This is a genomic window from Clostridium sp. SHJSY1 (assembly GCF_031626875.1).
In the GTDB taxonomy this organism is placed as follows: domain Bacteria; phylum Bacillota; class Clostridia; order Clostridiales; family Clostridiaceae; genus Clostridium.
The window spans coordinates 1-57,671 of record NZ_JANDMF010000026.1 but is presented as its reverse complement, the minus strand read 5'-3'; the positions used below and the strand labels follow the sequence as shown (position 1 = coordinate 57,671).

At 29.5% G+C, this 57,671-nt stretch carries 53 protein-coding genes and 1 pseudogene (1 of these 54 running past the window's edge); 5 read left to right on the top strand and 49 right to left on the bottom strand.

The window, feature by feature from the left end; translation table 11 throughout:
• The 37 genes from NNC19_RS12650 to NNC19_RS12470 form a co-directional block, all read right to left on the bottom strand.
• Positions 1–1,022: the 5' portion of a TDP-N-acetylfucosamine:lipid II N-acetylfucosaminyltransferase gene (locus NNC19_RS12650; RefSeq protein ID WP_310939025.1), read on the bottom strand. Its footprint begins 100 nt before the window's first position; only the first 1,022 of its 1,122 coding nucleotides appear in the window; the start codon lies at positions 1,020–1,022; its stop codon lies off the left edge, out of view.
• Positions 1,023–1,063: 41 nt separating this feature from the next.
• Positions 1,064–1,879 (bottom strand): 6-hydroxymethylpterin diphosphokinase MptE-like protein, encoded by an 816-nt coding sequence (locus NNC19_RS12645; protein WP_310939024.1) that lies wholly within the window; start codon positions 1,877–1,879, stop codon positions 1,064–1,066.
• A gap of 33 nt (positions 1,880–1,912) precedes the next feature.
• Positions 1,913–3,328 (bottom strand): hypothetical protein, encoded by a 1,416-nt coding sequence (locus NNC19_RS12640; protein WP_310939023.1) that lies wholly within the window; start codon positions 3,326–3,328, stop codon positions 1,913–1,915.
• Positions 3,329–3,376: 48 nt separating this feature from the next.
• A complete protein-coding gene (locus NNC19_RS12635) occupies positions 3,377–4,348 on the bottom strand; it encodes a glycosyltransferase family A protein (protein WP_310939022.1) in 972 nt (323 codons plus the stop codon).
• Between the two features lie 13 nt (positions 4,349–4,361).
• Positions 4,362–4,964: a DapH/DapD/GlmU-related protein gene (locus NNC19_RS12630; protein ID WP_310939021.1), complete on the bottom strand. Its 603-nt coding sequence runs from the start codon at positions 4,962–4,964 to the stop codon at positions 4,362–4,364.
• Positions 4,965–4,982: 18 nt separating this feature from the next.
• Complete coding sequence (locus tag NNC19_RS12625; RefSeq protein ID WP_310939020.1) at positions 4,983–5,999, bottom strand: hypothetical protein; 1,017 nt, start codon at positions 5,997–5,999, stop codon at positions 4,983–4,985.
• Positions 6,000–6,003: 4 nt separating this feature from the next.
• Complete coding sequence (locus NNC19_RS12620; protein ID WP_310939019.1) at positions 6,004–7,164, bottom strand: NAD-dependent epimerase/dehydratase family protein; 1,161 nt, start codon at positions 7,162–7,164, stop codon at positions 6,004–6,006.
• Positions 7,165–7,239: 75 nt separating this feature from the next.
• Complete coding sequence (locus tag NNC19_RS12615) at positions 7,240–8,034, bottom strand: NAD-dependent epimerase/dehydratase family protein (protein WP_310939018.1); 795 nt, start codon at positions 8,032–8,034, stop codon at positions 7,240–7,242.
• Positions 8,031–8,678: a sugar transferase gene (locus tag NNC19_RS12610; RefSeq protein WP_310939017.1), complete on the bottom strand. Its 648-nt coding sequence runs from the start codon at positions 8,676–8,678 to the stop codon at positions 8,031–8,033. Before NNC19_RS12610 ends, NNC19_RS12615 begins: the two co-directional genes overlap by 4 nt.
• 9 nt (positions 8,679–8,687) lie before the next feature.
• Complete coding sequence (locus NNC19_RS12605) at positions 8,688–10,397, bottom strand: nucleoside-diphosphate sugar epimerase/dehydratase (protein WP_310939016.1); 1,710 nt, start codon at positions 10,395–10,397, stop codon at positions 8,688–8,690.
• Between the two features lie 204 nt (positions 10,398–10,601).
• Positions 10,602–11,279: a CpsD/CapB family tyrosine-protein kinase gene (locus NNC19_RS12600; RefSeq protein WP_310939015.1), complete on the bottom strand. Its 678-nt coding sequence runs from the start codon at positions 11,277–11,279 to the stop codon at positions 10,602–10,604.
• 13 nt (positions 11,280–11,292) lie between these two features.
• A complete protein-coding gene (locus tag NNC19_RS12595; RefSeq protein WP_310939014.1) occupies positions 11,293–11,967 on the bottom strand; it encodes a Wzz/FepE/Etk N-terminal domain-containing protein in 675 nt (224 codons plus the stop codon).
• A gap of 201 nt (positions 11,968–12,168) precedes the next feature.
• Positions 12,169–13,116, bottom strand: coding sequence for an SDR family NAD(P)-dependent oxidoreductase (locus NNC19_RS12590; RefSeq protein WP_310939013.1), 948 nt, complete (start codon positions 13,114–13,116; stop codon positions 12,169–12,171).
• 203 nt (positions 13,117–13,319) lie between these two features.
• Positions 13,320–14,219 (bottom strand): class C sortase, encoded by a 900-nt coding sequence (locus NNC19_RS12585; protein ID WP_310939012.1) that lies wholly within the window; start codon positions 14,217–14,219, stop codon positions 13,320–13,322.
• Positions 14,220–14,238: 19 nt separating this feature from the next.
• On the bottom strand, positions 14,239–15,705 hold the full coding sequence (locus tag NNC19_RS12580; protein WP_310939011.1) for a SpaH/EbpB family LPXTG-anchored major pilin: 1,467 nt from the start codon (positions 15,703–15,705) through the stop codon (positions 14,239–14,241).
• Between the two features lie 43 nt (positions 15,706–15,748).
• The gene (locus NNC19_RS12575) at positions 15,749–17,917 is read right to left on the bottom strand and encodes a SpaA isopeptide-forming pilin-related protein (RefSeq protein WP_310939010.1); all 2,169 of its coding nucleotides are present in this window, start codon (positions 17,915–17,917) and stop codon (positions 15,749–15,751) included.
• A 232-nt stretch (positions 17,918–18,149) separates the two neighbouring features.
• Entirely contained in the window at positions 18,150–19,007 is an 858-nt protein-coding gene (locus tag NNC19_RS12570) for a YitT family protein (RefSeq protein ID WP_310939009.1), read from the bottom strand.
• Positions 19,008–19,169: 162 nt separating this feature from the next.
• Positions 19,170–20,288, bottom strand: coding sequence for a transposase (locus tag NNC19_RS12565; protein WP_310939008.1), 1,119 nt, complete (start codon positions 20,286–20,288; stop codon positions 19,170–19,172).
• The gene (locus NNC19_RS12560) at positions 20,272–20,886 is read right to left on the bottom strand and encodes an IS607 family transposase (protein WP_310939007.1); all 615 of its coding nucleotides are present in this window, start codon (positions 20,884–20,886) and stop codon (positions 20,272–20,274) included. Before NNC19_RS12560 ends, NNC19_RS12565 begins: the two co-directional genes overlap by 17 nt.
• Before the next feature lie 220 nt (positions 20,887–21,106).
• The gene (locus NNC19_RS12555) at positions 21,107–21,745 is read right to left on the bottom strand and encodes a pentapeptide repeat-containing protein (RefSeq protein ID WP_310939006.1); all 639 of its coding nucleotides are present in this window, start codon (positions 21,743–21,745) and stop codon (positions 21,107–21,109) included.
• Positions 21,746–21,768: 23 nt separating this feature from the next.
• Complete coding sequence (gene mnmA, locus NNC19_RS12550) at positions 21,769–22,845, bottom strand: tRNA 2-thiouridine(34) synthase MnmA (RefSeq protein ID WP_310939005.1); 1,077 nt, start codon at positions 22,843–22,845, stop codon at positions 21,769–21,771.
• A gap of 8 nt (positions 22,846–22,853) precedes the next feature.
• The gene (gene nifU / locus NNC19_RS12545; protein ID WP_310939004.1) at positions 22,854–23,288 is read right to left on the bottom strand and encodes a Fe-S cluster assembly scaffold protein NifU; all 435 of its coding nucleotides are present in this window, start codon (positions 23,286–23,288) and stop codon (positions 22,854–22,856) included.
• Position 23,289: 1 nt separating this feature from the next.
• A complete protein-coding gene (gene nifS, locus NNC19_RS12540) occupies positions 23,290–24,471 on the bottom strand; it encodes a cysteine desulfurase NifS (protein ID WP_310939003.1) in 1,182 nt (393 codons plus the stop codon).
• Between the two features lie 2 nt (positions 24,472–24,473).
• Complete coding sequence (locus NNC19_RS12535) at positions 24,474–24,926, bottom strand: Rrf2 family transcriptional regulator (RefSeq protein ID WP_310939002.1); 453 nt, start codon at positions 24,924–24,926, stop codon at positions 24,474–24,476.
• Between the two features lie 126 nt (positions 24,927–25,052).
• Positions 25,053–25,622, bottom strand: a complete 570-nt coding sequence (locus tag NNC19_RS12530) for a DJ-1/PfpI family protein (RefSeq protein WP_310939001.1) — start codon at positions 25,620–25,622, stop codon at positions 25,053–25,055.
• 178 nt (positions 25,623–25,800) lie between these two features.
• Positions 25,801–26,673, bottom strand: a complete 873-nt coding sequence (locus NNC19_RS12525; RefSeq protein WP_310939000.1) for an AraC family transcriptional regulator — start codon at positions 26,671–26,673, stop codon at positions 25,801–25,803.
• Positions 26,674–26,689: 16 nt separating this feature from the next.
• On the bottom strand, positions 26,690–27,799 hold the full coding sequence (locus NNC19_RS12520) for a C45 family peptidase (RefSeq protein ID WP_310938999.1): 1,110 nt from the start codon (positions 27,797–27,799) through the stop codon (positions 26,690–26,692).
• 129 nt (positions 27,800–27,928) lie between these two features.
• A complete protein-coding gene (locus tag NNC19_RS12515; protein ID WP_310938998.1) occupies positions 27,929–28,927 on the bottom strand; it encodes a Fic family protein in 999 nt (332 codons plus the stop codon).
• 238 nt (positions 28,928–29,165) lie between these two features.
• Positions 29,166–29,903: an SDR family oxidoreductase gene (locus NNC19_RS12510; RefSeq protein ID WP_310938997.1), complete on the bottom strand. Its 738-nt coding sequence runs from the start codon at positions 29,901–29,903 to the stop codon at positions 29,166–29,168.
• Positions 29,904–29,932: 29 nt separating this feature from the next.
• Positions 29,933–30,703, bottom strand: a complete 771-nt coding sequence (locus NNC19_RS12505; RefSeq protein ID WP_310938996.1) for a sugar phosphate isomerase/epimerase family protein — start codon at positions 30,701–30,703, stop codon at positions 29,933–29,935.
• A gap of 192 nt (positions 30,704–30,895) precedes the next feature.
• The gene (locus NNC19_RS12500) at positions 30,896–31,120 is read right to left on the bottom strand and encodes a hypothetical protein (protein WP_396136422.1); all 225 of its coding nucleotides are present in this window, start codon (positions 31,118–31,120) and stop codon (positions 30,896–30,898) included.
• A 261-nt stretch (positions 31,121–31,381) separates the two neighbouring features.
• Positions 31,382–31,897: a citrate lyase holo-[acyl-carrier protein] synthase gene (gene citX / locus NNC19_RS12495; protein WP_310938995.1), complete on the bottom strand. Its 516-nt coding sequence runs from the start codon at positions 31,895–31,897 to the stop codon at positions 31,382–31,384.
• Between the two features lie 14 nt (positions 31,898–31,911).
• A complete protein-coding gene (gene citF / locus NNC19_RS12490; RefSeq protein ID WP_310938994.1) occupies positions 31,912–33,453 on the bottom strand; it encodes a citrate lyase subunit alpha in 1,542 nt (513 codons plus the stop codon).
• Positions 33,446–34,348, bottom strand: coding sequence for a citrate (pro-3S)-lyase subunit beta (citE, locus tag NNC19_RS12485; protein WP_310938993.1), 903 nt, complete (start codon positions 34,346–34,348; stop codon positions 33,446–33,448). Before citE ends, citF begins: the two co-directional genes overlap by 8 nt.
• A complete protein-coding gene (gene citD, locus NNC19_RS12480) occupies positions 34,348–34,644 on the bottom strand; it encodes a citrate lyase acyl carrier protein (RefSeq protein WP_310938992.1) in 297 nt (98 codons plus the stop codon). Before citD ends, citE begins: the two co-directional genes overlap by 1 nt.
• 38 nt (positions 34,645–34,682) lie before the next feature.
• Positions 34,683–35,708 carry a [citrate (pro-3S)-lyase] ligase gene (gene citC, locus NNC19_RS12475; RefSeq protein ID WP_310938991.1) on the bottom strand — a complete coding sequence of 342 codons (1,026 nt, stop codon included), beginning with the start codon at positions 35,706–35,708 and terminating at the stop codon, positions 34,683–34,685.
• Between the two features lie 47 nt (positions 35,709–35,755).
• Positions 35,756–36,937, bottom strand: coding sequence for a malic enzyme-like NAD(P)-binding protein (locus NNC19_RS12470; protein WP_310938990.1), 1,182 nt, complete (start codon positions 36,935–36,937; stop codon positions 35,756–35,758).
• 554 nt (positions 36,938–37,491) lie between these two features.
• Here NNC19_RS12470 and NNC19_RS12465 point away from each other — a divergent pair.
• The 3 genes and pseudogenes from NNC19_RS12465 to NNC19_RS12455 all read left to right on the top strand — a co-directional run.
• Positions 37,492–37,722, top strand: a pseudogene (locus NNC19_RS12465) (MerR family DNA-binding transcriptional regulator); the annotation flags it as partial.
• A gap of 17 nt (positions 37,723–37,739) precedes the next feature.
• Entirely contained in the window at positions 37,740–38,858 is a 1,119-nt protein-coding gene (locus NNC19_RS12460) for a transposase (protein ID WP_310938989.1), read from the top strand.
• Between the two features lie 216 nt (positions 38,859–39,074).
• Positions 39,075–40,064, top strand: a complete 990-nt coding sequence (locus NNC19_RS12455) for a sugar-binding transcriptional regulator (RefSeq protein ID WP_310938988.1) — start codon at positions 39,075–39,077, stop codon at positions 40,062–40,064.
• Positions 40,065–40,191: 127 nt separating this feature from the next.
• On the opposite strand, the gene pckA is transcribed toward NNC19_RS12455, so the two are convergent.
• The 8 genes from pckA to NNC19_RS12415 all read right to left on the bottom strand — a co-directional run bounded on the left by pckA (position 40,192) and on the right by NNC19_RS12415 (position 49,955).
• On the bottom strand, positions 40,192–41,769 hold the full coding sequence (pckA, locus tag NNC19_RS12450) for a phosphoenolpyruvate carboxykinase (ATP) (protein ID WP_310938987.1): 1,578 nt from the start codon (positions 41,767–41,769) through the stop codon (positions 40,192–40,194).
• Positions 41,770–41,828: 59 nt separating this feature from the next.
• Positions 41,829–43,172, bottom strand: coding sequence for a 2-hydroxycarboxylate transporter family protein (locus tag NNC19_RS12445; RefSeq protein ID WP_310938986.1), 1,344 nt, complete (start codon positions 43,170–43,172; stop codon positions 41,829–41,831).
• 564 nt (positions 43,173–43,736) lie between these two features.
• The gene (gene citG, locus NNC19_RS12440) at positions 43,737–44,609 is read right to left on the bottom strand and encodes a triphosphoribosyl-dephospho-CoA synthase CitG (RefSeq protein WP_310938985.1); all 873 of its coding nucleotides are present in this window, start codon (positions 44,607–44,609) and stop codon (positions 43,737–43,739) included.
• Positions 44,610–44,796: 187 nt separating this feature from the next.
• Entirely contained in the window at positions 44,797–46,071 is a 1,275-nt protein-coding gene (locus NNC19_RS12435) for a replication-associated recombination protein A (RefSeq protein ID WP_310938984.1), read from the bottom strand.
• Positions 46,072–46,370: 299 nt separating this feature from the next.
• Entirely contained in the window at positions 46,371–47,165 is a 795-nt protein-coding gene (locus NNC19_RS12430; RefSeq protein ID WP_310938983.1) for an ATP-binding cassette domain-containing protein, read from the bottom strand.
• The gene (locus NNC19_RS12425) at positions 47,131–48,033 is read right to left on the bottom strand and encodes an ABC transporter permease subunit (protein WP_310938982.1); all 903 of its coding nucleotides are present in this window, start codon (positions 48,031–48,033) and stop codon (positions 47,131–47,133) included. Before NNC19_RS12425 ends, NNC19_RS12430 begins: the two co-directional genes overlap by 35 nt.
• Positions 48,033–49,022, bottom strand: a complete 990-nt coding sequence (locus NNC19_RS12420) for an ABC transporter substrate-binding protein (RefSeq protein ID WP_310938981.1) — start codon at positions 49,020–49,022, stop codon at positions 48,033–48,035. Before NNC19_RS12420 ends, NNC19_RS12425 begins: the two co-directional genes overlap by 1 nt.
• Before the next feature lie 270 nt (positions 49,023–49,292).
• Entirely contained in the window at positions 49,293–49,955 is a 663-nt protein-coding gene (locus tag NNC19_RS12415) for a SprT family zinc-dependent metalloprotease (RefSeq protein WP_310938980.1), read from the bottom strand.
• Between the two features lie 539 nt (positions 49,956–50,494).
• On the opposite strand from NNC19_RS12415, the gene NNC19_RS12410 reads away from it, so the two are divergent.
• Positions 50,495–52,045, top strand: a complete 1,551-nt coding sequence (locus NNC19_RS12410) for a nitrite/sulfite reductase (RefSeq protein WP_310938979.1) — start codon at positions 50,495–50,497, stop codon at positions 52,043–52,045.
• 72 nt (positions 52,046–52,117) lie between these two features.
• Here the strand turns inward: NNC19_RS12410 and NNC19_RS12405 are convergent, their stop codons facing one another.
• Positions 52,118–53,023, bottom strand: a complete 906-nt coding sequence (locus NNC19_RS12405; RefSeq protein WP_310938978.1) for an AEC family transporter — start codon at positions 53,021–53,023, stop codon at positions 52,118–52,120.
• 129 nt (positions 53,024–53,152) lie between these two features.
• On the opposite strand from NNC19_RS12405, the gene NNC19_RS12400 reads away from it, so the two are divergent.
• The gene (locus NNC19_RS12400; RefSeq protein WP_310938977.1) at positions 53,153–53,707 is read left to right on the top strand and encodes an XRE family transcriptional regulator; all 555 of its coding nucleotides are present in this window, start codon (positions 53,153–53,155) and stop codon (positions 53,705–53,707) included.
• A 61-nt stretch (positions 53,708–53,768) separates the two neighbouring features.
• Here NNC19_RS12400 and NNC19_RS12395 read toward each other — a convergent pair whose 3' ends face one another.
• The 3 genes from NNC19_RS12395 to NNC19_RS12385 form a co-directional block, all read right to left on the bottom strand.
• A complete protein-coding gene (locus NNC19_RS12395; RefSeq protein ID WP_310938976.1) occupies positions 53,769–54,758 on the bottom strand; it encodes an NAD(P)-dependent oxidoreductase in 990 nt (329 codons plus the stop codon).
• 88 nt (positions 54,759–54,846) lie between these two features.
• A complete protein-coding gene (locus tag NNC19_RS12390) occupies positions 54,847–56,127 on the bottom strand; it encodes a 2-hydroxycarboxylate transporter family protein (protein ID WP_310938975.1) in 1,281 nt (426 codons plus the stop codon).
• Between the two features lie 77 nt (positions 56,128–56,204).
• Entirely contained in the window at positions 56,205–57,458 is a 1,254-nt protein-coding gene (locus tag NNC19_RS12385) for an aconitase/3-isopropylmalate dehydratase large subunit family protein (RefSeq protein WP_310938974.1), read from the bottom strand.
• Positions 57,459–57,671: the final 213 nt, after the last annotated feature.

Below are 57,671 nucleotides of genomic sequence, written 5' to 3'. Positions count from 1 at the left end.
CTTTTAATAAATTGTTCATATGGTTCAATACCTATTAAATCTGTTGTATCAAAGTAACTGCCTTCTAATTGAAAAGCTAATTTTAGAAAACCACCCTTATTCAAATATACCTTTTTACCTAAATACAATAGATAGTACAAATTTCCTAATCCACTTTGCTGAACTTGATCTAATATAGCTATATCAACAGACTTTAAATATTTAATATACTCATAAATATCCATCCTTTTTCTAAGTATTTCTACTTTATCACCAAATAGAGATTTAGCAAATTCTTCAATGTAATTTGCATATGAATTGTTCCCATATACTAATGGCAGTGATACAATTATGTTCCTATCTTTGTATGCAGATAACTTATCCAACATTTCCTTATGGTGTAGGTATTCATGAGCTGAATGTGCAACCATAATTTTTACAGGCTTATTCTTATCTTCCTTATAAACATTTGCTTCTCTAATAATCGAATCTATTTCATCTAATCTCATACCATTTGGATAAGGACACATTAAAATGTTAGTTTTATTTTTAAATCTTTTTTTTATTTCCAAAGCATCATACTTAAACCCAATTCCAACACCATGATAATGTTTTATCTCATAGTTAATTAAAAAGTCTCCAACTTTTCTAGCACTTTGGGCTAAAAATCCTTTTATTCCATTACATATTTTATAATCAATATATAGGTCATGCCCCCAAACACACCATATATATTTCTTTTTAATTTTAGTTGGTGTACAAATAAATCTTTTGAAATCATAAAACCAGTTTTGATGTAAAAAAATATACTCAGCTTTTTTACTATAATAAATAAATTTATCATAATTCTTACTCATTAACTTCTTCACAAGAATCAAATTGCCATAATGCTTGTACTTTTCGTATATATCATCAAAGCATACCAAAAACAAATGCTCTTCAGGATTGAAAACTCCTATCTCAGAATTCAATAATTCAATGATATTACCATTAAAAAAAACTGAAGGTTGTGTCATAACATGTAGATATTTTATTTTATCCATAGTCTATATTTCCTCCCTCAAATAGAATGAAAATGTTTGAATTATATTTCATCCATGCTTACACGTGGAAATATTTCTAAGCACCCACCACGAGTAGCATTATAAATTTTCACTCCATTTTCTTCTACAGATTTTTTTGCAACTTGATAAGAATTAAATAATCGTTCTGTAATAAAATCAATGCCTAGATCATTTACACCAGTTTCAATAAAATGTTGAGGTCCATTTTTTGCATAGCTACAGTCTGCACCTAAAAGATATATTTTATTAAAACCCATATATACTGCTAACTGCATCAAAGTATATGTTATTGAATAACCATCATACACAATATCATGACAGTTATTACTAAATTTGAATTTAGACGAATTTGGATTAATTAAATGATCCATACAGTAAAGTGGTATTTGAACAATATTATTTGATAACAACTTTTTTTTCTTTGCTAAAACATCAGATGTAAAAATAGTAATATTTTTATCAATTTTTAAAATGCTATCTTTCAGTTTTTCATAAACAAACTCATCCTGAATTCCATAATATGTCGGTCTCCAATCTGTTTTCTCTCCAATCTTTGAAATAGAATTCATTCCAAAAGTAATTTCATTTTTCAATTTTTCTAAATCTTCAACAGTAAGACTAGGCCCTGTTGCTATAATAAAGCATCTTTGCCCTTTATGTTTATCTTTATAATCTTTTATTTTTTCAATATATTTATTTTTTAATATTCCATTACTTCTAAGAAATCTCTTATACCTAAACTTTCCCATTGGTATAAGATAGTATTGGATTTTTCTTATTTGTCTTGCAATGTAATATAAAAACTTATTTGATTTAATAATTTTCTTTAATTTCATTTAAAAATGCTACCTCCAAAATTAATTTTTTCTTTAAACTGTGTTTTGAATTTCTACTTCACTACCAGCTAAAGTTGATAATATAAATAGTGGCAAAATAAGATTTAAATAGGTAGTTCCATAAATTGTGAAATTATTTACTGCAGTGGCAAAAGTCAAATATATACTATTGCTCAAATAATAAGAACTTCTATAAACATTCTTCGTCAAACTAGACTTGTTAAACGCTCTTATGGAAAAAGTCACAATAATCATAGGTAGTATTGGAGCTAATATAAAACTTAAGTAGTAGTATGACTGACTTATGCTAGGAATAATTTGTGAATTCACATTATTACTTATACAATATAATTTTACAAGCCTATCTCCACTAATTCCGCTAAAAATAGTATTTCTAAATGGAATCATATCAAAAAAATCAAAAAATAATGATTTAACCTTACTATCATTAACTATACTAAATCCTCCAGCAACATTATTTACTCCTTGAAAATATGCTTGCAAAAATTTAGTAATAGCTTCAAAAGGGTTATCAGATGTTAACATATTTGTATTTGTTTTTGCAACTATTAATACCACTATGCCTAACACTAATACGCTTCCGATAACTGTGCAAATAAATCTAGAATATTTAGGATATAATTTTATTAACATTAATGACAATACAATTGTTATGATAAAAACATCTATATTATTATCTGAAATAAATAAGAAATTTAAAAACATAATAATCATTGCAAGCACTACACACCATCTATTTTCACCATACTTTTTTTTCATATATATATATATAGTTAATGGCAATAATATTTGTAAAATTGGAATTAAAAATAAAGTTAATGTAAATAATACTCTTTGTATTGAACCATAAGCAACATTTGCATTTACATTAATATAATTATTTGAAACAACACTTTCAGCATTAAATATAGTATTGTATGTGCCGCTTATTGCAGGAACTGTCATAAATGATAAAAAGCAAAATATGGTCAGCATTACCAATGCAAGTCCGATTACCTTTAACTTAGTTTGTCTTTTTCTGTAAAATCTATTTTTAATTGTGAGAATTTTTTTTCTATTAATATAAATATTTATTGTTAGAAAGACCATAAAGGTTTCATATATCATTAAAAAAATAGCCTTATTTATATTTACCCTAGAACTTAACAAGAATAAACTACTATAATTACCCAAGTACATAAAGAAAGGATTAATAACATTTCTAATAAAGTATAATATAAAGATAATCCAAATAGATATATTCGAAGAATATCTGTTAAGTATTGGCACCATAGAAATACAAATTAATGAAAATAGCATTGGTAAAATAAATAAATATTCATACTCCACAGGTTTAGATCTATCAAATGCTATAAAAAAGCTACTCATCAAACTTATTATTAACATTAAAAATATAATGACTGTGTATTTTCCCTTTTTTTTCATCATTTAGTCCTTTCCTTAATATTTGCTACAATTAAATTTATTTCTTATCAACTAGATAAATTTATTCATTCTCTTTACAACTTGAAAAAAAATTCTAGGTGAATATCTAAGTATCATACCAGCAATCCGCAATTTCTTTGTTGTACAGTGTCTTGCCCTACTATAATACACTTTAAAATCTATGCTCTTATATAATGTTTTAAAGTCATCATATGAAAACCTTACTGCACATTTTTTCATAGTTGATATTAACCATTTATATATACCTACCTTGTAGAAATATTTTCCAGACAGAGAATCGTTCTCAACAAAGTACTCATTCAACTTTTTAATTTGAATATAGCCACTCAATATTTTATCAATATTAGAACTATTTAATATTGAAGAACTTCTCATTCTATAATAATATAATCTATTTTCGATTACTGTAATATTGGTTGCTCCTGCTATAGCTTTACTAATAAATATTAAATCTTCGCAATATCTGCATGATTCATCAAAAAATAAATCTTGCTTTAAAAAATATTCTTTAGATACTATAAAACACCAAGGTCCAATCCACTCATTAATATATCTTTTCATACTTTGAAGAGAAGTCTCATAAACATATTTTGTTACCTTTTGTATTTCCTTAATATTGGAGAATGCCTCCCCATCTAAGAAAGTTTTATAATTACAAAATCCTATATGTGTATTTTTATCTTTTACTGCAAAATATAATATTTCCAAATACTTTTCATCAAGTATATCATCTGAATCAGGCCAAACCAACCATTCTCCACTTGATTGCCTTATACCTGTATTTCGTGCAGCAGAAAGTCCCTTATTTGTTTGTCTAATAATCTTATAATTCATTTTTGTATTTTTTAGAGTTTCTTCTAGTTGTTCAATTGATTTATCAAAAGAACCATCATCAATAAATATGGCTTCAAAATCTGTAAAAGTTTGATTTTCTAGTGATTTTACCAACTCTATAATATAGTTTTCTACATTGAATATCGGTACTATAACACTTATTAACATTTCTTAAATCTCCCTATAATTTAGTTTGGATTTCCCATTTTTCATGTGCATAATTATACTTTTTTATGACCTTTGCAGGTATTCCAACAACAATGCAATTATTAGGAATATCTTTATTTACTACAGAATTAGCTCCAATAATAACTCCATTACCAATGGTTACCCCCAATAAAATACAAACATTTTCACCAATCCAAACATTATTTCCTATAGTAACTGGTTTAGAATATAGTCTTCTTTGATCTGGCGGAATATCTGGTAAAGAGTAGTTTTCTAGATTAGTATATTCTCCATGACTTGTGTCACTAATAAAAACTTTTGAAGCCATTAAACAATTATCACCTATTATAACTTTTTCTTTGGCTACAATATGCACGTTATCACCAATCTTACAATTTTCACCTATAATTAACTTTTTTTCTTTATCTTCCTCTTCACCAAACAAGTCAAATCTACAATTATATCCTGTGGTAAATCCTTTTTTAAAGTCCATATAAGATTTTCCTCTTATATAAATGGGTCTTCTAACTAATCTTGCTTTTTTATAAAATATTTTAGTGATAATTAATGCATATAATGTTTTGATAAATTCTGAAAATGAATATCTATTTTTCATAAAACCTCCTATTATGCATTAAATTACTTTCAAATATTTATAATTTGCATCATCTATAATTGTATTTACATAACTACTTATACTGTATTTTCTATATATTGGCTCCTTAATCTCTCTATATTCTCTTTTGATAAAATCAGTTATTCCATCTAAATTGTCATTTTCTATAATTAAAATATTATTCTCATTATAGAAATCATACTTTTTTATATCAGTGTTTGTAGTTATTAATTTTCTTTTAGCACCAAGAGTTTCAATTGTTCTCATTGTCAAACCACTTTGTTTATTATGAGGCATATCAAATACAGTATTTGTATTTCTTAATATATCTAAATTTTCTTTTTCAGATAATGGCATAAACTTAAATTCATCTCTTTTTGCCCCTTTAAATTCTGTTATAAATGCTCTATTATATAAATACTGCAACTTATTCAAATACATATATGAATATACATTAACTCCTTGTGATTCTAATTTAGGAAATAGTATCTTCATAGTTTTATACCTATTTGGATGAGCTGTACAAACACTAGCAATATCATATATACAATTATGTTGCTTAGCCAGTCCAATATTTTCAAACTCTTTACAATAGAATAGGGGTAAAAACTTAAGACTTTCTACTTCTTCACAGTCCTTTAAATCAAAGGAATAAGCCATATCAAATTCATTAATTACTTCTTTACTATTTGGATAAAGTTCTAAAGAATCCCACATATGCAATACAAACTTTGCTTTTTTCTGAATGCTCTTCATATATCTAATCATTTGAGCCGTGAATACTTTACAGTCAACTACAAACACCAAATTATATTCTTTATCCTTAATTTCATTTATTATATCTTCAAAATATTTTTCAATTAAGAAATTAATCATATCTTTTTTTATTTTTATAATTCCTTTTATAAATGAATTTTCACTTGGTCTATCATTATAAAAATCGACCTCATAACCTTGTGCTTTAAACTCAGAAATAATCTTTTTATAATAGGTATACATTGGAGTTCCTATATATAAAACTTTTTTTATACTCATACTTTTACTCCTTAGCTTGAATTAACATTCCATTTTCTTTCATTTCATATAATGATCTTTCAAAATAATCATCTGATTTCTCTAAATTTTGTTCTTCATTTTGTCTTTTTACCCATAGTGCAAATTCCTTCATACCTTTTTCTATGTCATATTGTGGTTTGAACTTGCATAATGACTGTACTTTTGATATGTCAGCTATATTATGCCTAATATCCCCTTTTCTGAAATCACCTGTTATATTTATTTCTGATTTTGAACCATAATATTTCTTTAAAATTTGTGCAATTTTAATAACTGATATATTCTTTCCACTTCCAATATTTATTTTTTCGTAATTTGTACAAGTATTTTCAATGGCACTACAGGTAGCTCTTGCTACATCACTTACATGTATAAAATCTCTACTCTCATTTCCATCTTCAAAAATATTTATATTATTGTTCTTTAACAGCAACTTAGAAAATATTGAAAGTATTCCTGTATATGGATTATTTAGTGATTGTCCTTGTCCATAAACATTTTGATATCTGAAAATTGTATATGGAATTTTCATTGTTTTCCCCATTACTTCTAACATTTTTTCTTGTGCAAATTTTGTATAAGCATAATATGAAATTGGATCAAGCTCACTATCTTCTTTAGTTTCTATCAAGTCTACTCTATTTCCACATATAGGACACTTAACTTCAAAATCTCCATTTTTCATATCTTCTATTTTTCTTGATTTTGGAACAACTATTTTATGTTTTTTACAAAAATACATTCCCTCTCCATAGACAGAACGTGAAGAAGAAAGTATTATTTTTTTTATAGGTAATTTTTCATTTAGAATCACCTGTAATAAATTTGATGTTCCCATAATATTTACATCAGTATATTTATTGATTTCATACATTGATTGTCCTGTACCAGTTTCAGCTGCAAGATGTATCACATAATCTACTTTTTCTAGCGCTGATCTTAGGTCTTCATAGTTTCTAACATCACCTTTTATAACTTTACACTTATCCTTAATATTTTTATATAAGTATGACTCTTTATAATTATTTCCATGTATTTGCTCCGAAAAATTGTCTAAAACTATTAGTTCATATTTATTTTTTAACTCTTCAACAATAGAATTCCCAATAAAACCTGAACCGCCTGTAATAAGTACTTTTTCCATTCAAAAGCTCCTTCTCAAATTAATACAATTAATAATATTACTTACATTCTGCTAAATTTATTTAATAGTTAAATTTCATTTTATATATATCAAGTTTCCAAATATTTTACTTAAAAAAGCATTATTTCTTCCTGTAACTTTTATGATTTTTCCAATAGAATTAGATAAAACTACTTCTCTTCCATTATCATGAGCAATTTTTTTTACTAAAAGACTTGTATTTACATAATCATCATCTTGAGGTAAAAATACTCCATTAGCATTATTATCAATATATTTTTTTATATATTCACATAATTTATCAATATGAATCATACTTCTCTTATTCTCAATCATAGGAAAAATTGGAGTTCTAATTGCTAAGCTTTCTAGCCTTGCATAGTTTCCAGGACAATTATCTCCATAAACCATTGGAGGCCTTAAAATTGCTACATTAAAATTTTTATCAGTTAATAATTTCATTTGATTTTCTGCTTCATACTTACTCATTCCATAATAACTTTTAGGTTTAGGTAAAGTTTCTTTATCAATAACTACTTCTTCTCCAATTTTCCCTTCTATTCCATATACAGACATACTACTCATAAATATAAATTGCTTTACCCCTTCTACTTTTGCTTTTTTAGCAACCTCAATAGGCAAATCTCTATTAACCTTAAAATATAAACTTTTAAGTTCCTTTTTTTCTTTTTTATGAACAATAGCAGCTACATGAAATATAGCATCATACTCTGAAAAATCTTTATTCCTCCACCCATCATCCCTCATATCTAGTGTATCTACCTTATAATTGTCTGGTTCTTTACTTAACCATTTTTCCAGTGAAGTACCTATATAACTATCTTTTCCAGTGATAAGTATTTTCTTCATTTTGTCATTCTCTCCTCATTATTTGAATTAATTTTAGATATTATATCTTTAGTGCTATTTTTTAATCCTCCTTCAGAAACTCCCTTAGCCCTAATCACAGATAAAATTGTCAAAAAAAAGCACTTAACATCCATAATTAATCCTATTTTTTTTACATATTCTCCATCAAGTTTTGCCTTTTCTTCAATAGAAATTTCATCTCTCCCATTAATCTGAGCCCATCCAGTGAGTCCGCATGGTACATTATTTGCACCATACTTCTCTCTCTCTTCAATCAAATCATACTGATTCCAAAGAGCTGGACGTGGACCAATTATAGACATATTTCCAAACAATATATTTATTATCTGGGGCAATTCATCAAGGCTTGTTTTTCTTAAAAACTTACCAACCCTTGTAATCCACTCTTCTGGATTTTCAAGCAGATGTGTTGGTGTATCTTTTGGAGTTTCCACTTTCATAGTTCTAAACTTTAATATATTAAAATGCTTTTTATAAATACCAACTCTCTTTTGTTTAAATAAAACTGGTCCTGGAGAATCTAACTTAATTGCTATTATTAATACTAAAAATAAAGGTGATAAGACTACCAATCCAATGAATGATAAAATGAAATCTATGACTCTTTTGACCTTTAAGTACATAATTCCCCCCTACATCATTTCCTTTTTAGACTTTTTCACAATATCCTCTTTTACAAAATTAAAACTTGGAACTAAGTATTTCATTTTACCTCTCAAAAGATCCTCATTGCCCATCTTAACTGTATCCACTAGCTCATTAATTTGTTGTTTTAATGCACTCAATCTAAGGCTTTCTGGATTATCCACAAAAATCTTATTATGAGCTGTTGTCTTTAAATTTTTCTCACCCATTAAAAGCTCTTCATAAAGCTTTTCTCCTGGCCTAAGTCCAGTAACTTTTATCTCAATATCCTTTCCAGGCTCTAGCCCAGAAAGTCTTATAAGATTTTCTGCTAAGTCATATATTTTTACAGGCTCGCCCATATCAAGGACAAATATCTCTCCGCCCTTAGCAAAAGCTCCAGCTTGAAGTACAAGTTGGCTGGCTTCAGGGATGGTCATAAAATATCTAGTAACCTCTTTATGAGTCAAAGTTACAGGACCACCACTTGCTATCTGCTTTTTGAAAAGTGGAACCACTGAACCATTAGAACCTAATACATTTCCAAATCTTACAGCAACAAATTCAGTTCCACTTTCCTTATCCATAGCTTGTATTATCATTTCACAGATTCTCTTGCTAGCTCCCATTACATTTGTTGGATTAACAGCTTTATCTGTAGAAATAAGTACAAACTTTTCAAGATTAAACTCATCAGCTAATTCACATAAGTTTAAAGTTCCTACAACATTATTCTTTATGGCTTCAAGTGGACTATCTTCCATTAAAGGCACATGTTTATGAGCTGCTGCATGAAATATAACTTGCGGTTTATGCGCAATTAAAATATTCCTAATTCTTCTTCTATCACGAACAGATCCGATAAGCACCTTTAAGTTTAAATTCTTATTATAATGTAAAAGTTCATTTTGAATGTCATAAGCGTTATTTTCATATATATCAAAAATGATTAGTTCCTTTGGTTTAAATTTCACTACTTGTCTACATAATTCAGAACCAATAGATCCACCACCACCAGTTACCATTATTACTTTATTTTCAATATAACTGCTAATTCCTTTATTATCTAAGGTTACTGATTCTCTACCAAGTAAATCTTCAACATCAACATCTCTAATACTATTGATATTAAAATTTCCATCAATTATATCTGAAACCCCTGGCATTATCTTTACTTTTGCCTTTGTCTTGTTACATTGTGTTATAATGTCTTTTAAATCTGAGCTATTTATTTTAGCAATAGCTATAATGACTTCATCTATTGAATTGTCTATAATGATTTTTTCAATAGAACTTCTATCTCCAAGTACTTTAACTCCTGCAACATATTTTCCCATCTTTTCTTTATCATCATCTGCAACAGCTACTACTTTCTTTCTGCATTCTGGATTCTTTTTACATTCATTAATAACTAATGCTCCTGCAGCACCAGCCCCTATTACTAGCACTTTTTTAAGGTTAGAATTCTTTCTTATATCTAAATAAATTATTAATCTTTTTACAATTCTTAAGCCTACCCTGATTCCATTACAAAAGAGCATTATTAAAATTCCAGCCATAAAGGTAACCAATAATGGAACTCTATGTTTATCTATAGCTGAAATTAATAGACAAATAATCACTCCTATTGTGGTACTAAGTACCCCAATGGCAAACTCTTCTATGCTAGCTACTGTCCAAATACTTTTATACTGTTTAAAAATTGTAAATATAATCATATAAATAAAAGTCATAAATAATATCTTTGGTAGAAAGTCACTATAAATGTTTATAATTTGTGAAATGCTCATATTTATGTTTATAATTCTTAAATACAAAGCTAGAAAATAGGATGCTTGTATTAATAGAAAATCTAAGAATAGTAGTATAATTATTTTTGTTCTTTTATTTATTGTCACTATTCTCCCTCAATTCTTATTGCTCTACTTGCTATTTGATTTTTTTTCATTCTTATCACCATAGTAGTAATAAGATTTTTTATGACTTGTTTCTACTCCATTAAGTACAACCCCAAGTAAATTTGCACTAACTTTTTCTAGTAGATCTTTAGCTTCAACAATGCTATCTCTTTTTGTCTTATTTGCTCTGATTACCATAAGCACACCATCAACTTTTGCCCCTAATATTTGACTATCACTAATACTATTTAGTGGTGCTGAATCTATTATTATAATGTCATATAAATCTTTTAAGCTTTCTAAAAATGTTTCCATATACTTAGATCCTAATATTTCAGTTGGATTTGGTGCTTTAGTTCCTGAAGTCAATATATCTAGATTATCTGAATAATTTTCAAGTGCTATCTCTAATTTTTCTTCCCCTACCAAAACATCAGTTAATCCTGATAAATTTGATATGTTAAACTTTCTATGAATATTTGGTTTTCTTAAATCACAATCTACTAATAAAGTTTTTTTGCCATCTTTTGCAAAAGATATAGCCAAATTACATGATGATGTTGTTTTTCCTTCTGCTGGTTCAGCACTTGTAATCATTATGGTTTTCATTTTTTTATCTAATGAAGAGTACAATATATTTGTCCTCAAGGTTTTAAAAGCTTCTATTACTGAAGCATCAAGATCTTTCTCAAAGTCTAACATCCCACACCTCTTATTAATTAATACATGGTACATTTCCGAGAACCGGTAAATCTAGTATTTCTTCAACTTGCTTTCTATCTTTAAATGTGTTATCCATAAGTTCAAGAAGAATAGCTAAAATCACACTTACTAAAGCTCCAATTATAAATCCTAAAGCTATATATATAGGCTTATTAGGACTAACTGGATTTTCTGGCAAAATAACTTTTTGAACTATTTTTACATTAGCATTAGGTATTAATTCCTTTGAATACGTAACAAATTCATCTGTAATTGCAGCTACTATATCATTTGCTTTAAATCTATCTTTATCTGTATATTTTATCTCTATTAATTGGGTATCTGTCTTTGGAGTTACTGATAGATTTTTAAGTATCGTCCCTGAACTTTCATCAATATTTTTTCCACTTAATGAATTATCAACTAGGTCTTTTGTCATAATTACATCTGAATATGTTTTTATTAGTTTTTGATACAGTTCAACATCATTGTAATTATAGTTTTCATCTTTCTCTCCCTGCTCTTTTCCTATAAATAGCTTAGAGCTTGCTTCATATTTGGGGTCAATAAAATAGAAGCATGCTATTGCTGTAACTAAAGTTGAAACTATAGTAATTATTACTATAAGTTTTAATCTATTCCTAAGTATTTTTAATAAATCTGATAAACTTATATTATTTTCTTCCACAATATCTCCTTTACATCACTTTCTATATTTACACACTATGTAGTTTTTTAATGAATTATTACATTTTTTCTAAATTTTATAAAGCAATTGACATAACTAATTAACATATTTCGTCGTTACATAAGTTAAAAAGAGTTATTTAATATAATTTTAAACTTATATTAAACAGCTCTTTTGTTCCTTTTTCTGCTTATTTTATATTTAGTGTACTTCCTTTAACAAATTTAGTCCTTCTATTAATGTTGTTCTTGGTTGCCAATTTAATATTTTTTTAGCTTTATTATTGTCAAGTATAGATCTCTTTACATCACCTAACCTTGGTCCTTTCTTAAAAATCTTTTGAGTACTATTAAACACTCTAGTTATTTCATCATAAATATCTAAAATTGCCACTTCACATCCTGAGCCTATATTTATAATTTCATTTGTGATTTTCTCACTAGCTATCATATTTGCTTGTACTATATCTTTTACATAAACATAATCTCTTGTACACCCTCTTGGCATATCATCATATGTCATAAGTATTGAATCTTTATTTTTTAGAATATTATTAATAAATATTGGAATAACCCCACACTCACCATCTGCAATTTGCCTTGGTCCATATACATTAGCATATCTTAGTATTGTGAATCCAAAGCCATATAATTTAGAATAAAGTTTTAAGTATTGTTCACCTAAATACTTATTTATAGCATATGGCGATTCTAATTGAGGTAAATCTATTTCTGAAGATTTTTCATCACCTATTATTTCCTTTGATAGTGCTCCCCCTGAAGAAACATAAATAAAATTCTTTACCTTATATATTTTTAAAAGAACTAGTATATTAATGAGTCCTATTACATTTATCTTGGCATCATACAATGGATTTTCAACAGATGCTGACACAGATTTTTGAGCTGCATGATGGTTAATTACATTTGGTTTATACTTTTGAAAAACCTCTTCTAGTTTAGGAAAATCTGTTATATCAACATTATGAAAATGAACATTATCTTTGTTAATTATATTTTCTAGATTATTTAAATTACCTGATGATAAATTATCAACTATTACTACTTCATAGCCTTTTTTACAATACTCTTCTGCAATATGTGATCCAATAAATCCTGCTCCTCCAGTGAGCAATACAACCTTCCCCATATTCATCCACCCTTTCACTTTGAAATTTATTTTGATTTGTCATATAAACAGCTTGTTTAATAACTTAATAGTATATTTATTTATCAAACTCTCTTTTCATTCTTCTTATTTTCAATTTTCTCCATTTCATCTAATTATTTTTTTGATTGTCCCTAATATATACGAAAAAAATGACCCCTATACACATAGAAGTCATATCTTTTCTAACTTTCTTTATCCTTATTTTTTTTCTTCTGTCTATTTCTTAGACACTTTGATATAATACAAATCAATAAAACAGCAAATAAAGCTATAGTTGCCCAAATTAAATCACCATATATATTTTTATCATCACTTTTAACAATTTCATTTTCCATAGTATCTTCTTCATAATCAATACGATGACCTCTAACTAAAAGTCTATGAGAATTAATCATATATGGAGTGCATGTCATAAGAGTAACATAGTCCTTGCCTTGTTCAATTTTTAAATTCTCAAAATCTGTTGGCTCTACTACTTTTATTTGATCCACTTCATATGCAATGGTTCCTTCAATGCCCTTTATATAAAATCTATCACCTATCTCCACCTTTTCCAAATCAGTAAAAAGTTTAGCTGTTGGTAATCCTCTATGCCCAGTAAGAACAGAGTGAGTACCCTCACCTCCAACTGGAAGTGAGGTTCCCTCCATATGTCCAATACCTTTGCTAAGGACTTCACTAGATGTACCTTCATATATTGGAGCATCCAAATCAATTTTAGGAATATTAATATGTCCTATCATCTCATTAGCCTTAAGCATTTTTTCGTATTCATTTGCCCCTTCTTCCATCTCTTCCTCAGTATATGAAACATTAGAATTTTCACTCTTTATTGCTCTTGATAGATACGCATTATAAGAATAATAAAGATTTAACTTGCACTTAACTTCAACACTCTCACTTTTCTCTACTTTTGTATCATAATCTTGAATAACTCTCTTTGCAGCTTTTTGGTAAAGTAAATTACTAATTATAGGATAATAAAAAATCACTAACCCTATTGCAAAAATTATTATTATAAATAATGTTCTTCCAATACAACTTCTCTTTTTATCTGATGAAGTTTTTCTATTTCTTTTCATATACATTTACCTTATTTCCTTACTTTTCAGACTCTTCCTTTTTCTTAAATACAACTATTGCTGAAATCATAATTATAAGCCCTGCTCCTAAGAAAATTACTGTTCCAATTCCACCTGTTGGAGGGATAACTGGTCGCTTAACATTTGTAACTGGCACTCTAGCACCATATGAATTTGCATCAATTGTAAATGTTAAATCATCCATCTTTACATATCCATTTGGTACATTAACCTCTTCTAGCATATAGGTATATGGATCTCCAGTATTTCCATAAGCAAGTCCCTTAACTTCAAAATATCCATTTGAACCATTTATAGAAATTTTATATGCACTGGCCAAATCTGCTACCCAACTTATTTTTCCATCTGCATCCACAGCCATATACTGATTACTTCCATTCTTTACAGCAAAAGTTGCAGCAGCTAATTCTGGTAGATATATATTTTGCACATTATCCACCTTTACAAAATGACGTCCTCCAGTATGAACTTCTGGTTGATTTCCACTTGGAACATTAACTGTAACATCTGCTGACATATAGCCATTGTTATATGTTAATGAAGCATTATTGTAAATAGCTGCACCCATTGTGGCAGTAGTATTTATACTCGCCTGAAACTTAATCTCAAGATCTTTAAGTGTTTGAGGATTAGGTCTATTTGATTCTAATTTTTGTAATCCTGCAGTGGTAAAAGTTATATTAATACTACCAGCAGCAGTTCCTGAATTATCTTGAGTAACATTATAATCTGTTCCATTTACAAAAGTAACACCATTATATGTTATTGTTGGATTTCCAACATAATTTAGTGTATTTGGTAGAACATCAGAAATTTTAAATGTTGTATAACTGCCAATTCCTTTTGGCACTTTAGGATAAATCAAGTAATTAAAGACATGCCCAACATCATAGCTAGCACGATCTTGATTCTTTAATTCAATATCTTTATCTATCTCTGGTGCATCATTACTAATTATATTTTTGGGATAGAGATGTACTGCTCCTAGATATGCATCCCCACTTACATTTAAAGCTGGAAGTTCCATTATAAATGGCACCCCAATTTGATACTCAATTGTGCTTGGAAACACAGTTTCCCTTACATAATAATTACCAGTTGCAAAGGAAACTGGTACTCCAGCATCTACTACAACTGGGTCTCCTGTAAGAGTACTATCTGTTACTTGAGTATTTGACATTCCATTAAAATCACTTACTTGAGTTCCTGCAGGTACAGGCCATACTGTAAACTTTACTCCATTATTATTCTCTACTGCATTTGTTCCTAAAGCAGCTATTTCTGCTGGTGTAAGTAGTCTACCATCATGAGTATGCAATGAAAATCCACCTATGCCTACAACCTTATGAATAGTAACTGATGTACTTGCTGGTATTGGTGGTGCTGCATATACTGATAGGCTTTTCATAGCAAACATCATAACAAATACGATTATAAAACTAAATATTTTTTTAAATTTTTTCACTTTTATTTTCCCCCTTCACCCTTCTTATACAAAATGGCATAAATTATATATCCTTTGAATTATATTTATTTACTTTTCTTAGGTATATAGCTACCATAACTAGTCCAATTCCTCCTATGGTGAATGGTATTCTTCCAATTCCTCCTGTGGCTGGTAGTTCTCTTATAGGTTCATTTTGTACAAACAAATTATACTTACCAACTTCTTCATTTTGCACTAATGTATATCCTGTTGGTCCTACTATAGTTCCATTAGCAACTATAAAAGGTCCAATATTCTCACTCCATTTATATCCTGTTGGTGGTTTTGTTTCTACAAGCCAATAAGTTCCATCTAATAAATTGCCAAAATTGCCTTTACCATCTCCCCCTGTAGTGATTGACGCTAATGCAGCCCCAGTTGGACCACTTGAATTTCCCATATACAGCTGAAATACTGCACCTTGCAAAGGTGTTGTACCATAAACCTTTGTAATGGCAAGTGATGGCTTGTAAGTATTTGTTATTGTATTGTTAGCTGTAATAGTTTTGCTATAGTTAGTTGAAACAACTACCTCATTTACTGTATATATATATGGCTGAAAGCTACTATTATACATGGGCAAACCAGTCCAAATATAAGTAAATCTATCATTTGGTCCTACTGCTGGAGATATTATTGGTGTTACTCCTGTTACCTCTTCTGGTACATTAGACCCAACCTGCCTATATAATGTTAAATTTACAGGTTGATGATTTATAATAGGTCCTCCTACCCATACTTTATAAGCAGTAACACTAATTCTAGGTAAAACATTTGTAGGTTCTTGCCAAACATTGTTATTATAATTTGAATCTTGTGTAATCATTGTAAATTTAACTATATTTGATATATCAACATTTGGAAGTCTGGTTGCTGTTGCTGAGCCAGTAGCTGGAAAAGTGCCTGGAAAATTCCCCGTGGGAGCATCTGAATTAACTTTAACCGTCACTGTAAATGTCTTTTGCGTTGATGTTTCTAAAGCAAATGCTGGCCATGTAATTATCCCTCCACTTAAAGTTCCTCCATCAGTTGCAGAAACAAAAGTAACTTTTGGATCTAAAGTGTCTGTAACAACTATTCCATTTGCAACAACTGTTGATGAATTATTAGTTACCTTGATTGAATAGGTGAGTGTATCCCCTGTGTATAATGGATCAGGATTATCTGTCTTAACCACATCAACATCAGCTATCTCTGTTGTAAATTTTGAAGTTTGATTAAGTGGTACTGTTTGAGCTCCAGTATTAATCTTTTCTCCACTAGCAGTTTGAGCACTATCTAATGTTGTTTGAACATTTCCAGATACATTGCTTGGTAATTGAGTCTTTAACACAACCCACATCTCTACAATTATTTTATCGTTATTTTCTAATCCAGTAACTCTAAAGTTTCCCTTAATATTAGAGCCTGACATTGTTGATGAAACTATGCTTGCAGATGCAGGTACTCCATAATCTACACTACGAGGATCTGAATAATCTACAAATGCTGCAAATACCATATAATTTTGATCAAATCCAAAATTACTTCCACTAGTTGTAGTTGTACTCCATAAACAAGAAAAATTGATTACACCATTTTCAGGAGAAGTACTTCCCTTTACAGTGATTTCAACTTCAAAAGGTATTATTTGTCCAAGAGCAAGATTCCTTGGTTCTAGAGAATTAAGAGGTGTATATGTCCCATTAGCCCCCGGCATTGGATCTGCTGCTCTTCCTGATGGTGGTATAGGATAATCTCTTGGCAATTTGAAATTATAATAGTTCGGGTCATAAGCTGAAAAATCTAAGGAATAGGAACCAGCAGAATCTAAAAATGTAGTTGTAGCAACATGCCCTGTTGTCAATCCTGTAGCTGTAACCTTATAATTTTTGATATATTCTTTAGGCAAGTTAAATTGAAATTCAATAGTTCCTTCATCAGTTACTTTTACAACTTTCTCTAATGACCATTTTTGCTCACTGCTAGAATTATCTTTAATAGAAATTTTAACTTCTTCATCACCATTCCAATTACCACCATTAAGATTTACTAAAGCTCCTGGAGCATAATCAAGTAAATCACTAGTAATCCACGGATTTTTTTCAGAATCATCAGCTAAGGTAGTATTATTAAATGAATTTATACAAAATGAACTTATAAAAAACACAGCTACCAAAAGGCAAACCAGGTTTTTCTTAAGGTTTTTCATCTATTCCTCACTTCCAGTACTCAAATTATAGTAACTTAAATTTTTATATGGCCATAGGTTTCCATTTAATAAATTAATATGATGCTGTATACTCATTAATACTAATTCTCATTATAAATTTGTTTTTTTAATATAAAATTTTTCTCATTTAAAATAAAAAAGAGTTATTTGAAATAAATTTATAATTTAATCAAATAACTCTTTTCTCTTAAATTTTTTTCATTTTTAATTATTAATGAATTGCCTTCTTCCCATGTCTCTTTCCTGTAGCCTCAACACTTGAAACACTAATTAAAGCATTTTCATCAAATCCATGTACAATACCTTTTAATTTAGCAATTTCTAATCTTGATACAACTACATATATTACATTTGTTGAATCTCCTTTATAAGCTCCTTGCCCATGTAATAATGTAATGCCTCTTCCAAGTCTATCCATTAGAGCTTCTGAAATTTCTAAGTTTTTTTCAGATACAATAACCACTGCCTTTGATTCATTTAATCCTTCAACTGTTATATCTATTGTTTTAAATGCGATAAAATAGGCTATTAGTGAATACATTGCTCTATCCCATCCAAATACTAAACCTGAACCACCTAATATAAATAAGTTAAAGAACATTACAATCTCTCCAACAGAAAAACTTGTTTTTCTATCTAATATAATTGCCACAATTTCTGTTCCATCTAAAGAACCACCATTTCTTATAATAATCCCTATACCAGCTCCAAGTATTATTCCTCCAAATATTGTTGCTAAAAGTGTATCCTGTGTTATTCCTGGAACTGGATGTAAGATAGATACCCCAATGGAAAAACATATAACTCCAAATAATGTTGAAAGAGCAAATGTCTTTCCTATTTGCTTATAACCAATAATTAAAAATGGTAAATTTAATACAAGTACAAATACTCCTAAGGGTAAATTTACAAACTGGGTTGTAATTATTGATATTCCAGTTACTCCACCATCTATTACGTTATTTGGAATTAAGAATATTTCTAGTCCTACTGATGCTAAAATTGATCCTAAAATTATAAAAAAGACTCGACTTATAATATTTAAAACTTTATTATGTTTTTTCTTCATCTACACGCCGTTGCCAAAACCTTATAAAACTCTATAAAGCTTGTTTAATTCCCCATTCATCCTATCCCATTTTGCTAAAAGCTACTTTGGTTTGATATAATAATCCAGGAGCTTAAATTCCCATACAACGCATGGTACATATTAGCAATATCTTTTAAGTGATTACATTGCTAATTTATATCGTGAAAGATTCAAACTTGCTTGGAAATCCCTATCCATAATATTTCCACATTCACATTTATAAACTCTATCAGAAAGTTTTAAATCTTTCTTGATAGCTCCACAACATGAACATAATTTAGATGATGGATAAAATCTATCCGCTTCTACAAACTCAATACCATTAAACTCACATTTGTATTGCATTTGTCTTTTGAACTCATATAATCCTTGCTTTGCAATAGCTTTTGATAAATGTTTATTCTTCATCATTCCTCTAATATTAAGTGTTTCCATAACAACTCTTGATGGTTTGGCTTTCACTATCTTATTCGTTGCTTGGTGACTATGATTACTTCTTATATTTGATAATCTTCTATGAAGTAATTTAATCTGCTTTTCGATTTTTATAATATTACTTGTTTTAACAAACTTACTCCCTTCTTTATTTTTTAAGTATTTGCGAGATACCCTATGTTGTAATCTACATAGCCTTTTTTCAAGTTGTTTTACAACTCTTGTTTTGTTAATATTTTTAAAGTTCATTCCATTTGAGCATATAGCTAAATCTTTTATTCCAACATCAATCCCTATGCTCTCATCTGTTAATTCTATTAATGGTTGTTCTTTTTCAATCCCAACTGATATAAACCAATACTTACCATCAAAGCTTACTCTTGGATTGGTATATTTACAATTCATAGGTATTGAATTTTTCTTTATATTTATCCAACCTACTTTTTCTACTAACACTGTACTTTCTTTAACTTTAAGCTTTGAAGTATCATTATAAAATGATGGTTTTGACTTTCTTCTGCTCTTAAATCTTGGTTTATCAGCTATTCCTTTAAAAAAGGTTTTATAAGCATTGCAAGCGTCTTTTACAGCCTGTTTTGTTACATTGTTAGATACTTCATTAAGCCATTTAAGTTCTGTTTGCTTTAATATAGTTAATTCTTTTCTTAAATCATTATCTGAAATAAATTTACCACCATTTTTATAATTTTCTTCTTGTCTTGCAAGTATCCAGTTATAAATAAATCTTGATGTTCCAACTGATTGCCATAGTTTTTGTTCCTGTTCTTTAGTTGGATATAATCTAACTTTAGTCCCCAGTATCATTCTCTAACAACTCCTTAATCATCTTCCTTGCTTTATTGGCTCTCTTACCTTGCAACCTACAACTAAAAACTGTAACAATTTGAATTAAATCCTCAACTAATTCCTGCTCTTCTGTCTTTTCAGTATTGTCTATAATTTCAATAGTAGTTCCATATTTATTGCATAGATTTTCTATAATTTCACATCCAAATCTTAATAATCTATCTTTATATAAAATTACTATCTTTTCAACTTCTGAATTAGTTATCATATCTATTAATTTATTTAATCCTTCTTTATTGTAGTTAATCCCACTTCCTATATCAGTAATGACTTCAAATTGATAACCTTTGGCATACATATATGTTTTAACATTTTCAATTTGTCTTTCAAGGTCATCTTTTTGTTTATGTGAACTAACTCTACAATATCCAATTATTTTTTTAGTTTCAATTCCTTTAATCCCTAAAAAATGATTAAGTTGCTCTTGAGAGTAATATCTATACCCTGTTGGAGCTATATGATGGGGTTTTAATATTTCTTTTTTATCCCATTCTCTTAATGTTTGTGGATTTTTACCTATTAGTTTTGAAAACTCTCCAATAGAATAATATTTCATATATAATCACCTCTTGAATTTATCATAACATAAACATTAATCAAAACCAAGAAACCTATATAAACTTCTATAACGTTTCACTAACTGTTGTCATACCCCCTACCTTATTATTTTATTTATTTATTATTTTCTACATTACAACTTTTCTATGTAATGCTCATAATTTTCTTACCATGGAAAAAAGGCTGCAATTCACTAAGTTATTGCAGTCTTCTCAATTTTAGTTTACCTTTTCAATTAATCTAATAATATAACTTAAAGTATGAAAATCTCTTTTAATTTCTACTTTAATAGTATTTAATCCTTTAATAAGTCTATCTTCTTCAAAATTTTCTAATAAGATCATCATGGTAAGTAAATTGATACTTCCATCCTTTGTATCAAAAATTCTTGCATTCTTGATATACTCATTTTCATTTAATTCATCTACAGCATTTTTTAAAGCTTCGCTTATTTCTACTTCAGGCACTTCATTAAATACTCTTATTTCTGGATTTTCAATATCTATATTTATGGCTTTGCTTAAATCTGATTCTAAAAATATAACATTCTTAAACTCAGCATCTCTAAAATCAACTCCATCTAAATTAACAGAATCAAATATAGTATTTTCAAAAACAGATTTTTTAAACTTACTTCCCTTTAAATTTGCTCCAACAAATTCTGCACCTTTAAATGAACTGCTATAAAAACTACACTTTTTAAAATGTGCTCCTCTAAAGCTTACAAAGTCAAAATTACATGTGTCAAAATCACAATTGTAACAATTACTTCTCTTTAGATTATCATACATAAAGTTTTTTTCTTTTTTTTGTACATTATTATAATTAAATGTACCAGTACTTTGATTTCTACCCATTATTATCTCCTTAATGTTAGGTATTATAATATTTTTTCTATTATTCCACCACCAACAACTACATTTCCATCATAGAATACTACTGACTGCCCTTTAGTAATAGCTCTTTGCTTATCCTTAAATATTACTTTTACTTTTCCATGAGGTTCTGGATATAATATAGCTTCTGAAGGTTTTGCTGCATAACGAACCTTTGCAGTTACATTCAATTCTTCCTTAATCTCATCAAAAGGAATAAAATTAACATCCTTTGCTATAAGCCCTGTTTTGAATATTTCATCCTCTGAACCTATAACTACTTGATTTTTCTTTGCATTAATACCAGTTACAAATACAGGTCTTCCAAGTGCTAAACCTAAGCCTTTTCTTTGTCCTATAGTATAGTAAACTATTCCCTTATGCTTTCCTAATATATTTCCTTCTCTATCTACAAAATTACCTGGTTTAACCTTTCCAGGTACTTCTTCTGTAATAAATCTACCATGATTATTATCAGGAATGAAACATATCTCTTCACTATCCTTTTTATTATGTACAGCAAGACCTATCTCTTTAGCTATTTCTCTTATTTTATCCTTTGTGTATTCTCCACAAGGCATAAGAGTATGGGCTAATTGATCTTGAGTGAAATTATATAATGCATATGTTTGGTCTTTTTTATCATCATCAGATCTGATTAAGAGCTTTCTTCCATCTTTTTCTTCAATCTTAGCATAATGACCTGTTGCAACATATTCTGCACCAATTCCTCTTGCTTTTTGTAGTAGTGCATCAAATTTTAAATGCTTATTACAAGCAATACAAGGGTTTGGTGTCTTTCCTGCCATATATTCATCTACAAAGTAGTTTATTACTTTTTCTTTAAACATCTCTTTAAAATTTAAAACATAAAAAGGTATTTCAAGCCTATCACATACTCTTCTCGCATCTTCTACTGCTGAAAGGGAACAGCATCCACCTTCATTTTCAGCAAAGTTTGGATCATCTGGTGACATACGCATTGTAATACCAATAACATCATAACCTTGTTCTTTTAAAAGGTAAGCGGCAACGGAGCTATCAACTCCGCCACTCATACCAACAACCACTTTTTTCTTCATTCTATCTCCTATTCATCACCATGAACGTGATCGTGTAAGTCATCTCCATGTTCTTCAAATTCCTTAACTTCAAGACCTGCTTTTGCTCTATAATCGTTTATAGCTTTATGAATAGCTTCTTCTGCTAAAACTGAACAGTGCATCTTTACTGGTGGAAGTCCATCTAATGCTTCTGCAACAGCTTTATTTGTAAGTTCCCATGCTTCATCTATATCTTTTCCTATAATAAGTTCAGTTGCCATTGATGATGATGCTATTGCTGATCCACAACCAAATGTTTTAAATTTTGCATCTTTTATTACATTATCTTCAATTTGAAGATAAATCTTCATGATATCTCCACATTTTGCGTTTCCAACTTCTCCAACACCATTAGCGTTTTCTATTTCTCCTACATTTCTTGGATTTCTAAAGTGATCCATTACCTTATCTGAATATATCATATTAATTTTCTCCCTTCTTAATGTAGTCTTCCCATAATGGAGACATATTTCTTAATCTTTCTATAATTGGTGGAGTTACATCTAAAACATAATCAACATCTTCTTCAGTTGATCTATCTCCTAGTGTAAGTCTTAATGAACCATGTGCTCTTTCATGTGGAAGTCCTATTGCTAAAAGTACATGTGATGGATCTAATGATCCTGATGTACAAGCACTACCACTTGATGCTGAAATCCCTTCAAAATCTAATGAAAGAAGTATTGATTCACCTTCTATAAATCTAAAACGAACATTAACATTACCAGGAAGTCTCTTATCACCTCTTGGTCCATTTAAATCTGTATGTGGAATTTTTAATAATCCATCTATTAGTTTATCTCTAAGCTTAGACATTTTATTCATATGTTCTTCAAGATTTTCTGTAGCTAGTTCAATAGCCTTTCCAAGACCAACTATTCCTGCAATATTTTCAGTACCAGCTCTTCTTGCTCTTTCTTGACCACCACCATGTATAAGATTATGTATTCTAATACCTTTTCTTATATAAAGAACTCCTATACCTTTTGGTCCATATATCTTGTGTCCAGCAAGTGATAATAAATCAATGTTCATATCTTTAACATCTACTGGTACATTTCCAACTGCTTGAACTGCATCTGTGTGGAATAAAACTCCTCTTTCCTTGCAGATAGCACCTATTTCTTTTATTGGTTGAATAGTTCCTATTTCATTATTGGCAAACATTATTGAAACTAAAATAGTTTCATCAGTTATAGCATTTCTTAAATCATCTAAATTTATAAATCCTTCACTATCTACATCTAAATAAGTTACCTTATAACCTTGCTTTTCTAAATATTCAGCAGTATGTAGTATTGCGTGATGTTCTATTTTAGTAGTTATAATATGATTCCCTTTATTTTTATGAGCAGAAGCAATCCCTTTAAGTGCCCAGTTATCAGCTTCTGAACCTCCCCCTGTAAAATAAACCTCAGCACTTTCACAGTTTAAAGCTTTTGCAATCTTTTCTCTTGATTCATCTATTGCTCTCTTTGTTATTCTTGATATTTCATAGAATGATGATGGATTTCCAAATTTCTCTGTAAAATATGGCATCATTTCTTCTAGAACTTCTGGTTTAACAAATGTAGTTGCTGCATAATCCATATATACATTTTTCATAACTATTCTCCCTTTTTATCTAATTTTAACTCTTCATTTTTATGTTTAATATTATTATAGTCATCAACGATATCTTGAAGAGTTATAGAATCCATAACCTCGTCAATGCTATTTTTTATCTTGCTCCAAAGTAGCCTAGTTGCACAACAATCAACATTGTCACAACAGATATTATCAATACATTCTGAAATTTCAATTGGTCCTTCAACTTCATTCATTATATCTGCTACTGTTATATCTTTTGGCTCTCTACTAAGTACATATCCTCCTTGAGCACCTCTAATACTAGTGATTAGGTTTGCTTTTCTAAGAGGTGAAAATAATTGTTCTAAATAATATTCAGAAATATTTTGCCTAGTAGAAATAGTTTTTATCGAAACAGGCGCTCCACCATAGTTAATTGCAAGTTCTACCATTGCTTTAACACCATAACGCCCTTTAGTTGATAGTTTCATTTTCTTCACTCCTTAATGTTGAGTAAATTACTATGCTTTATGTTTTATATCATAGCAAAACACTCGGGAATTGTCAACACACTATTCCAAACTTTTCTTTTGGTAACTTATTAGTTTAGAAGTAAGTCATTTTAAACCTTTATAATGGTTTGTACATTTTTTCTTTTCTTCTTCATCATTAAATCTGCCAAAGTAATCAAGTATTTCTATAGAAAAATCTACAAAGGCATTTCCTACTGCTGTAATTATGTTACTATCTCTTACAACATTTTCATTTACATATGTATCCCTTGGAAATGGATCTTCTGATACCATTGGAAAGTATTTTTTAAGGTTATCTTCTGTTAAGGTAGTTGTATATTTTTTGCCTTTTAATATTCCTGCTCTAGCTAAATATTGTGGTCCTGCACATATTGCAGATAGTAGTTTACCTTGGTTATTTAATTTATTTATGAGTTCAGTTAACTCATCTCTTTGTTCATCATTATATCCTCCTGGTATAATTAGCCCATCAATATCTGTATATTTCAATGCTTCTTTAACTGTTGCCATAGGATAATAACACATACCTGATTTGCTTTTTATAACTTCAATTTCATAGGCAATTGAAACTATTTCTTTATCTAATAAATGGCAAGCTAGTGTCATTTCAAAATCTACCATACCTTCATAAATGAAACATAAAATTTTTTTCAATGATAATCCCCCTTTTATTTGTGTGATTTCACTCCTTATAACATGTCCATTTTTATAACCATTTTATAAATTTCTCAAATTCCTCTACATATTTTGTAGGTGAAATTTCTATTATTTCATATTCTGCACTTCTCATAATCTTGTATTAATTTAACACACTAATATTTCTCTATTATCCTTATATAATAGGGAAATAAATATCTATCTGAGAATTTTCATTATCTGATCCTAAAAAACGTTCTGTATAACATTCAAAATCATCATATCCAGAAATTTCAAAATCTGATTTTGGAAACCACGTCCCCCAAATATATTGATAAGTCTGCGGTAAGGTAGTCACTGCCCCTGTATGTGTAAACCTCGCATATTTGCCACTACAAAGTATTTTCATCTGCATTCCAGAAGGAATTTCAAAACCATCTTGAATTTCAATTCCAATAAATACACTACAATAGCTTTCATCATTAAAAGTATTGGTTGAACAACTGTCTCCCACTTCAAAAATTTCATATCTACAAAAACTCGAATAAACAGCATCTAAGTTAGCAAGTTTTTTGTTAAATTGCTCCCATGTTACAACACTTTTGTTGTCCATAACTGTTGTTTCAAAACGCATACCAATAATACATTTCTGTGATATTGATACAATCTCTGGAACAAGTGTAATATTATCCAAGTATCTCAAGTTCTCTTCTATATATGCCTGTTTTTTACCAATCAGCACATTTACCCCATTTGCCCTATACTGTTTTGGTGTCATCTTATATCTTGTCTTAAATGCTCTTGTAAAAGCTTCATGTGACTCAAAACGAAGTGAAATTCCAATCTCCATAATGTTCTTATCTGTTGTAATGAGTTCTAATGCTGCTTGTGTTAATCTTCTGGAACGAATATAACTACCCACAGTTTCACCCATAACAGCTTGAAAATAACGATGAAAATGATAATAGGAATAGGAAACTGCATTGGATACATCACTTACAACAATGGAATTATATAGATTATTTTCAATAAAAACAATAGCTTTTCCAATAGTATATAATCTATCCAATGTGAATATCTCCTTTCTAATGAGTTATGTTATAAAAATCTTTTTCAGCTTTCTCATAAGGTAAATTTACAGTGATCTCTTTCTCCTCCAATTCTTTTATTTCAAATATACACCAGTCATTTGCACGTGGTGAACCAAATGTCATTTCTATCTTTTTATCAGTCAAATCAAATAACATCGAACGCAAAGTTCCAAAAAACTCCTGATAATAATGACAACATAAACCTATTGGATATTGAGTTGAAAGTAAACATTTAAAATCATCCACTGATAGTTTTTTCTTAAATGCCAATGCTTTTTTAATTACTTCATTACGAATTACTGAGTTTTCAATCAACATTTTTTCATATAATTTTAATTCAGGAAGAACGATATGATTTGTTATACTAAGAGACATATTTTTACTATTTTTGTCTAAAATACGATATGCTTTATGTCCATCTATACACTGTAACATGGCAATCTTATTACTATTATCTGCAAGCATCAAATTGATATTATATCCAATAGGAGCATTCATTGTCCAAGCTATAGCTTCATCAACATTTTTGCAGTTTTCTAAAATACTTCGAATAACAATCCAAAATTGAAATCCTGCAACTCCTGCTTTCTGTCCACCCTCAAAGTTGCCAACAGGTAACCCATTACTTGCTTTGCAAGCAGCTAATCCATACTCGTTCATTCCATCACATCGGCCAAACAAGTTCAGTGTAGAACCAATGTATTTATACTTACCTTCTATTGCAGTATAAGCAAAACACATTTCCTCCATTTCATCATTAAAATCATAGTTACGAGCCATAATCGTATGTCCATTTTCTGTTTTAGAAGGTAATGCTGCCATTAAACTACATCCACGCTCCAAATATGTCATTGCATAAAAAACAACTTGACCATATTCTACTCCTAAAATATCTGAAAAGCCTTTAATTTCCTCATTGATTCCATTGCAATACTGGTCTAACAGACTCATAATCTCATCTAATTTATTCTGTGGATAGGTTTTTGGTGGAATCAATACCTTTTGTAATAAATCAGGTTTTGATAAGATCCATCTTCCAATCTGTGCCCCAACTTCATAATTACTTCCTTGAAAATTTTTCAAACTTGTTTTTACTTGTTTCATAGCATTCACCTTACCTTTCATAATGAATTATAAAGAAAAGTAAAACTGAATACTTGATATTTTCTGCGAAGTTTATAAATAATCCTTAATAAAATTGTTTTTTCAATTTAATTATATATGTCTTTATCTCTATAGTTTTCTCCACTTAGAATTTCTTCCTTTACCTACAACTTCTATTTTTTCTTCAACTCTCAACTTTTCAAACACTCTATTTATAGTGGCTTCTCCCACATCAGGACATATAGTTCTTATTTCATTCTTAGTAAAATACCCTAATTTTCCTTCTATATCCATTTCTATTCTTTCACTCTTACTTCCCTTAGTATTTTCAATATAACCTACTCTATACTCCAATTCCTTATATGCTTTTATAATAATTCCAAGAAAATATTCAAGCCATATAAACAAATTATTTTTCCCATCATGCCATAACATGGATGATTTATTTAGCGCTTCATAGTAAGTTTCTTTGCTATCTTCAATAATTTTTTCTAAACTAGTTAATAATCTAGACATTCTTCCATTTCCTTTATTAAAAGGATGAATACAAAGAAAATCTAATATAAATGCATCTATTAAAACTAATGGCTCAACCTCTTCTTTTGCAATCTCCTTCCTATATTCTTCACAAAGCACCTGCATATATCTTGGAGTGCTAAATGCATCTATAGGTTTAAATCTTATATATTTAGTTCCATCAGGTAACAATTCTTCAATCACATTATCAGTATTTTTATAGTTTCCACCCTTAGTTGAGAAAAACTTATATAAATCTCTATGTAATTGTAATAATACAGATGATTTTATAGGAATAGCATCAAAAGCACTATGGATAGTATTTAGTACATCTCTATATCCAGCTATCTCACTTTCACTTCTATCTCTTGGCTCTATTTTATTATTCATTATTTCATGCAATCTTTTATTTGAAGTATAAATTCCTTCTATTCTATTAGATGATTCTGCACTTTGTATAACAGCTACATTTTTAAGTGTATTTAATATTTGAGGTGATTGCTTTTTATACAAAGCTTGTTTTCCCTTATATTCATTTATAGTAGTTAACATTCTTACTATGCTCATAGGTAATGCTATGTTATTCAATTTATTATTTTCAAAAGAAATCATTTTATATCACCCTTATTCATATTATATTTATCATTTTATCATAAATATAATATATTAAAATTTAAATAAACCTTATCATTAACCACTAAATGATAAGGTTTATTTTTAATGTATAATTATTTTAAGCTTTTCATACTTTGAATTATATTGCTATAATTTTCTTACTTTGATTACAACTTTTTCACTGATATATCCACTAAAAATTAACCTTCCATTATACCTATAATCTACAGGGGATTTAGATATCTCTTCTCATTAAACTAAAGCTTTGTGCTGTAGGTCCTATATCAGGTTGTCTTGCAAGAAAAATAGCCAAATCTACAACATCATTGGGCTCCTTAATCCATTCTTCGCTTATTGAAAAAACTGAATGATTATCTTTCTTACTATCATTTCCCATATCTGTATTCACTGGTCCTGGAATCAATTCATTTACACTAATGTTATATTTTAATAATTCTTGTGCTAAAATTCTTGTAAGCATCCATAAACCTGCTTTTGAACAACTATATGGTGCACTGTCAAATCGCCCCTTGTGTCCCATTCCAGATCCTATCGTTATTATCTTTCCAGCACCACTTCTTTTAATATATGGTATTGCTGCCTTAGCTGTATAAAAAGCTCCATTAAGATTAACATCAATGACTCTTTTCCATTCTTCAATGTCAAGTTTATCAACTGGCAATTTTTCACAATCAGTTCCTGCATTAATAACTAGAATATCTATATGTCCGAACTGATTAAAGGCCTTCTGTATAGTTATTTCTAAATTTTTGTAATTGGTCACATCACATAAAATAGCTGTGGCATCACCGCCTAAATTTTTGATTTCATTTACAGTTAAATCTATGTCAGTTAATGTTCTTGCTATACAGTAAACCTTAATTCCTTGCTTTGCATAAGCAATAGCTATAGCTTTTCCAATTCCTTTTCCAGCTCCAGTTATTAAAGCAACTTTTCCGTTTAACCTTTCCAAAATTTCACCCCCACAAATTGGAATTTAATTTATACACTTCTCATAGTATCTAATTTTTTGGCCTTTTGATATGCGTGACTTAGAAACTCTTGAATTGATATATCTTCATAATCCCAATTCATAGGTTCTAATGCCGTAACCCCCTTATATCCAGTATGTGAAATTTTTTTCATAACTTTTTTCCAATCAATACTTCCGTCAAATGGTAATTGATGCTGATTTTTCTTTCCACCATTATCCTGCAAATGTAATGCCATTAATCTTTGTCCATATTTTTCAAGCAAATCAAAATCAGGAGCATAATTTATGTGATGGCAACTATCATAGCAAAACCCTGCATTGTTTGTTTGAATTGTTTTCATTACTAATTCAAGATTTTGAATATTACTTAAATTTTCAAAAGCGACATTAACATTATATTCCTCTGCTTGAGCAACTATGCTTTTTAAGCGTTTCATTCCTAACTCATTTATAGGATACTGGTCATTTGGTAGATGTATTACCATTGTGGAAATAGCATATTTATCGCAATCTTTTACACATTGCAAATAGTTCGCGAATACACTCTTTCCATCTTGATTATCCAATGAAATGCAATTCTGTTCATGCACTGGTGTATGTATGTTTTCTATAAAGAGACCTTCATCTCGTGCATATTGAACATCTTCCTGATACCCTTCTCCTCTGCCAAACTTATCACTCCACCATAACATCACGCTATCAAAGCCAGTATTTTTTATTAATTTATATCTTTCTCTATAAGATAACTCATAACCAAAACAATCATATATTCCTATCATTGTAAAATCCTCTCCCACAAATTACTATTTATATTACTAATTCTTATTAAAACTTGTTAATTTTCTTATTCTCTATAACTCATATTGTTCCATACTTTCATTACTTTGGGACCATTAAATATTCCAGGCCATGCTACTGCTGTCATCTGACATGACCATCAATGTCCAACAATAATAATCTATTCATCTTTCTTATCTCCTCTTACTATTTTCTGTAATCATTTCTGATAAATGGCTCTTCAATACTTTCCCATCAAATGCTGAAGAATGACCATTGCAATCAGGCTTGCCTTTTGGATAATTTACAGTTGCAATACCAACCATATTTTCATACGCTCTTGCCCTCAACTGTGAAATGCGGTTTATCTCCATAGGACAAGCATTTGGTACTAAAATAATTTCAGCACCTTTTAGCATGAGTATTCTGGAACTTTCTGAAAATTCTCTATCATATAATATCTTTATTTCTATTATTAACTACTCTAAATATCTAAATAATTTTTTGTATCTATTACTTTAATATTTTAACATCTTAATTTACATTTTTGTGATTTTTATATAAATAAGTTAATTTTTATAAATGTATAATAAAATTTTTTTCCTAAACATAAAAGAAGATGCATTTTATACACCTTCTTCTAAACAAATTTTATATGAATTTGTAAATTCTCCAATTAATCAAATAAAATTATTAATTAATTGATTAATTTTACATATTAGCTCCTCTGTTGAATGTTTCCTCATTCTTCCACATACCTTTGCATTATCATCACATAATAAACATTTCCTTTGCGGAAGACCAAGCTCAGTTCTGCTAACTTGTTTTCCTTCAGATGTAAATACATCTAAATCAAATAATCTACCAATATGACTTTCTTCCTCAATAGATACAGTAATTTTTTTTACGAACATAGAATCACCATCTATATTAAAGAATGCTTCTAAACCAGCTGAAGTTTTATTAACCTCTTTATAAATTACACTTATATTTTCTTTACGAAATTCTTCTTCTAATAAGCATATTCCTTTTTCATGTGCTTTTGAAAAAATAGCATTATTTTTTTCTTTTCCTGGTATATTTAATGTAAAAGAGACTAAGGTAGTTTTAAAAGTATTAATCAACTTTCTTTGAATTTCTGCTCGTTTCTCTCTTCCATCAAGTATTTCTTTAAGCATATTATCTTCCATGCTCATAAACTAGTACCTCTCTATTTCACTTCTCTAATAACATCAATAATTGATCCATCTCTATATTCTACTAAGCCAACTATTTTTTCACCATATTCAACAGCCTTAGGCTTTCCTGTAACACTTTCAGCCTTTTCCTTTAATTCTTCTATAGTACATACAGGTAATTTGACCTTTGTGAATTTTTCAATTAAGTCTTGTCTTAAAGGATTTACCGCTATTCCTCTATCAGTAACTACTACATCTATAGTTTCTCCTGGAGTTATTACAGTATTTACTTTTTCAACAATAGTTGGTATTCTTCCCCTGATTAAAGGACAAACTATCATTGCAAGCTTTGCTCCTGCTGCAGTATCACAATGTCCACCTGAAGCACCTCTTATTACTCCATCAGAACCAGTTATAACATTAACATTGAAATCTGTATCTACCTCTAATGCGCTTAATATAACTATATCTAATTTATTAACTAAACATCCTTTATTATGTGGGTTAGCATATAAAGATGAACTAATTTCATAATGATTTTGATTTTCTCCCACTGATTTTGCTGCTGTTAGGTCAAAACTTTGAACATCACAAATTTTAGAGATTAAACCTTCCTTTTGCATTTCTACAAACTGACCTGTAATTCCACCTAATGCAAAACTAGCTTTAATATCCTTTTCAATCATTTTATTCTTTAAAAATCTAGCAACTGCAAGTGATGCTCCACCAGTACCACTTTGAATAGAAAAACCTGGTACAAAATATCCTGAAGCTTCAATTGCCGCTGCTGCATATTTAGCAATCAAAAGTTCCCTTGGATTTTTTGTATATCTTGTTGCTCCTGATACTATTCCTTTTGGATCTCCAATTTCATCTACTGTTACTACATAATCTACATTAGTTTGTTCTATACTTGCTGGTACATTTGGATATGGCACTAAATAATCTGTTATAAGTACAACCTTCTCCGCATATTCTGCATCTATTTTAGCATAACCTAAAGGACCACAAAAAGATTTTCCACTAAATCCACTTGCATTTCCATATTCATCACAACTAGGAGCTCCTAAAAATGCTACATCTATTTTTAATTCTCCTGATTCTATAGCTCTTGCTCTACCTCCATGAGAACGAATTATAATTGGCTTATCTAATATTCCATTTGATATAGCTTCAGCTAAAGGTCCTCTAACTCCACTAGTTGTAATCTTAGTAATTACTCCATTTTTTATATGTTCTACTACTGGGGCATGCACACCACTAAGAGAACTTGGAGCTAAAGTTAAATTCTTAATCCCAAGATTAGCTATAACATCTAATACCATATTTAAAATATGATCTCCTTCTCTTAAGTGATGATGAAATGATATTGTCATCCCATCTTCAAGCCCAGTTGCAATAATAGCTTTTTCTATACTCTCTAATAGTTTAGTATCTTCTGGCTTTACTTGAGATATCTGTCTTCCAAATTTATGTTCTTCAGATTGATAACCAAATGGCCCATTATAAGGTCTTAATTCTCCAATTCCTTCTATATATTCTGGTACTTCTCTTCCAATTTTGTTTTTAAGCAATTTCGTCCCCTCCTTCATTTGAATATACTCCTGCTGCTTCAGCTAGCATAAGTGCCCTTTGAGCTCTTTCTATTATTGGCTTGTCTACCATTTTCCCATCTAGAGATACTACTCCTGAGCCTCTCTTTTTAGCTTCTTCTGCTGCTCTAATTACTCTTATTGACTTATTTATTTCTTTTTCCGATGGAGTATAAATTTCATGTACTGGTCCTATTTGTCTTGGATTAATTACTGATTTTCCGTCAAATCCTAATTGCTTAATTAATTTCACTTCATTTTCAAAGCCTTCTTCATTATTTACATCTGAATACACTGTATCAAAAGCATATATTCCTGCTGCTCTTGCTGCAAGTATTATTTGACTTCTTCCTGCTAAAAGTTCTATTCCTTCTGGTGAACGAGTAGTTTTAAGATCAGTTACATAATCCTCTGCACCAATTGCAATACCCATAAGTCTTGTACTAGATTTTGCTATTTCATATGCATTTAATACTCCCAATGCTCCTTCAACAGCTGCCATCATTTTTGTCTTTCCTACTGGTATTCCAGCTTCTTTTTCTATTCTTGCTATTTCATTTTCTACATCTATAACATCTTGGGCACATTCTGTCTTTGGAAGTCTAATAACATTTGGCTGTGCTCTTACTATAGCTTCTAAATCTTCCATTCCAAAAGGTGTATCTAAACCATTTATTCTTACTACTGTTTCCACACCTTCATAGTCTATAGTTTTTAATGCATTATATACTAAAAACCTAGCAGCATCTTTTTCATTTAGTGATACAGAATCTTCTAAGTCAAACATTATTGAGTCTGCTCCATATATATGCCCATCTTTAATCATTCCTGGGTTATTTCCTGGTATATACATCATTGTTCTTCTTAACTTGTACATTATTTTTTACCTCCCCAATTAAAGCGAGTTTCTTCTGCTGCTCTTAAAACTGCTGTCTGTACTCTTGCCTTTATAACACAATCTAATGCTCCTTTATCCTCAACACGAACAATTGCACTTTCAACATTCAGCTCTTTTAAGGTCTCTAAAATAACTTTTCTTATTTGATCACCAAATTGCTTTTCTACAGAACTTTTTAATTTTATAGCCACTTCTTTTTCTTTGTTTGGCTCTATTACCACAGTAACATCACTAGATTCTAATGTTCCAGCCATAACTGTTTTCTTAATTTCCATAATTGGCCTCCTACTATTTTTATTTCTATATATTAATTTTAGATTTTATTAATTATCTCTTTAGCTTCAGTAGATATTAAAAATTTATATATTATCTCTGGAACCAACTTTTTAACTCCTGCAAACTTTTCTTCTTTAATTAATTCTCTAACCCTTGATGCACTTGTTACATCTCCACCTAAAACAACTCTTGGCACTTCAATAACATCTACACCACAGCAAGGTAACATTTCTTTCATGGTATCATTATAAGTTTTGGTTACCTGACACATTGGTTCCTCTCCTATATATCTTCTATTTATACCTAAAGCAGGTACTACATATTTTTTAAAAATTTCAATATCTAATAATGTATGACTTTTTACAGCATCATCTGCTTTTTTTATAAAATATGATGGAAAAGTGGCATTTGATATAATATAATCTCCACCTTTATGTAGTACAATATTATTTAAATGGCTAATTCCTTCCTTGACCATCTTATATCTTACTTCTGCTGGAAAAATGGATCTATCCTCTGAAACTACAAAAACATGAACTACATCACTTTCTTTTGAAGCTTTATCTATTAAATATTTATGTCCTAAAGTAAATGGATTGCAATTTACAACCACACTAGAAATTATATTACCATTAACTTTCTTCTTTCTTATTTCTTCTACAAACTCGCTTATTCCAAAGGAATTATTTTCAAGCAAGATAACTTTATCAGGTACTTCTGCAATTTTATAAAAACTCAACTCTTTAAAAATCAACTGATTTTTAGGTTTAGTATAAACAAATAATTGTGTACTTCCTCTTCTATATTGTTCACTTATTAAATCTGATACTATCTTATTAGAAATTCCCATTCCTTTATAGTTGTCATCTACTGCTATACATTTTAGTATTTTTCCATCAAAAGAACCTGTCCCAACAATTTTTTCTTCATTATATATAGCAACTGTATACTCTACATTTTCATCAAATCTTAAATCCTGATGCTTAAGGAAATCCCTAACCTTATCTAACTCCTTTGAATTTATATCTTCAATGATCATTTCATTCAAGTTAAGATATTCCATAAATATCACTTCCTTGTTTAATACATAATAATCTTCTTTGCTTCACTTCATATTAAATATTCTCTAGACAAACCTCGTTTTTCAGCTATATCTATTACTGCTTTTGAAACAGCTTCACATACGCCGTTATCAAAAACACTAGGTACTATGTAATCTTTTGTTAACTCATCATCTGAAATTAAATCTGCAATTCCCTTTGCAGCTGCAACTTTCATTTCATCACATATATCTTTTACCCTAACCTTTAAAGCTCCATTGAATATGCCTGGAAAGACTAGCACATTATTAATCTGATTTGGAAAGTCTGATCTTCCTGTAGCAACTATCTTCGCTCCACCAGCCTTTGCCTCATCTGGCATTATTTCTGGCACAGGATTGGCTAATGCAAAAATAATACTATCTTTATTCATAGATGAAACCATATTGCTTGTTAATACACTTCCATCTGAAACTCCTATGAACACATCCTTATTTTTAATTACATCTTCTAAAGAACCTTTTTCAAATTCTCTGTTAGTTATTTGTGCCATTTTCATTTGTGCTTTATTTAAAGTTTTATCTCCTTCAATAAGAGCTCCATTTATATCACATAGAACTATATGTTTAACTCCTGCTGACATTAAAAGCTTAGCTACAGCAATACCAGCTGCTCCTGCACCATTTATAACAACCTTTATTTCTTGCATATTTTTTTTAACTAATTTTAAAGAATTATATAAACCTGCTAATACTGCAATTGCAGTACCATGTTGATCATCATGATACACTGGTATATCTAACAACTCTTTTAATTTTTCTTCAATATAAAAACACTCTGGTGCTTTTATATCTTCTAAATGTATTCCCCCAAAGCCGGGCGAAATATTTTTTATAGTATTCACTATGTCATCAGGATCCACAGAATCCAAACTAATTGGAATTGCATCAACCTCCCCAAATTTCTTCAATAATAATGCTTTACCTTCTACCACAGGCAATCCTGCTTCTGGGCCGATGTTTCCCAAACCAAGAACTGCAGTTCCATTTGTTATTACAGCAACAGTTTTTCCTTTAATTGTATACTGATATGCATTATTTTTATTTTTAGCTATTTCCAAACAAGGTTCAGCCACCCCTGGAGTATAAGCTAATGCTAAGTCTGTGCCATTTGTAACAGGCATGGTACCAACAACTTCTAATTTTCCTCTTTTTTCTCTATGTAATTTTAAAGACTCTTCCCTTACATTCACAACTTTTCGCCTCCACTTTACTTCCTTTATATTTATATACTACCAGTTTTTTGGTTCTGTGTCAAAACATTTGTTTATATTTTTAACAAATGTTAAAACAACAAATAACATTTCATCAACAAAACCACACTATTATACTTTAACTTTTCTCTTTTACACTTTTATTTTTTATATCTTTTAACTTTTGTTTGTCACTTTAACATTTGTGGCATATTTTCCAACCCTTTTATAAATCTCATTATTGTTCCAACATTATACACAAACCCATTGGCTATTCATTTATACTTTCTTAATCAGATATATACATATATGTATTTTTGAACAAAAACTCTTTTTGTAATTTTACAGCTAATCAAGATTGTCACAATTCAAAAGCAATTTAAAAAAAGATTTTTTCTCGCTTCCAATCACCAATATTTTCAAACATAACCAATCGCCAAGCTTTTCAAATATAACTTGAAAAAACAAAAAACTTACATTATAATTAACGTTGTTTTTTATTTTTGAATAATAACATCATATAATTTCTTATACCTATATTGAGGTGATAATTAATGAAATATTATTCAATAGGAGAATTTGCCGAATTAATAGGCAAGACTCCTCAAACCTTGAGAGATTGGCATAAGAAAGGTTCTTTCATACCACAACACATAACTGATGGTGGTACAAGATATTACTCTCAAGGGCAACTTAATCATTTTTTAGGAATTAAAGGTATTGAAACTAAGACCAAAAAAGTAATTGGATATTGTAGAGTTAGTTCTCATAAACAAAAAGATGATTAAGGAGTTGTTAGAGAATGATACTAGGGAATAAAGTTAGATTATATCCAACTAAAGAACAGGAACAAAAACTATGGCAATCAGTTGGCACAGCGAGATTTATTTATAACTGGACACTTGCAAAGCAAGAAGAAAATTATAAAACTGGTGGTAAGTTTATTTCCGATAATGATTTAAGAAAAGAATTAACTATATTAAAGCAAACAGAACTTAAATGGCTTAATGAAGTATCTAACAATGTGGCAAAACAGGCTGTCAAAGACGCTTGCAATGCTTATAAAACCTTTTTTAAAGGAATAGCTGATAAGCCAAGATTTAAGAGCAGAAGAAAGTCAAAACCATCATTTTATAATGATAATATTAAGCTAAAAGTTAAAGAAAATACAGTATTAGTAGAAAAAGTTGGTTGGATAAATATAAAGAAAAATTCAATACCTATGAATTGTAAGTATACTAATCCAAGAGTAAGTTTTGATGGAAAGTATTGGTTTATATCAGTTGGAATTGAAAAAGAACACCCAATAGTAGAATTAACAAATGAGAGCATAGGAATTGATGTAGGAATCAAAGATTTAGCTATATGCTCCAATGGAATGACCTTTAAAAATATTAATAAAGCAAGAGTTGTAAAACAACTTGAAAAAAGGCTACGTAGATTACAACGTAGGGTATCTCGCAAATACCTAAAAAATAAAGAAGGGAGTAAGTTTGTCAAAACAAGTAATATTATAAAGATCGAAGAGCAAATTAAATTACTTCATAGAAGATTATCAAATATAAGAAGTAATCATAGTCACCAAGCAACGAATAAGATAGTGAAATCCAAGCCGTCAAGAGTTGTTATGGAAACACTTAATATTAAAGGAATGATGAAGAACAAACATTTGTCAAAAGCTATTGCAAAGCAAGGGTTATACGAGTTCAAAAGACAAATGCAATACAAATGTGAGTTTAATAATATTGAGTTTGTAGAAGCTGATAAATGGTATCCATCGTCTAAATTATGTTCATGTTGTGGAGCTATAAAGAAAGATTTAAAACTTTCAGATAGAGTTTATAAATGTGAATGTGGAAATATTATAGATAGAGATTTCCAAGCAAGCTTGAATCTTTCACGATATAAATTAGCAATGTAATCACTTAAAAGATGCAGCTAATATGTACCATGCGTTGTATGGGAATTTACGCCTTTGGAAAAGTAGAGAACTAAAAGCTCTGCTTTTAAGTGAATCACTTTGTGGTTTACCTAGTGTTATATCAAACGAAAGTAGCTTTATAGCAAAATCGGACACGTTGAATAAGGAATTAAACAAGATTTATAGATTTTTATAAGTTTTTGGCAACGGTATTTTATGTACGATTATGAAAAGATGAACGAAACAGAAAAATTAAATTTTCTCGCAGAACTCTCCAATATGTACTATGAATTAAATATGACTCAATCTGAAATAGCAAATAAATTTTCAACTTCACGTTTTAAAATTTCCAAACTATTACAAGAAGCTCGTAACCAAAATGTTGTTGAAATAACTATAAACAAACCCCATACTAGAATAAATAAACTAGAAAATTTATTAAAAGATAATTTTGATTTAAAGCACGTCATTGTTTTAGATAACAAATCTCTTCCACTTGAAGAAACTTTGTCATCACTTGCAAAACTAGGAGCAGAATACTTAGATTCAATAATAACAGAAAACTCAATAATTGGAGTTCTTTGGGGAAAAACCATCTCTAATGTAGTTAAACGTCTTAAGCCCAAGAACAAGTTACCAATAACAGTAGTTCAAGTTATGGGAGCTGCAGCCAAAGATGATCCTTCAATTGATTCACCAGAGCTTATACGTAAATTTGCAAATTCTTATGGAGGAAAATATAAATACCTTTATGCTCCTTTATACATAGATAATGACTACGCCAGAAAAGCATTAATGCAAGAACCAGTTATTAACGACACTCTTTTTTTGGCTAACAAAGCTGATATAATACTCACAGGTATAGGAACCGTAGATGCTGCATTCGCTTCTACATTATGGTCAAAATATGTGTTCTCTGAACAACACAATAACAATTCACTCACTTCAAAAGCTGTAGGTTGTGCGTTTGCTCGTTTATATGACAATTCTGGTCAAGAAGCTGTTATCGATGTTAATTCAAAAATTGTAGGCATAGATTTGGACACAATACGTGCTACTAATTATGTAATAGGTGTAGCTGCTGGAAAATTTAAAGCTGAAGCGATTTTAGGTGCACTTAGAGGCAAATACATCAATGTACTTATCACTGATGACGATACCGCTTCAAAAGTTTTATCCCTAGCACAAATTAATAGCAACAATTAATTTTTCATTAAAGCACATAAAAAACAGAGAAACTAATGAAATCATATTCTTCATCAACTTCTCTGTTTATATGTTCTTTTTTATTTCACTTGATTTAGTCTATTTTAAACCATAACTTACATCAATTTTATATGCAAACTTTATTCAATCCTGCTTCTAAAATTTCTTTTGGTACATTATTAAACTTTTCAAAATTCTCCTCAAATTTTTCTGCTAATTCTATAGCTTTCTTATCATATTCATTTTTATCTTCCCATAATTCTCTTGGATTTAAAATTTCATTAGGAACACCAGAACATTGTTTTGGTATCATCAAATTAAATATAGAATGCTGATAATATTCCACTTCACTAAGTTCTCCTGAAATTATTCCTCTAACCATAGCTCTTGTATATTTCAAATTAATTCTACTTCCATTACCATACGCTCCACCTATCCAGCCCGTATTCACAAGATATACCTCTGTATTATATTTATTTATTTTTTCACCAAGCATTTCAGTATATACAACTGGATTTAAAAGCATAAACGGTTCACCAAAACAGGCTGAAAATGTAGTTTCTGGTTCTGTTATGCCCCTTTCAGTACCAGCTACTTTACTTGTATATCCAGACATAAAATGATACATAGCAGCTTCTTTAGATAATTTACTTACAGGAGGCATAATCCCAAATGCATCTGCTGTCAAAAAGATTATTTTACTTGGATTTTCCCCACTTCCACTAACTTCAATATTCTCTATATGTTCTATAGGATAAGCTGTTCTTGTATTTTCAGTCAAACTTGAGTCATTATAATCTGGCACTCCATTTTTATCTATTACAATATTTTCAAGTACAGCTCCAAACTTTATTGCATTATATATTTCTTTTTCTTTTTCTTTATCAAGCCCTATAGTTTTAGCATAACATCCGCCTTCAAAATTGAATACTCCTTCATCACACCAACCATGTTCATCATCACCTATAAGTTTTCTTTCTGAATCTGTAGACAAAGTTGTTTTGCCAGTACCTGACAATCCGAAAAACACTACTGTTTGTCCATCTTCACCCTTATTAGCTGAGCAGTGCATAGGCAACACTTCTTTTTGAGGTAACAAGAAATTCATTGCTGAAAATACAGATTTTTTTATTTCACCTGAATAAGCAGTACCACCTATGAGTATTATTTTTTCAGAAAAATTTATTAATATAAACGCTTCAGAATTTATTCCATCTTCCTTTCCATCAGCTTTAAATCCAGGAACTGAAATTATATTAAATTCTGGAGAATGATTTTCGAGCTTTTCTTCTTCAAGTCTTCTAAACATTTGTGTTGAAAACACAGCCTGGTAAGCACATTCACATATCACTCTTATAGGCATTGCGTATTTATCTGAAGCTCCAACAAAACCATCGAATACAAACAAATCTTTTTGTTTCATATATTTCATTACTTTATCATAAAGTTTATCAAAAACTTCTTTTTCTATAGGCAAACATCCTTTTCCCCAATTTACAATCTCCCTTGTATTATCATCATTTACAATGAACCTATCTTTAGGAGATCTTCCTGTATACTTTCCTGTATTAACTACCAAAGCTCCTTTGTCAGAAAGAATTCCTTCCCCTCTATTAATAGCGCTTTTAATCAAATCTGCCACACTTGCATTTCTGTATAAATTATTATATCCTTCAATTTTTAAATAATCCAAATTTATATTCATAAGATAATACTCCTCTTTGTCAAAATTACATTTCGCAAAATATTTTTCCTGTTTTTTAATTAACCATTAATCATTCTCAATAATGCAATAGCAATAGTAACTGTAGCTGCACCTCCAAGCCTTGTAGCCACTTGAGCAAACGGAAGAAGTTCCAATCTATTACCCGATGTAAGTATTGCTATATCTCCAGTTCCACCTTGTCCACTATTGCAAGATGTTACCATAGCTGCTTCAACCGGATACATATTTAACACTTTACCTACAAACCAACCTGTCACTACTACTGTTGTAACTGTGCACACTATCACTATTAGATATTTTGGATTAGTAATAACAGCAACAAGATTTTCCCATGGCGTTTTAGCAATACCCACTCCAAGTAATAACGGCACAGTAACAGCTGTTGTTATAAATTTAAAAAGTGCAAACCCACCTTTTTCAATACTGTCAGGAATAATCCCTGCTGCTTTTGCAATTACAACAGATAATAGCATAACAATAGGTGCTGGCAATCCAATTATAGAATTTACATATACTCCAAACAAATAAAGTCCAAAAGCTAATACACCAGTTGCTGCCATTTTTGTCAAATCAATTTTTATTTCTTTTTTAGCTTCATTTCCTGCTTTTGCTGCTTCCAATACATCAGAATCTCCAGATTTCAATAATGAACCATTACCTGAAAACTGAGGATATTTTTCACCTATACGTTTTAATATACCTGCATAAATAATAGCAATTAAACTCCCTAACATTACACAAGGAAGAACTGATGCAAATAAAGCATTTTGCTCTTGCCCCAAAACAGAAGCATATCCCATAGATAACGGAAGCGCACCTTCTCCAACACCTCCTGCCATAATTGGAGCAACTATAAAGAAATATGTTTTATAAGGTCCAATTCCAAGCAATGTTCCTACAGCAACTCCCACTACAGTTGCTGCAATAGCACTAGCAACAAGTGGCACAAACATCTTAAAAAAAGCTTTAATAAGAACTTGTCTATTCATACTGCATATACTACCAACTATAATGCATGCAATAAAAACATATAAAAAATTAGTGTTTTCCATAAAGTCAATAACAGCGTCACTAGCTTGCTTTGGAATAATATTTGCATAAAGCAAGTATGAAGGCAAGAAAGTTGCCATTATAACTTTACCCCCAACATTCTTTAGCAAAGGTATTCTTTGTCCAATTTCTGCACATCCATAACCATAAAGCACCATTATAGCTACTGATCCAATCATATCATTAGGATATATTTGTTTTTGAAGCAATCCTGTAACAATAACCAACAAAAGTAGATATACCCCCAAAGGCATAAAAGCAATTTTATAACCAAAAATTTTTTTAACTGTTGATATAACATCTGTATTTTTCACAACACTTGTATTATCCATCAATTTTCCTCCTACATATTATCCAAGAGCCATTTTCTTCTAATAGCTCAATTCTATTAATTTTTCACAACATTTAATGTCATATTTTCATTTAAACGTTTTCCTTGAATTTAGGTATACCTTATCAAAGTTAAAAGAGCCTTTTTCAATAACTATTCACTTCATTGCTCCTTTTAATTTACAAAGTAATATTACCATCTTTTTTATATTATGTCAAAACATTTGTTAATAAATTAAACAAATGTTTTAGAAACTTTTATATTTTTTTACTTTTTCTCTTTTACAAAACTCATCATTCGATTTTTTCTCTTATGTAATCGTATTTTTTTATTTCTCTTTTATCTCTATTTGAAATCATTTGTTTTTGATTTTAACATTTGATTGTCTCATACTTATACCTCTCTATAAAACTAAGCATATCTCCAATTGAAGTGCCTTTTTCAATTTTCATTCTACGAAAAATATTTACAATCAAAAATAAAGGTATAAGCATTTAGCTTAATATTATAATTACAAAAATATTAAACCAAATGCCTATACCTTTCAAAATATCTAAACTCAATTTTACATTTTTCTCATATATTCTTCAACCAAATCTAAAAAGACTGTCACTCCTAATAAATCAGCACTTCCACCTGGACTTATGTTTCTTTTGATAAATTCACTACATAAACTATTTATTTTTCTCCTACCCATTTCACTTTTCATTCCACCAAAAGAAATTATTTCTTTTGATCTTTCTTTAACCTCTTCTAAAACTTCAATTGAATGTCTATGTATTATTGTAGAATCATCACATATTTGCATTATGCCAATAAGCGTATGTATTAGCCTATCATTAATACTTAAATCTTTACTCTGTTTATATAAATCTAAAGAAAAATCAAAAACTGTTGGGATTCCCCTTTCTACTTCCCCTCTTATGCCTTGAATATTGTATTTAATATATAACGCTTCGCCATGACTTAATTCACTTTTATTTTTCAATGATGTAAGTTCTGTATCTACTATTCCTTTTGCCATATACTGTATAATATATTTTATCTCATCAAAATTCTTTTTTTCATTAAATGCTTTTCCAATAGCAGCACAGATTATACCAATTAAGAAAAGCATTCCTTTATGAGTATTTACTCCTTTTGTTTTGATAAACATATCTTTTTCTGCTTCAATCCCTATAATTCTAACACGTTCAAAAATTTCTTTATAACTTCTATCTGAAAATCCTTCTTGCACAAAAATCATAAAATATTTATTCAAGACTGATATACTATCAATAAAAGTAAAAAAATCCATATCATTATGCGCACCTTTTGATACTGGCGAAACTAACCCTGGAGACGGATAACAAGCCACTTCATAAATCATAGCTTGTACAGCAAATTCACTAATCTTCATAGAAAAGTTGTTTATCATAAATGTATCTTCATTTCTCATTATTATTTCTCCTTAATTTTAGTAATTGCAACTTCATATCTAAAATTTAGCAATTAATCTTTAATATTGTATCATAGATATAATAATTTAAACATAATGATTTTTAATAAATTATTTCAAAAAAAGAGAAGGTAAAATAACCTTCTTTAAGTATAAAGTATTATATTTTATACCACTTTACACTATATTATTTATTTTGTTTAATTTTATTCCAATATTCTTTAGTTGCTCTCTCAAGTTTATTGGTTCCATATTCATAATAAGTTTTATTCTTAATATTATTAGGTAAATACTGCTGCTCTACATAATGATTTTCATAACTATGTGGATACTTATAAGTAACCCCTCTTCCTAATGATTTTGCTCCACTATAATGAGCATCTTTCAAATGAATTGGTATATCATCTATAGCCATTCTATCTAAATCAGCTAAAGCTGCATCTATTGCTACAATTGCAGAATTTGATTTTGGTGAAGTAGCAAGAAGTATTGTAGCTTCAGCTAGTGGTATTCTAGCTTCTGGGAAACCTAATTCTCTTGCTGAATCCATCAATGATTTTACTATAGAAGCTGCTTGAGGATATGCAAGGCCAATATCTTCTGCTGCTATCACTTGAAGTCTCCTACAAATTGATATAAGATCCCCAGCTTTAATAAGTCTTGCTAAATAGTGAACAGCTGCATCTGGATCACTTCCTCTTATAGATTTTTGTAATGCGCTTAAAATATCATAATGACTATCTCCATTAAGATCATATTGTACTACCTTTGTTTGAGTACTCTCCTTTGCCACTTCAAGACTTATATTGACTACTCCATTATTATCTGGATTAGTTGAATTCAGTGCAACTTCTAATCCATTTATAGCTTTTCTAACATCCCCATTAGATGCTGCTGCAAAATAATCTAGGGCTTCTTTGTCTACTTCTAAAGTTGTTTCTTTAAAACCTTCTTTTTGAATATCTATAGCTCTTACCAGGGCTTCTTTTACATCCTCTTCACTAAGTGGCTTAAATTCAAATATGGTAGATCTACTTAAAAGTGCTTTAAATACATAGTGATATGGATTTTCTGTAGTTGATGCTATTAGTGTTATTCTTCCATCTTCTATATATTCTAGTAAAGATTGTTGTTGCTTTTTATTAAAATTTTGTATTTCATCTAGATAAAGCAACACCCCATTCCTTCCCATGAAAGTATCTAATTCTTTACATATATCTTGTATGTCCTTAAGAGAAGCATTAGTAGCATTTAACTTATAAAACTGTTTATTTGCAGACTTTGCTATTATATTAGCTACAGTAGTCTTTCCTATTCCCGGAGGCCCATAAAATATCATATTACTTATAGCCTTGCTCTTTAGAATTCTATCTAATATCTTATTAGACCCTAATATATGCTTTTGCCCACAAACCTCTGAAAGCTTAGTTGGTCTTAATTTCTCTGCTAATGGCGTATACATTACCTTACCTCTTCTTTCTAAAATTATTAATTACTAAAATTCAAGCATATTCTTAAGAATATATATTCTCAAGAATATTTACATATATATTCCTCCCTTAAAGTTACTGAGAGTTGAAAATAATTGGCGAAATTCTTACAGAATTTCTGAACTCTAATTTCTATTTCAAAAAGGTTAATAAATTTTTTATTCTCAATTCAAATAATATAGTTTATTTTACCACAAAAAGAAACTATGGTAGATATTAAAAGTATCTACCATAGTGCTGACATGTTTTTTATCTATATAAATTAATGAAGTTAGCCAAATAATGTTCTATCACTTAAGTCATCTTTTACATTTACTTTTTCGAATAACCCAAAAAGCTTATCTGTTGTTAATTCTTCTTTATCTTTACCTTGAACATCTATAACTATTTGTCCTCTATGCATCATAAATAATCTATTTCCTGATTCCATAGCATGTTTAAGATTGTGTGTAACCATTAAAGTAGTAATGCCTCTTTCTTTAACAATCTTATTTGTAATATCCATTATCTTCTCAGAAGTCTTAGGATCAAGAGCTGCAGTATGTTCATCTAATAGCAACAACTTTGGATTAGACATAACTGCCATCAAAAGAGTCAACGCTTGTCTTTGCCCTCCTGATAAAAGTTCTACCTTATTATATAATTTATCTTCAAGACCTAAATCTACTTCCTTTAATAATTCCTTATAATAATCTACTCTTTTTTTATTTATACCAAGGGTTAAGCCAAATCTCTTTCCTTTATTATCTGCTAGTGATAGATTTTCAAGTATAGTCATCTTAGGCGAAACTCCTACTGATGGATTTTGAAACACCCTTCCTATATCCTTTGCTCTTAGATACTCAGGCTTTTTTGAAACATCATTTCCATCAATTAATATATCTCCACTATCTCCCTCAATAGTTCCAGAAATCATATTTAAAAGAGTGGACTTTCCAGCTCCATTAGAACCTATAATAGCTACAAAATCTCCTTTATTAACAGATAAGGAAAGACCATCAAAAACTTTATTTTCATTTATTGTATTTGGATTAAATACTTTGGATAGTTGATTTACTTTTAGCATTATCTACTTCACCACCCTTTGCTTTAGATTTTCCTTTAGCTTTGAAAAGATTTGATTCACTAGTTAATGCAATTACAATAACAATTGCTGTTAGTAAATTTAATAGGTTTGGATTTAGTCCAACCTTTAATGCTAAAGAAATAGCTGTATAATATATAACTGTTCCAATTATAGCTTGTGAAGTTGACTTTATAAAAGAAATTCTTCCAAGTAGTGATGTCCCAATAATTACACATGCAAGTCCTTTTACTACAACACCTGTACCCATACCAACATCAGCATATCCTTGATATTGACATGTAAGTGCTCCAGCTAAAGAAACTAATGCATTGCTCACCACAAGTCCTAATATTTTTATATTTCCCTTATTTACTCCTAAAGTTGTTACTACTTGCTCATTATCACCTACTGCAAATAGCAAAAATCCTAATTTTGTTTTCATAAATAAATCTTGTAATATCTTAAATACTATTAAAATCCCTAAAGCTATTACCAATGGTGATACATTACTTTTAAATAAATGACTTGTACTTAATAATGGTATATTGGATTTTCCCATAATAGTTAAATTTATCGAGTACAATCCCATCATAACCAGTATTCCAGACATTAGGTTAGTAATCTTTAGCTTTACATGCAAAAATGCTGTTATAAATCCTGCAACTCCTCCTCCAAGCATTGAAGCCAAAGTAGCTATCCATGGATTAACACCATTTACTAGCAAAATAGCAGCTATACTAGCTCCTAAAGGATAACTTCCTTCTACTGAAAGATCAGGAAAATCCAATATCTTATAAGTAATATATACCCCCATAGCTACTAAAGCAAATAAAGAAGCTTGTTCTAATATATTTATTGCTAAATCCACTAGTTAACCCCTCCAGTTACCTTTTTAGCTGATTTATCCATATCATCTGGTATTTTTATATTTAATTTCTTTGCAACATCTGTATTTATTGTTAATGCAAGTTCTTTCATAGGTTCAATCTCTATTTCCTTAGGATTCTTTCCATCTAATATTTCTGCTGCTTTATATCCTGACATTTTACCAAGTTCATAGTAATCTATTCCCTTAGATACTAGGCCACCATGCTGAACTATTGCTGGTTCTGCACCTATACAAGGTATATTGTTTTTCATACAAATATCTCCTACTAATGGATAAGAAGCTGCAACATTATTATCTGTTGGTGCATATAAAGAATCTATTGAACTTACTGCATTAGATAAATTTTGATTTATTTCATTAATATTAGCAACACCGATTTCTTTGATTTCTAATCCATACTTTGGTGCTAATTCTTTTAATTCTTTAACTTGATTTACTGAATTTATTTCTGAAGTGGTATATATAACTCCCATATTTTTAGCTGATGGAACTAATTCTTTAAACAATTTTAACTGTTCATCTATATCAACCTTATCAGATGTTCCTGTTGTATTATATCCTGAACTTTTCAAATCTTTTGCAAGCCCTGCATCTACAGGATCTGTTACTGCTGAAAATACTATTGGAATATTTTTTGTTGCATTCATAGCTGCTTGTGCTGATGGTGTTGCTATAGCAAATATTAAATCTTTTTTACTACTTGCAAACTGACCTGCTAATTGTTGTGCAACATCTATTTTACCTTGAGCATTTTGTTGCTCTATCTCTATATTTTTCCCATCTTCATAGCCTTTTTCTTTAAGCCCATCTACAAATCCTCTGTTAGCTTCATCAAGTGCATTGTGCTGAATAAGCTGAAGTACTCCTATCTTCTTCACACCATCCTTTTTTGATGTTCCACATCCTGCTAAAGCCGTTAAAGCTAGAACACCACAAAGCATCATAGCTATCTTCTTTTTTCCTACCATTCTTACCATCCTCCAAATATTAATATCTTTCTCCTACTGTACTTCTTTTCTCAAAACCCATTAATTAACACAATGATTTTAAAATCAGCCTTTTTATATCAAAGTATCAAAGTTTCAAGAATATTGTTAAAACATTAAAAATAATTTACTATATATTATCATAATTTATCACTGATGTAAATGTTCTATTAACAATTCTTATTTTTCATAAAAAAATATGTTGTATTTTAAATAATAATTAATTCAATGAATAAAAAAATAATGGATATCTTATAACTTCATAAGATATCCATTATTTTTTAACCAAAGATGTTCTTCTTCATAGTGAGGCATTATTTTTTTTACTAAAGACCAATATTCCTTAGAATGATTTTTATGTACCATATGACACATTTCATGAACAACTACATATTCCAAAGCTGACTCTCTTCCCATAATAAGTTTCCAATTAAAGAATATCCTATTATCATAAGTGCAACTTCCCCATCTTGCTTTTTGTTCTTTAACCTTAATTTCTTTTGGAGATTTCTCAAAATACTGTTGATATATTTCTATTTTCTTTAAAATAATTTCTTTGCAATCTTCTCTGAATTTCTTTTCTAAAACCTTTTCTGCTCTTTCACTTTCACAAGCATTAACATAAAAGATTTTTTCATTAAAGTCAACAGATTCTTTCTTTATATTTGGTTGAAGCATAACTTTAACTTTATATATTTGTCCTAAGTACATTATCTCATCTGAATTCAACTTTTTTCTGCTATTTACTAAAATCAATTTGGATTTAATCCATTCATTTTTTCTTTGAACTAACTCCTCTATTTGTTTATCACTTGTGCCTATTGGAACCTTAATTGTTATCTCTCCATTTTCATCTATAGAGATTAAACTTGATTTTCTTTTTGTACGATAGACTTTATATATTATATTACTCATTAAATCACCTATAAAATTATAACATATAAAAGCCATCTCTTTCGAGACGGCTTTTATATATATACTGCAAACGATAAAAAATATTACTTGCTCCATATAGGTGGGAAACTAAACGTAAGTCATGGGCTAAACTTACTTGAAGCAAGAGGTAGTACCCATGCTTTTATTATATCTTTTTGATACAAAATTAATAGATATCTTTAGTCCCTTTATTTTTAGGACTATAGTCCCCTTTTTTTATTGTGGCAATGGAAAAGAAGCCACCTCTTTTGAGATGACTTCCTTCATATATACTGCAATGGCAAAAAACATTACTTGCTTCATTTAGGTGGGAAACTAAACATAAGCTATGTGGTAAACTTACTAGAAGCAAGAGGATTATAACCATGATTTAATTATAACTTTTTTAACTAAAAATAATAGATATCTTTAGTCCTTTTATTATTAGGACTGCTGTCCTTTTTTTAGAGAGATTAAACATACTAAACATATCGATTTATGTTATAATAGAATAAACATATTATTAGGGAGGTAGTATTTTGAGAAATTTAAAGCAGAATTTATTAAATGAAATAGAAGATTTCAGAGAATTAGGTCATAAATTTTTAAAGGAAGAAGTTTCTGTAGCAGACTTCAAAAAAACATCTGGTGGAATGGGAGTATATTCTGAACGTAGTAAAAAAGAATTCATGATAAGACTTAGAATTCCTTCAGGTATATCAAGCATATCTCAAATGAATTGGTTATGTGATACAGCTGAAAAATATAAATTAGATAAAATACATTTAACAACAAGAGAAGCAGTTCAATTCCATACTTTATCCATAGATGACATTTGCTCATTAATGAAAGATGGAATCGAAAATGATATATATTCTAGAGGTGGTGGCGGAAACTATCCTAGAAATGTTTCTTTATCTCCTCTTTCTGGAGTTGATAGATCTGAGGCTTTTGATGTGACTGAATATGCACTAGCAGTAAATAAGCATTTCTTAAGCAAAATGACATCATATAAATTACCTAGAAAACTAAAGGTATCTTTCTCAAGTAGTGATTCAGACAATGGTCATGCTACTATTGCTGACTTAGGCTTCTTAGCTACTATTAAGAATAACAAAGAATACTTTAAAGTTTACTTAGCTGGTGGTCTTGGTAGAAACCCTAAAGTTGCTGTAGAATATGATGAACTAATAGAGCCAAGTAAGGTTTTATACCATGTAGAAGCTATTACAAATCTATTTATAGCTGAAGGTGATTATGAAAATAGAAACAAAGCTAGAATAAGATATATAATAGAAAGAATGGGTAAAGAAACATTTATTGAAACATATAAAAAGCATTTAGAAGAAGTTATAAATAAAGAAAATTTAGATTTAGTAGTTACTCCTAAAGAGCACACTAAAGAAGGTAAAGAAATAAACTTAAAACACTCAAGACTATATGAGCAAAAACAAGCTGGTTTATATAGTGTGTACTTACACCCAACTGGTGGACAAGTGTACATTAAAGATTTGAGAAAAATTTTAGATATTTTAAAATCGGTTGAGGATTTAGAAATAAGACTTACTATGACAGAAGGTCTTTATTTTAGAAACTTAAATGGTAATGAAGCTAAAACCTTACTTGATATTACACAAGGACTTGGTGGAGAAACTGCTTTAGAACAAAGTGTATCTTGTATCGGAGTTCCAATATGCCAAGTAGGAATTCTAGAAAGTCAAAAAACTTTAAATGAAATAATCAATTATTTCAAAGAAAAAGGCTTTACTAAGGATATATTGCCAAAAGTTCATATATCAGGTTGTGGTAATTCATGTGGAGTTCATGAAGTAGGTAGTATTGGGTTCACTGGAAAGCGTAAAAGAATAAATGATGTTGTAGAAGATGCATTTGAACTTCATATTAATGGTTCATATGAAAATAATAATGCAAGACTCGGAAAAGTTTATGGTGATTTATTAGCACGTGAAATTCCTAAATTTTTATATGAGTTAGCATTGTTTTTAGACAACAAAGATATTGCTTTTTATGATTTTATAACATCACATGAAGATGAATTTTCTGAACTAGTGACTAAATATGCAAAATAATATAATTTTATAAATGACCATCCCTATAGAGTAAGCATATAAACTATGCTATTCTATAGGTTCTTTTTTAACTTACACTATAGACATAATAACAGGTATAGTGATTATAGAAAAAACTGTGGTTAAAAAAGCACATTTTGAAGCAGTTAAATTATCACCATTATATTTTTCTGAAAAAACACCTATTAGACTTGCTGTTGGCATTGCAACCATAATCACACATATATATAGAAGTGTTTCATCAACATTCAAAACTTTAAGTATTATACAAACTATAATTGGTGCTACTATTAATTTTATAAAATTTAGATAATAGATATCTAAGCCCTTAAACACATCTTTCAATTTGACATCAGCAAGCATTGACCCTACTATAAACATAGAAATTGGTGTTGTCATATTACCTATGCTTCCTATTGTACTAAGTAAAGCTCCTGGCAGTTTTATTGAAAAAATAAATATTATTACACCCAAAAGAGTACATAAAAGTGGCGGATTAATTAGATTTTTCTTTATACTCTTAATATCACTTTCACCAGTAAATAGAACTACTCCATATGACCACATAAAAATATTAAATGGGATTGTAAAAATAGAAGTATAGAAAACTCCAACATTTCCAAATATTCCTTGAACTATAGGATATCCTACAAATCCACAATTAGAGAAAATAGTTGCAAATTTAAATGCATTTTTCTTAGAATTCTCAAATCTAAAATACGCTAATTTACTTAAAATTATTAACAAAATATGTATTCCAACTGAATAGAAAAATATCATTATAGCTTTTTTAAACATTTCCATGGAAAATTCAAAATTAAAAGAGTAAATTATCATAAAAGGTAATGTCAAATTCATTAAAATATTAGAAAAAGCCTTATTAACCTCATTTGTAATTACTTTCTTCTTTCTCAAAAAAACTCCTATAATCATCATAAGTGTAATTATTATAACCTGATTTAAAACTGTAATATTCAAAATATTACCCTCCCTTATTTATTTTTTTACTATATAATTTGCAGTATGATATAATATACCCATAAGTATACTATAGTACATATAGTACATTTTGTCCAATATATTGAACATAAGGAAAGGAGAATTTTTTTGGAAGATTTAAATCCATTGATTGCAACTAATCTAAAAAGAATTCGTGAAGAAAAAAAATTGAGCCTTGATAAATTATCTGAATTAACCGATATAAGCAAAAGTATGCTTGCACAAATTGAAAGAGGAAAATCAAATCCAACAATTACTACACTAAGTAAACTTGCTTATGGCTTAAAAATTCAAATAACTACACTTATAACTACACCAAAAGCTAATACAATTGTCATGAATAAAAGTGACATTAATCCATTAAGAGAGGATAATGGGAGATATAGACTTTATCCATTTTTCCCATATGAAGATGGACGATGTTTTGAACTTTATACATTAGAAATAGAAAAAGGTGGTCATTTAAGCAGTGCTGCACATATTGAAGGTACTCAAGAATTTTTAACTGTATTCCAAGGTGAGATCACCATAGAAGTAGATAATGAAAAATACATAATAGATACTGATAATTCTATTAGATTTAGAGCTGATAAGCCTCATATTTACTACAATTCTGGAGATACTCTCATCAAAGCAAATCTAATAGTTTATAGACATCCTTAGATTTTTTATAAAAATATTAAGAGCACATAATTGTTCAGATTATGTGCTCTTAATATTTTATTTATTCTTTGATTTCCCAAGGACTATTTCCTGTATTCATAAATGATTCAAGAGATTTCAATGCATTTTCTACCATATCACTCACAGCCTGATCTGTATAAAATGCTGCATGTGGAGTAATAATTACATTTGGAAATGCCCTTAGTATTGAGATATTGTGATTGTTTAAAATATTGAAACGATGGTCTGTATGAAAAACGCTTAATTCACCTTCTATAACATCTAACCCTGCAGATCCAATCTTACCTGATTCAATTCCTTCAATTAAAGCCTCTGTATCAATTAGTGGACCTCTTCCACAATTAACTATACAAACACCATCCTTCATTTTTTGTATACTTTCTCTATTAATCATATGAAAATTACTTTCAAATAATGGTGCATGTAATGTAATTACATCACTTTTCTCAAAAAGTTTATCTAAAGAAACATATTCTAATACATCTCTAAGTTCATCATTTTCGTAAACATCATAAGCTATTATTTTGCAATTAAATCCCGAAAGATTTCTTGCAACTGTAGCCCCTATTTTACCTGTCCCAATAATACCAATAGTCAAGTTTCTCATTTCTTTTCCTTGAATACCTGCTAAAGTATAATCTTGCACATCATTACGTTCCATAATTTGTTTTACTTTTCTTACACACATTAAGATTAGCATAGTTGTAAAATCTGCTACACTATTTGATGAGTAACTTACATTTGAAAAACGAATTCCATATTCTTTTGCAGCTTCAGCATCAATATTATTATATCCTGCACTCCTTACTGCCAAAAATTTAATACCATTTTCACTTAGAACTTTAAGTGATGCACTGTCAACAATATTGCTTCCTGGTACAGTAACTGCCTCAGCACCTTTAGCTTTTATAGCTGTCTCAATATTTAATTCTTCATCTATGTATTGGATATCTAAATTATAAACTTCCTTATATTTTTTTATAAATCCTTTTTCATCTTCTCTTGCATTATATATAATAATTTTACCCATTTTTGATTTCTCCCCTTTCATCTTTTTTTATTATATGTACTTTGTTAAAAAATTCACTTTTTAAGCCATAATAACCCGTCTAATAATATTAAATAAAATATGGTATTAATAAGCTTATTACAACTACAATTATCGCTCCACCTATACGGTTAGCTATTATAGAAAATGGCATCATTTCCATACGTTCTGCTGTAGATAATGTTGCAACAGCTCCACTACCACCTACTGTTCCCATATTTGCACCAATTACAATCATTGCATCTATTGGATATAATTTAAATAATCTTCCTACGATTAAAGATCCTAACATTGCACCAATTACTCCAAAAAGTATAATAATAAAATTACTAATTGTGAAGTAAGAAGCAAGCTGTCCTAAATCTAAAGATGATATACCTACTCCAGTAATAAGAAATGGTAGAAAAACTTTAATTACAAAACCTTGCCAATATCCGCTAGCAAGACATATATCCTCACTTAAGAAACCAGTAGCTTTAACAATAATAACTAAAACAGCTGCCCAAGCAATGAAATTAAGTTGAGGTACAAGTGCTTGCATTATATTTCCAAAAATCAAAAATACAACTGAAATAATTAATCCTGTTCCCAATTTAGTTATATCCTTTTCCATATCATGAGATATTTTTTCTTTTGTTTCAATTACATTTTCTTGTCCTTTAATTAAGGTTCCATTACCAGTTAAACTAGGATATTTCTTACCTAACTTGTTCAATAATCCTGATAAGATAACACAAATTAAATTAGAAATATTCATAAACACTATTAACTTTCCTGAATATACTCCAGCTGGTTGATTAAAGATTTCACTATATATTGTTGGAATAACAACTAATGCCCCTGATGACCCACCAGTATAGTTTGGTAATCCAGTCATAAAGATTCCATCTAAAAGAGATTTTCCAGTAATTACCGTTCCTAAATAAATGAATCCAAATGCAAATATTAATGATCCAATAATGATTGGTAATAATCTCAATGTTACGGAAATTAGCATCTTACGATCCATACTTAATATGGAACCTACTACAATTGCAGCAATAAATATATTTACTGAACCTGAAGACATTAACCCTGAAATACTTGTTACTACATATTTAGGTATTAAATTATAATACACTAATGCAGAACCAGCAAAAAGTGGTAATAGTACAGCTCCCCCCATAAAACTTCCGAATATAGGGATAATTCCACCAATGTATGAAAATAACCAACCAGTTGTTAATAAAAATGCAGTTGCTCCAACAATATCTTTGTTCAAAGTTCCTGTATAAGTTGCTATTAAAATTATGGCAGCAAATGGAATATAATACTTAAGTGGTAAGTTACCTATTCTTATTTCTTTTTTCATAATGTCCACCTCATATGATAATTTATTTTAGTTCATCAATATGTTTTTTTACTAATTAACTTATTGATGAACTTTTTCTATTTGTTTCTAGGATCTGTTATTACACCTGTTAATGCAGACACTGCTGCAACTGCTGGTGAACCAAGATATATTAACGATTTCTTTGTCCCCATTCTTCCAATGAAGTTTCTATTTGCAGTACTTAGAATTACTTCATCATCAGTAAGTAATCCATAAGGCATTCCACAACATAAACCACAAGCTGGATGTGAAATTACACCACCTGCTTCAATGAATGTTCTTATATATCCAAGCTTAATTGCTTCTTTAAATACTCTATTAGTTGCTGGAACTACAATAAATTTAACATATGGAGCAACTTTTTTCCCTTTTAAGATTTCAGCTGCTATAGCTAAATCTTCTAAATCTCCATTTGTACATGAACCAAGATATACTTCATTAACTTTTGTTCCTTTTACTTCTTCAATTGAATGTACATTATCTACTCCTTGAGGACATGATAAATGTGGCTCTAATTCACTTAAATCATAAATTAATACCTTCTCATATTTTGCGTCTTCATCAGGTGTAATCCAATCAATTTCATTTAAATCCATATCGTAATATTCTGCAGTTTTTTCATCAGCAATAAATAAAGCACATTTTGCTCCTGCTTCTAATCCCATATTTGCTACAGTAAATCTTGCAGCCATGCTTAATTCTTTAATAGCAGGGCCTGTAAATTCTAATGATTTATATTGAGCTCCATCTGAACGTATATCTCCAAGAATTTTTTCTATTATATCTTTTGAATATACTCCTTTAGGCAATTTTCCTTTTAGAACAATTTTAATAGCTTCTGGTACCTTAAACCATAGTTCTCCAGTTGTAAGTGCAGCTGCCATTTCAGTTGTACCTATTCCTGTACAGAAACATCCTGCCCCTCCATAAGTTGTTGTATGACTATCTGTTGCTGTTACTACAGTTCCTGGTTTTGCATAACGTTGCTCATGCATTATTGTATGGCATATACCTTCACCAATATGTAATTTTGATATTCCATATTTTTCACTAAGATTTAAGCCAGCATAATAATGATGAGAATCATTTCCTGGTACAGCTGTTGGCATGCAATGATCAAAAATAATAGTTACTTTATCTGGATTATCTATTTTCTCTGTTTCCATTTCAATTAATGCATCCCAAAGATAACAAGTGTAAATATCATGTACCATAAACATATCTGGCTTTGTAATTACAATATCACCAACTTCAACATGCTTTACTCCTGAATTTTTCATAAGAATTTTTTCAACCATAGTATATCCCATTTTTATTTCACCTCCTGGCTTTTTAGCATGATATTTCTTTTTTTAGTACTTTCAGCGAGTCCACCATCTTCAACTATTTTGAATAGATTCTCTGGTATCTTTTTTATTGGAAATTCTTTCCTATTTATTCTTACACACTATAATAGTGCAAAAATGCTTGAATAATTTTACAGCTGAATAAAATAAAAAAACATTTATGATAAATCCTTGTTA

Coding starts and splice junctions, on each gene's coding strand:
- NNC19_RS12575 (WP_310939010.1), bottom strand. CDS start 17,917: ATGAAAAACCTTAAGAAAAACCTGGTTTGCCTTTTGGTAGCTGTGTTT.
- NNC19_RS12460 (WP_310938989.1), top strand. CDS start 37,740: ATGATACTAGGGAATAAAGTTAGATTATATCCAACTAAAGAACAGGAA.
- NNC19_RS12640 (WP_310939023.1), bottom strand. CDS start 3,328: ATGATGAAAAAAAAGGGAAAATACACAGTCATTATATTTTTAATGTTA.
- mnmA (WP_310939005.1), bottom strand. CDS start 22,845: ATGAAGAAAAAAGTGGTTGTTGGTATGAGTGGCGGAGTTGATAGCTCC.
- NNC19_RS12535 (WP_310939002.1), bottom strand. CDS start 24,926: ATGAAACTATCAACTAAAGGGCGTTATGGTGTTAAAGCAATGGTAGAA.
- citD (WP_310938992.1), bottom strand. CDS start 34,644: ATGGAAATTAAGAAAACAGTTATGGCTGGAACATTAGAATCTAGTGAT.
- NNC19_RS12395 (WP_310938976.1), bottom strand. CDS start 54,758: ATGGGTAAAATTATTATATATAATGCAAGAGAAGATGAAAAAGGATTT.
- NNC19_RS12455 (WP_310938988.1), top strand. CDS start 39,075: ATGTACGATTATGAAAAGATGAACGAAACAGAAAAATTAAATTTTCTC.
- NNC19_RS12390 (WP_310938975.1), bottom strand. CDS start 56,127: ATGAAAAAAGAAATAAGAATAGGTAACTTACCACTTAAGTATTATATT.
- NNC19_RS12630 (WP_310939021.1), bottom strand. CDS start 4,964: ATGAAAAATAGATATTCATTTTCAGAATTTATCAAAACATTATATGCA.
- citG (WP_310938985.1), bottom strand. CDS start 44,609: ATGAGAAATGAAGATACATTTATGATAAACAACTTTTCTATGAAGATT.
- citX (WP_310938995.1), bottom strand. CDS start 31,897: ATGAGCATGGAAGATAATATGCTTAAAGAAATACTTGATGGAAGAGAG.
- nifS (WP_310939003.1), bottom strand. CDS start 24,471: ATGAAAAATGTATATATGGATTATGCAGCAACTACATTTGTTAAACCA.
- nifU (WP_310939004.1), bottom strand. CDS start 23,288: ATGATATATTCAGATAAGGTAATGGATCACTTTAGAAATCCAAGAAAT.
- NNC19_RS12615 (WP_310939018.1), bottom strand. CDS start 8,034: ATGAAGAAAATACTTATCACTGGAAAAGATAGTTATATAGGTACTTCA.
- NNC19_RS12445 (WP_310938986.1), bottom strand. CDS start 43,172: ATGGATAATACAAGTGTTGTGAAAAATACAGATGTTATATCAACAGTT.
- NNC19_RS12570 (WP_310939009.1), bottom strand. CDS start 19,007: ATGAAGAAAAAACATAATAAAGTTTTAAATATTATAAGTCGAGTCTTT.
- NNC19_RS12415 (WP_310938980.1), bottom strand. CDS start 49,955: ATGAGTAATATAATATATAAAGTCTATCGTACAAAAAGAAAATCAAGT.
- pckA (WP_310938987.1), bottom strand. CDS start 41,769: ATGAATATAAATTTGGATTATTTAAAAATTGAAGGATATAATAATTTA.
- NNC19_RS12555 (WP_310939006.1), bottom strand. CDS start 21,745: ATGGGTAGAAATCAAAGTACTGGTACATTTAATTATAATAATGTACAA.
- NNC19_RS12620 (WP_310939019.1), bottom strand. CDS start 7,164: ATGGAAAAAGTACTTATTACAGGCGGTTCAGGTTTTATTGGGAATTCT.
- NNC19_RS12515 (WP_310938998.1), bottom strand. CDS start 28,927: ATGATTTCTTTTGAAAATAATAAATTGAATAACATAGCATTACCTATG.
- NNC19_RS12645 (WP_310939024.1), bottom strand. CDS start 1,879: ATGAAATTAAAGAAAATTATTAAATCAAATAAGTTTTTATATTACATT.
- NNC19_RS12635 (WP_310939022.1), bottom strand. CDS start 4,348: ATGTTAATAAGTGTTATAGTACCGATATTCAATGTAGAAAACTATATT.
- NNC19_RS12505 (WP_310938996.1), bottom strand. CDS start 30,703: ATGATAGGAATATATGATTGTTTTGGTTATGAGTTATCTTATAGAGAA.
- citC (WP_310938991.1), bottom strand. CDS start 35,708: ATGGAATATCTTAACTTGAATGAAATGATCATTGAAGATATAAATTCA.
- NNC19_RS12420 (WP_310938981.1), bottom strand. CDS start 49,022: ATGGTAGGAAAAAAGAAGATAGCTATGATGCTTTGTGGTGTTCTAGCT.
- NNC19_RS12520 (WP_310938999.1), bottom strand. CDS start 27,799: ATGAAACAAGTAAAAACAAGTTTGAAAAATTTTCAAGGAAGTAATTAT.
- citE (WP_310938993.1), bottom strand. CDS start 34,348: ATGTACAAGTTAAGAAGAACAATGATGTATATACCAGGAAATAACCCA.
- NNC19_RS12565 (WP_310939008.1), bottom strand. CDS start 20,288: ATGATACTGGGGACTAAAGTTAGATTATATCCAACTAAAGAACAGGAA.
- NNC19_RS12610 (WP_310939017.1), bottom strand. CDS start 8,678: ATGTACTTAAAGGTCAAAAGAGTCATAGATTTCATTTTATCATTCATT.
- NNC19_RS12605 (WP_310939016.1), bottom strand. CDS start 10,397: ATGATTATATTTACAATTTTTAAACAGTATAAAAGTATTTGGACAGTA.
- NNC19_RS12600 (WP_310939015.1), bottom strand. CDS start 11,279: ATGTTAGACTTTGAGAAAGATCTTGATGCTTCAGTAATAGAAGCTTTT.
- NNC19_RS12585 (WP_310939012.1), bottom strand. CDS start 14,219: ATGAAAAGAAATAGAAAAACTTCATCAGATAAAAAGAGAAGTTGTATT.
- NNC19_RS12590 (WP_310939013.1), bottom strand. CDS start 13,116: ATGGGGAAGGTTGTATTGCTCACTGGAGGAGCAGGATTTATTGGATCA.
- NNC19_RS12435 (WP_310938984.1), bottom strand. CDS start 46,071: ATGTATACGCCATTAGCAGAGAAATTAAGACCAACTAAGCTTTCAGAG.
- NNC19_RS12500 (WP_396136422.1), bottom strand. CDS start 31,120: ATGCTAAAAGGTGCTGAAATTATTTTAGTACCAAATGCTTGTCCTATG.
- NNC19_RS12430 (WP_310938983.1), bottom strand. CDS start 47,165: ATGCTAAAAGTAAATCAACTATCCAAAGTATTTAATCCAAATACAATA.
- NNC19_RS12560 (WP_310939007.1), bottom strand. CDS start 20,886: ATGAAATATTATTCTATTGGAGAGTTTTCAAAACTAATAGGTAAAAAT.
- NNC19_RS12625 (WP_310939020.1), bottom strand. CDS start 5,999: ATGAGTATAAAAAAAGTTTTATATATAGGAACTCCAATGTATACCTAT.
- NNC19_RS12385 (WP_310938974.1), bottom strand. CDS start 57,458: ATGGGATATACTATGGTTGAAAAAATTCTTATGAAAAATTCAGGAGTA.